The sequence below is a fragment of the Zooshikella ganghwensis DSM 15267 genome (genome assembly GCF_000428585.1).
GTDB lineage: Bacteria > Pseudomonadota > Gammaproteobacteria > Pseudomonadales > Zooshikellaceae > Zooshikella > Zooshikella ganghwensis.
This window is the reverse complement of the sequence record NZ_AUAF01000024.1, coordinates 1-48,899: the sequence shown is the minus strand read 5'-3', so window position 1 is coordinate 48,899 and position 48,899 is coordinate 1. Positions and strand designations below refer to the sequence as shown.

Genomic DNA, 48,899 nt, shown 5'->3' with positions numbered 1-48,899 from the left:
AACACTTGGGCTATACGTGTGAGATTGACTGAACGAACCTTTACCAGTGCTAGAATAAATTGGGCTAGCAAGGTGACTCGGGCTTGATGCCAACCAAAAACCCCTTTAAGCTCTTTGGTGAGTGAATTGATCTCTTTCATTGTTTTACAATTCTTCATGGTTTCGCAGCCTGAATTGTAATACCAATGAGGGATTAATTCACTTCTAACTAGTTGATTTTTCTCATTTATTCAGCTTTTTGTCCTGTACATAGATTCAGTGGTTAAACTTTACTAAAGCAGCTTATTGTTCATAACGACTGAGGAAGTGGGCAAACTTCTCTATGGCCGCTGTCAGGTCTTCAACATACGGTAAGGTGACGATTCTAAGGTGGTCAGGGTAGGGCCAGTTGAAAGCAGTACCTTGAACAAGTAAGACTTTTTCTTGAATCAGCAAGTCGAGCACCATCTGCTCGTCATCTTGAATACGATAGCGTTTAGGATCAAGCCTGGGAAACAAATACAAAGCCCCCTTTGGCTTAACGCAACTTACACCAGGAATGGCATTAATCAGCTCACAGGCGCGGTCACGTTGCTCAAGTAGGCGACCTCCGGGCAGAATAAGATCATTAATACTCTGGTAGCCACCAAGAGCAGTTTGAATAGCATATTGACTGGGCATTGCTGGACATAAACGCATGGAGGCCAGCATATCCAACCCTTCAAGATAGCTTTTGGCATGGTGTTTGGGACCGCTTATAACCATCCAGCCAGAGCGAAATCCCGCTGCACGATAAGCCTTGGACAAGCCATTAAAGGTGATGACTAATACATCATCACATAGGGCGCCGACGGAGTGGTGAACGGCATCATCGTAAAGAATTTTATCGTAAATCTCATCAGCAAAGATAATCAGTTGATGCTGGCGGGCAATTTCGATGACTTCCAGTAAAAAGGCTTTGCTGTAGACAGCACCTGTTGGGTTATTGGGATTGATCAGGACAATACCACGGGTTTGTGGGGTAATTTTGCTACGAATGTCGTCTAAGTCTGGCAGCCAGTCTTGTTGTTCATCGCAAATATAATGCACGGGTTTACCGCTGGACAGGGTGACAGCAGCTGTCCACAGAGGATAGTCAGGAGCCGGGATGAGGATTTCATCATGGGTGTTGAGCAGGGCCTGCATGGCCATCACAATAAGTTCACTTACCCCGTTACCAATGAGGATATCGTCAATATTGACGTTATGAATTTGTTTTTGTTGGTAGTACTGCATGACTGCTTTACGTGCGGCAAAGAGTCCCTTGGCGTCACCATAACCTTGGGCTTGTGGTAGGTTGCGAATTACATCCTGAATAATTTCTTCAGGGGCATCAAAACCAAACGGGCTGGGATTTCCAATATTTAATTTTATAACCCGATGACCTTCTTCCTCTAAACGCTTTGCTTCGGCAAGCACTGGCCCACGAATATCGTAGCAAACGTTGTTGAGTTTTAGGGACTTATTGATTTCCTGCATGGTTAGGACTCTTTGAATAATCAGCTTAGGTATACCCACTCAGCAGCAGGTGAACAGCCATTGCATTAGCCTCCTGTTTTCATTTGGGCTACTGTGGCACGAAGGATGAAAATTTCATCTTATTGCTGAGTATATGCCATAGTATTGTAATCTGGGTGTTATAAGCAATCGCTGAAATAATGATTTAAGTTTCATACGTAAAGTGTTACAGGTTACTTGTAATTTTTTTATGTGAGGGTTTGGGAGTTTGGGCATGAATAAAAATAAAAAGGTTAAAAAGTCTCTTCAAGAGTGGCAACAACAATTAACACCTGAGCAATATCGAATTTGCCGTGAAAAGGGGACTGAGCCAGCGTTCTCTGGAGAGTACCTGGGTATGAAAGAGGCAGGTATTTATAGTTGTACCTGTTGTGGGCAGCCGTTATTTCACTCTACGACCAAGTATGATTCAGGTTCTGGCTGGCCTAGTTATTACCAGCCAATTGATGAAGAGGTAGTCCATACAGAAACAGATCATAGTCATGGAATGGTACGAACAGAAGTCATGTGTAGTCAATGTGAGGCCCACTTAGGCCATGTCTTCGCTGATGGTCCCCAACCGACAGGATTACGTTACTGCATTAATTCTGCTTCATTAAAATTTACTACGGCATCATCAGAGTCTAGCAAGGAAGATAATTAATATACTTTTTTTAACATGGAGATTTGCAATGGCTGATTCACTTTACGAGATACCGTGCCAAACGATCAAAGGCGAGTGGATGACACTTGAGCCTTATCAAAATCAGGTAATGTTAATTGTAAATACAGCCAGTCAGTGTGGCTTTACACGACAGTATGCAGAACTGGAGACCCTTTACCAACAATTTCAGGGGCAAGGCTTTGTGGTGTTAGGCTTTCCGTGTAATCAATTTCTACAGCAGGAACCAGGGAGTGATAGCGAAATTGCTACGTTTTGTGATACTCAGTTTCAGATTAGTTTTCCGATGTTTGCAAAAGTAAATGTGAATGGTGAAAGCACACATCCGCTGTATGCATTATTAAAACGCCGAGCGCCTGGTTTATTTGGACTGGATAAGATTAAGTGGAATTTTACCAAGTTCTTGGTTTCACCTCAGGCAAAAAAAATACAACGGTTTTCACCAATAACCTCACCACTTTCTATAAGCCAGCAAGTTGAGGGCTATTTAATGTGTGCCTAGATGCTGGGGATACAGTAGATCTATTTCGATTAGGCTGGGCCCTAAGCACGAGCAGGCTCGGCCGTAAGAGAGTTACGATGTTGGCCTGCCCACTTTTCAACCATATAAGCCAGCTGGTCTTTTTTAAAAGGTTTTGCCAAATAGTCATTCATACCAGAATCCAAGCACTTTTGGCGGTCATGGCTTAGTGCATTGGCCGTAAGCGCTATGACAGGTACTGATTTCATGTGTTCGATGGTACGCAGTTTTTGAGTGGCTTCGTAGCCATCCATTACAGGCATGTTGCAGTCCATAAAGACTAAGTCATAGTGATGTTGTTGACAAAGTGCTAGGCACTCTTTGCCCTGAGTCGCAACGTCGACATGATGACCAATTTTTTCCAGCATACCTTTAACGACAAGTTGATTGATATGGTTATCTTCCACCACCAAAATATGCATGGCCTCAAATGTTGATGTAGGTACTTGGGATATTTCCTCAACAGTTGTTTGGGAAGACAGGTGAAAAACCTGAAGTAATGTGCTGTAAAGTTCATTCCTACGTAAAGGTAACTGCAATTGTTTGCTGATACCCAGAATCTGTTGTGTTTCTTTATCCAGCATATCCTGATGAGCGGTGGCGAAGATAATACTCATATCATCATTGGCATTTATAAATGCATTGGCATCAGCGGCTCTGTCAATAATAACGCATGAGTATAGGTGCGGCTTGATTTGCTCAAGTTGTGGTACCAACGGTTGCTGGTAACTCAGTGTTTTGTAAGGAGCACCCCAGTAGTCTAAATGATTGCATAGTGTCTGTTGAAGCGCATCATGGCAAAGCAAGAGAATTTGATAATACTGCAACTGTGGGTTAACTTGCGGTCGAAAAATATGCTCGGGTTTGGCCAGTGGTAGGATAACGGTGAAGGTGCTGCCTAAAGAAGGTTCGCTGCTTACTTTAAGGTGGCCTCCCATCGCTTCACTTAGGTTTCGACAGAGCGCTAAACCTAAGCCAGTACCGCCAAATTTTCGGGTAATATCGACATTGGCCTGGGAGAAGGGCTGAAAGATTTTTTCTTGAGCCTCTTTACTGATGCCAATGCCAGAGTCTTTGATATTAATTGCGACGATAAACTCTTGGTCATTTTCATCGGCGACTTGAACACTAAGCTGGACAAAACCCTTACTGGTAAATTTTATCGCGTTACTTAGCAAGTTACTAATTATCTGATGGATGCGAGTAGGATCTCCCAATATGTTTTCTGGTATTTCTGGGGCAATATCACACTCTAATGCCAGTTTCTTTTCGTTAGCACTTTGACTGTGCAAATTAACAGCGTCTTCTACCGTGCCACGTAAGTCAAACTCGATTTGTTCTAGCAGTAATTTTCCTGACTCAAACTTCGACAGGTCAAGTATATCGTTCAATAACTCCACTAATACTTTACCTGAGTTGTAAGCAATGGTGAGTTGTTGTTGCTGTTCATGGTTTAGTTCGCTGTCTAGCGTTAAACCAATCATTCCTAATACCCCATTTAAAGGGGTCCTGATTTCATGACTCATGCTTGCCAGGAAAGCCGAGCGTGCTTCTGCCATCTGCTCGGCCTGATGACGTGCTCGTTCAAGCATGGCATTACTGGTTTGAAGCTGTTCATTCGTTCGGCGTAATTCCCCTGTGCGTTGGTCGACAATGGTTTCCAACTGCCCAAGGTAGTGGCGGAGCTGTGCTTCAGCTTCCTGGCGACGGGTCAGGTTTGAGTGAAGACTCTGAAGATATTGATTCGTTGTTTTGACCAGGCAGCCTATTTCATCATCTTCATGATGTTTAGGGTAGGGGAGTTGCACTGCATTTTTTTCATCTTCTGGATTAAGCCGGGTTAGCGCTTTAATCAGGCTTACTAAGGGTTTGGTTAATGTACTGTAGAATAAAAATAATAAAATAACAGATAAAACTAAACTACGTACGAAACCTGTTGCCAGTGTTGTGAGTGAGCGTTGCAGAAAGCTTGAGCCAATGGCATAGGTATCAATTTCTAGATTGAGATAGCCCAATAGCTCATTGGGGTTATAGTCAATGGTTAGCGGTTCTTGGTAGTAACGGGTTTTACCAAACAGAAAGTCACTAATGCCCCGATAAGGCGCATCAAACATGGCCTCTTTGGCTGAAGCCAGAACATTTGCATTACTATCTATCAGCTCTACACCGATAACACTGGGTGACTTGAGCAGACCATTGACCAATTCTTGTGCCAGCTCGTGGTCAATAATATAGGCCATACGTGCGGCAGGGTTACGAGTGATGTCTAAAATAGAGCGAATTTGTGCATCAATAAATGCTTTTTCGTAACTATAATCAAGCGTAACCTGCGCAATGCTCAGCATAAGACCAAGTAAAAAGGCGACAAGTACAGTGTTTCTGGCCTGTTTATACGATAGTCGTTTTGTAAACTTGATATTCATTAGTCAGGTGTTGTATGACCTGTTAATAAGTTATTAATAGTGATTATAAGGCTTAAAAGGTAGGATACCACTCCCTGGTGCATTCTGGCAGCGTAAGTATCAGTCGTAGACGTTTTTCTTTTTCCAGGTTTCATCTTCATCAACAAGCTCATCAAGCTTGCTGACTAAACTGCTACTTTGATTTTCGGGTGTCTCCTGGCTGGTTTGTGATTTTTGTTGCTCCTCTGCATGAGCAATACGAATTTTGAGCTTTTGAATGTAGTCATCATAGGTATGACTGGCATTATGCTTACGTAATTCATCAATAGCACGCTCATAATAGTGGATAGCCAGGGTGTATTTTTCCGCCTGCTGTGCATTATAAGCACTATAAGAAAACAGCTCATAGGTGATAATGATAAGGCGTTCCTTAATGTAATTTATGAGTTTTGATGCATCAACTTTACTGATGCGATTGCTCTTAAAGCTAGCCAAGACAAGTCGTTGGCACTCATGGAAGGTATTGTGAAGTTGTTGTGCTTGTGCCTCAGCAGTAATGTTGACTGACTTATGCTGTTCTTGAATAATTTTATCTATAAACTCGACCATTTCGCCTTTGGTATTGGCTATACGTTCCTCAATAGATGAGTTATGGTCTTTTGATGATAAGCTTTTTATTGACTCTAACGCATCAAGCTTTTCACGGATTAAAAATTTCCCTAAGCCATGGCCAAGATAGGGCATTGGTAACGAACTCATTACCTCTTCAACCCGCCTAACCCGGTTACTAAATATTGAGGCCTTTCGGCTTTTTTCGATTTTGGCATTTTCAGCGCTATGGTAGGCATACGCTGCGCCTATTAAGATGATGACAAATACCAATATCGCTGCTGTAGTAGTAATAGGTGACACCACACTCTCCATTTACTGGTTGTTATTCACCTTAATTCTTAATTGAGTATAGGCCGCTTGCTCAAAGCTGTTTAGGTAAATTCTAGAATGGATAATAGTATGTTTGTGTTACGGGAGATATGGGCGTTAGCGAGCAGCAGTTTAGTTGCTGATTTGTTTCATTTTTAATGTTGTCATAAAAAAGCTTGACCCATAAGTAATTAGCTCGTAGGATACGCACCCGTTCGCCACAGAAATTGAGAGCGAAGGCCTGCGTCCCCTTCGTCTAGTGGCCTAGGACACCGCCCTTTCACGGCGGTAACAGGGGTTCGAGTCCCCTAGGGGACGCCAAAATATTACAAAAAAGCCAGCATTTAGCTGGCTTTTTTGTATCTAAACATTATATCCCTATGATGTGTTTTCAATTGTTGCTTCAATGAGATACCAAGCAGCTTGGTATCTCATGTGGGTAGTTGGACTACATCAGTAGTACTCAATATCACCTTTGTGGTCTTCAGAAACTACAGTGCCTGTAACACCCCGTAGTATACCTTCGGCATTATCAAGAGACCCAATTGCGCCGATTTTGCCACCTTGCTTAACGAAGTCACAGATAGCTTCAACTTTTGGTCCCATAGAGCCTTTAGCAAAGTCAAATGAATCCATTTGAGCTGTCGTTGCCTTTTTAATATTTTTCTGTTCTGGGGTTCCCCAGTTAATAGCAACAGCATCCACATCAGACAGAATAATCAAGGCATCAGCTTTCAGGTCATGTGCAAGCACGGCAGAAGCGCGATCTTTGTCGACGACGGCTTCAACACCTTCAAGCTTGTCACCTGTTTTTGCAACAGGAACACCACCACCACCAGTACAAATTACCAAACTGCCTTGGTCAACCAGCGCTTTGATGGTATCTAGTTCAACAATAGCTTTAGGCAAAGGAGAAGGCACAACACGGCGGAAATAGAGACCATCTGCTTTTATGGTGTAGCCCATGGTACGTGTGAGTTCAGTTGCTTCTTCTTGACTGTAAACAGGACCTACAAACTTGGTAGGATCAGCGAAAGCAGGATCGTCTTTGTCAACAATGGTTTGGGTCAATAATGCTGCAACGGATTGCTTAGGCATTTCATTGTTAAGACATTGAGCAAACATATAGCCAATCATACCTTCTGTTTCTGCACCCAACACGTCAAGAGGGTAGGGAGAAACATCTTTATAGGCATCATTTTGTAATGCCAATAAACCCACTTGAGGGCCATTACCATGGGTTAACACGACGGTATGCTCTTCAGCGACTTTAGCGATAGCCGCTGCTGCTTTTTTAATATTTTGATATTGAATGTGTGCTTCTAAGGGTTCACCCCGTTGGAGAATAGCATTGCCTCCAAGCGCGATTACAACTAACATGCTTGCTTCCTCTCTCTATAAGTGGGGACTGGCTGCCCTGGATGGGGAAAGGGGCAGCCAGGTTCTAGCAGACTAGGTGATTATTAGCTGCCTAAGGTGGCAACCATTACGGCTTTAATAGTGTGTAACCGGTTTTCAGCCTGATCAAAGACAATTGAGTGCTTAGATTCAAATACTTCTTCCGTAACTTCCATACCATCAAGACCATACTTCTGGTAAATTTCTTCACCGACCTTGGTTTCTCTGTTATGGAATGCAGGTAAGCAATGCATGAATTTCACATTGGGGTTACCAGTTTTTTCAATTAACTCACGGTTAACTTGATAAGGCTTCAACAGCTTAATACGCTCTTCCCAGACACTGTCGGCCTCACCCATAGACACCCATACGTCAGTGTATAAAAAGTCAGCATTTTTCACGGCGGCTTCTACATCATCTGTAATCATGATTTTAGCGCCAGTGGTTTTGGCAATTTCTTGGGCAACATTGACGAGCTTCTCATCAGGTCGGCAGCCTTCTGGAGCAGCCATACGGAAATCCATACCCATTTTAGCGGCGCCAATCATGAGTGAGTGACCCATATTATTACCACCATCACCTAAGTAGCAGTAAGCAATCTCATTAAGGGGCTTACCACTGTGCTCTAACATGGTCAGGAAGTCGGCAAGAATTTGCGTTGGGTGAAATTCGTCAGTAAGGCCGTTCCAAACAGGAACACCTGCACTAGCGGCTAACTCTTCGACGATTTCTTGACCAAAACCGCGATATTCAATGCCATCATACATGCGGCCTAAGACACGAGCCGTATCTTTCATGGATTCTTTAGCACCTATTTGTGAGCCAGATGGGCCAATATAGGTGACATTTGCGCCTTGGTCGTATGCTGCTACTTCAAAAGCACATCGTGTGCGAGTAGAAGATTTTTCAAAAATTAAGGCAATGTTTTTACCTTGCAGCCGAGGTTGCTCATGACCTGTGTATTTTGCAATTTTTAGGTCATCAGAAAGACGTAGTAGAAACTTGATTTCACGAGGTGTTAAATCTTCTAGTTTAAGAAAATGGCGGTTTCTTAAATTAAATGCCATGACTATTTACCTTACTCTTATCTAAAACAGTTGTTGTATGGTCTTGGGTTAAGAACCATAAGTCAAAGATTAATCAATAAGTCGAACTAGATATCATCACGTTCTAGTGGGCAGCTCATGCAGCGTGCTCCACCACGACCGCGACCCAAATCTTCACCAGGAATTGGAAGCACAGTAATACCTGCTTCTTCCATCTTTTTAATGGTATAAACATTTCGCTCATAACCAATTACAACACCAGGACGCACAGTAAGCACGTTATTGGCGTCATTCCACTGCTCACGTTCTGCCTCAAATACGTCACCTCCAGTATGAATAAGACGTAATTCTGGTACTTCTAATGTGCGGGCAATGGCTTTGATAAAGCTATCTTTGATGCGGGTATAGTTAATTTCACCTGCTGCTTTACCAGGAGTAAGCTCCCAGGCAGGTATATCATTACGCATAATATCGGGGTAAACAGTAAAACAATCATAATCCATATGAGTCATTACTGTGTCGAGGTGCATACAGCTCCGCGCTTTAGGCAGTTGCAAAGCAATCACTTTATTAGCTTGGCCTGTCTTAAATAGGTTGCGAGCTAATAACTCAACTCCCTGCGGTGTTGTCCGTTCTGACATACCAATTAAAACAGCACCTTTGCCAATAACTAGTACGTCGCCACCTTCAAGTGTTGCTAGTTCAAAGTTACGGTCTTCATCACCAAAGTAGACTTCAAAATCAGCATCTTTAAACATGGGGTGGAATTTGTAGATGGCACGTAAATGAACAGTTTCGCGCTTCCGAGCGGGTTTTGCCATTGGATTAACAGATACTCCGCCATAGACCCAGCAAGAAGTATCACGGGTGAATAAATGGTTAGGAATTGGGTCTAAAATAAAGTCTGTTTCGTGCATCATTTGCAAAACAGGGCTTGGGCACTGTGAGTTAAGCTCTGCAACAGTTAATCCACCAATCAGGTGTGACGCTAACTTGGCATTATCCATTTCATTGAGGAAGCTTCTAACCTCGGTTGAAAATGTAGGACCGAAGCGGTATTCGGAGACCTGACGATCCAAAACCCATTTTTTGGCTTCAGGAGAGGATAATGTTTCAGCGAGAACATCGAGCAGCAAAAAGACTTCAACGCCGTTATCTCGTAGTGTTTGAGCAAATACATCATGCTCTTTACCGGCCTCTTCAACACGTAAGACATCATCAAAAAGGAGGTCTTCACAGTTTGATGGAGTCAGGCGCCGTAAAGACAATTCTGGGCGGTGAAGTAGTACTTTGCGTAGTTGTCCAATTTCTGAGCCAACATAAAAGCGAGACATTTGCTCTCTCCTTGCCTGTCAACAAGCGACTAAAAGTAAAGGATAATTATAACATCCTAGTGTATGACACTAAGTTTGTATGAATAACACAATATTTAATAGTTTTATCATAAAAAATCTTGAGTGCTATTAAGCTGGATAAGTTATCAATAAGTACTTCAAGAATTTTGACAGAAAACACTATTTAAGAAGTGTTATTCATTTTAAAAATACTTGCGGCATTTTGATAAGAAGCTGTCGCAAGTTGGAAAGTATTTAAAATATATAAGCTGATATTAGCTTGGAAGCTCTCAATGCGCGACATAGGCTAGCGCTACGATTTTTTTTTGACTGTACGTAAAAATACCCATTTTAATGTGAATTTTAACTAAACTAGTAAAATAACAAAATACAGCTTTTATTTTTGAGCATTGTTGTGCATTTAAACGACAATTTGCTTATTCGCTGTTTTCGTGTGTTTTGAATATAGGCTTACTATTAACCTACTTGTGGCAAAAGTAAAGTTTAGCTATATAATTCTGCATGTGATTTATTTTTTTAGCACTTGGTTTGTCGCTAAACAGAAATTAATAGTCACTTTTTGGTAGGTTGTTCAGCTGCCAGGGTGATAGAATGAGGTTTTGTAGTAAAGTTACAAGAAAAAATGATTAATATTTGCTCGATAATTATTTTTTTTGTTAATGCTACTAAAATTAACTTATTAAGCAAATTTATTGATTAATATTTTAACAATCGAGCTTTTTGAATACTTGCATAAATGCGCTGTAAGTGACGCCTTTTTAAAAGAAAAATTAAATACCATTGATTCAATAATTTTTCTTTTCAGGCGTTTGATCTTTATCAAGAACAAGTGTTTTAGATAGACTACAATCCGGAGTTAATCGTTGGCTGAATCAACCCTTAACTCATTCTAACTTGATCACAGTTGCTGGCAGCGCACTTAAACACCAAGAAATAATACTTGGTGTGGTAGAAATCCATGAAGCACGTATTGCGTGCTTTTACATTTCAATATCAACTGCGTCGTAAATCACATATGGCGCTCAGTCAATATTTCATTAATCTTGGCTTAAATCTAATAAGTAAGTGTTGATGGATGGGTTAAACGTTATGAAAAAAGTTTTTAAGTGTTATGGTTGAGAATAAGTTATTAGACATCATGCCAATTAATAATAAACTTTTAATAGCGTTTAATATAAGTTCAGTTCAACAACATGAGCCAATAACAAAAAATCCAGTTTACCCCATAAAAAGGAAGTACTGCGATGGCAAAGTTTAAGTTCCCTTCAGCGTATAGCATACTCTTTCTCCTCATCATTGTGGTGGCAGGCTTAACGTGGTTAGTGCCTGCTGGTCAGTATGATAGGGTTCATAATGAGAAACTTGATAAAGAAGTCCCAGTAGCAGGGACCTATAAAGAGGTGGATGCAAACCCACAAGGTGTGTGGGAAATTTTTTTAGCGCCTGTTGACGGCTTCTATGATCATGACAGTTATGAGGCAAATGCAATTGATGTTGCATTGTTTGTTTTGATTATTGGTGGATTTTTAGGGGTTGTTAATAAAACAGGTGCGATTGATGCCGGAATTGCCCGCACTGTAACCGGTTTAAAGGGAAAAGAGATTTTAATGATCCCGATATTAATGTTGCTTTTTGCGGCAGGGGGAACGGTATACGGTATGGCCGAAGAGACCATACCCTTTTATACATTGTTAATACCTGTGGTGATAGCGGCGGGATATGATGCGGTAACCGGTGTTGCCATTATTTTATTAGGAGCGGGTATTGGTACGCTAGGCTCTACCATTAATCCCTTTGCAACTGTAATTGCATCTGATGCAGCAGGGGTAAAATTCTCTGTAGGTATGATGTGGCGTTTAGCTATTTTGGGGTTAGGTTGGTTAATCTGTGTTGCCTTTGTTATGCGCTATGCTGCTAAAGTCAAAAAAGACCCATCTGCTTCGTTAGTGGCAGACATGGCAGAAGATAATAAAAAGCACTTTTTACATGGTAAAGATCAAAATCAGGATATTAGTCTCAGTGGTTCTAGGCAATTGATTTTGATTGTTTTTGCTCTAACATTTGCGGTGATGATTTACGGAGTGTCTTCTTTAGACTGGTGGATGGCAAAAATTTCTGCCCTATTTATCGGGTCAAGCATTGTGGTTGGTTTAATTGCCAGAATGGGTGAAGAAGAGTTTACTTCTAATTTTGTTGATGGTGCTCGTGACCTTTTAGGGGTAGCACTGATTATTGGTATTGCTCGCGGTATTGTGGTGGTCATGAATAACGGTATGATCACTGATACTATTCTTCATGCTTCAGAGCAAGCGCTTGCAGGATTAAATAGTATTGCTTTTATTAATTTAATGTACTGGTTGGAAGTAGTGCTTTCCTTCTTAGTGCCTTCTTCTTCTGGTCTGGCAGTATTAACCATGCCAATTATGGCGCCTTTAGCTGACTTTGCTGGTGTAGGACGAGACTTAGTGGTAACAGCATATCAGTCTGCTTCTGGTATTGTTAACTTAATTACACCTACTTCTGCGGTGGTCATGGGTGGTTTGGCTATAGGTCGTGTTTCTTACAACCGCTGGTTGAAGTTTATTTGGCCACTGCTGATCATTTTAACCATCCTGATTATGGCTGTGCTGAGTGTTGCAGCAGTACTTTCATAAGCAGTTTTGAATTAGGATAATAAAGCAAGACAAAAAAACCCGGCAAAATAGCCGGGTTTTTTTATGGCCAAAATAAGTCATTAATGACGTTGAAAGGGGTAGATACTACCTAACTGTAGTATTTGTGTGAGTTCATCGAGTGCGAGTTGTGTTTCGTGAAGTAAAGACGGATCACTTAAGTCTTGGATAGTTAATTGATCTCGATAGTGCTTATTGACCCAACCTGTTAGTGTTGAATAAAGGAAATCATTAAGAATACAGTGAGGGTTGACTGCATTAAGCTCATCCTGGGTTAATGTTACACGTAGGCGTAAACAAGCTGGTCCTCCTCCATTTTGCATACTTTGTTTTAAATCAAAGCTGAGCAATTGAGTTATTGGGTTATTTGCACTGACTAATTCTGATAAATACTGCTTAACTGTATTATTGTGTAAGCATTCTTCAGGAACAACAATGACCATTTCTCCATTGGCAAGTGACAGTAATTGGCTGTTGAACAAATAGGTGTTAACAGCATCTTTCACACTGATATCACTTGAGTTGACTTCAATTGGATAAAAAGGTTGGTCATTAAAAAAGTCATTAAGCTTGTTTAATAAGTTTTGTTTTTCTAAAAAAGCTTGTTCGTGAAAAAACAATACATTTCGATTGCCTACAGCAATAACATCATTATGAAATACTCCCTGATCAATAACAGCGGGGTTTTGTTGAATAAATAATGTTTGCTCTGCGGCTAACCCATGAAGGCGGGCAATAGCAGAAGATGCTTCGTAAGTATGACGTGCTGGAAAACGACTGGGAGCAGGCTTTTCTGGAGATAATCCATAACGACCAAAGACAAATAACTCCATGCCTGAATCGCCATAGTTCTGACAAAGGCGTGTATGATTTGCAGCGCCTTCATCACCCAACACATCTACGGCGGGGAGTGGGGGATGGTGTTGAAAATATTGGTCATTATTGAACACAGCCTGCAAAGTGCGTGCTGTTGTTTCTGGCTCAATACTTCTGTGGAATTTATTGACTAAATTAGCAGGAGTAATGTGAATTTTACCGTCCAGTGTGTCGCTACTTGGTGAGATGGTTGCAGCATTAGCTGTCCACATGCTGGAGGCTGAGCAGCATGAGGCAAGTAAAACTGGGTCGGTTTTTGCTGCAAGAGCTAAAATACGTGCATCAGATCCTGTAAAGCCAAGGCGTTTGAGTATATTAATGTCTGGTCGTGCTTGAGGCGCTAGCACACCTTGCACAAACCCCATATCATGAAGTGCTTTCATTTTGGCTAAGCCCTGAAGAGCAGCTTCTTTTGGGTTTGATGTCACTTGCTGATTTTTACTGGAAGCCACATTGCCATAGGAAAGCCCTGCGTAATTGTGGGTTGGACCCACTAAGCCATCAAAATTTGCTTCAACAGCATGCATTTTATTTGTCTCTTATTATAAAGAGATGATCTTATCTCTTCCGTGGAGGCATAGGACAAAACACAAATATATAGTTTTGTTACACCCTTCATGGAGGAGTATCATCTCGCTTTACTCACGCATTTGTTGTTTAACTAACGTTGTTTCGCAATATTTTGAGAAAAGGCTTTTGACTGCAAAGAGCCTTTTCTCTATAGGGTAGTACGGGGTTAATCTAGAGATAGACCGGGAGATAAGTTGTTTGGCAGTGTGAGATTTGAAACCTCCATGCTTGCTACAGGGTAAGCACAATAATCCGCAGCATAATAAGCGCTGGGTCGATGGTTACCACTTGCACCCACACCACCAAAAGGCGCTGCACTACTTGCCCCCGTGGTTTGTTTATTCCAGTTTACAATGCCAGCGCGAATGTGATGCAAAAAGTAATGATAGCGATCATGGCTATCGGAAAGAAGCCCTGCGGATAAACCATACTGGGTGTTATTGGCTCGATCAATTGCTTCTTCAAAAGTGTCATAACGATACACTTTCAACAAGGGGCCAAAATGCTCATCATCCGGAACATCGTTAGGTGTAGAAAGATCAATTAAACCAGGGCTAATGAGGCCTGTATTTTCTTTTAGCTTTTTCATTAAAACTAAAGGTTTACCACCTAAAGCAATGAGCTGCTGTTGTGCAGAAAGTAATTGATCTGCGGCTTGAGAAGAAATCACTGGGCCAATAAAGGGTTGTGGATTGGCATCAGGAGAGTCCACAACAATTTTTTCAACTGCACTGGTTAATTGTTGTATAAATTTATTTCCCCATTCGTTGTTAGGAACAAATAACCGACGTGCACAGGTACAACGTTGACCTGCAGAAATATAAGCGGATTGAATAGTTTCGTGAACAGCCGCTGTGATATTTTCAACCTGATCAACAATGAGCGGATTATTCCCACCCATTTCCAGTGCAAGAATTTTTCCTGGATGACCTGCAAACTGTTTATGCAACAAGTGTCCTGTATTTGAACTGCCCGTAAAAAATAATCCATCGATTTGAGGATGATTGGCGAGTGCTATTCCTGTATTTCGTTCACCCTGAACAAGATTAATAACACCATCAGGTAAGCCGGCTTGTTGCCAGATTTTTAATGTTGTTTCTGCGACAAGTGGTGTCAGTTCGCTGGGTTTAAAAACAACGGTATTCCCGGCAAGTAAAGCTGGGATAATGTGGCCATTCGGAATGTGTCCGGGAAAGTTATAGGGACCGAAAACGGCGACAACACCATGGGGTTTATGTCTTAAAACAGCAGTGCCTGCGGGGGTTTCATTGGTATGAGTCCCCGTCCGTTCATGGTAAGCCTTGATAGAAATTGCAACTTTACCGATCATAGCAGCTACTTCAGTAGCAGTTTCCCAAAGTGGTTTTCCAGTTTCCTTTGAAATTGTCTGGGATAGATGATCTCGTTGTTCGTCTAATAATTTAGCAAACTTTTGCATGAGTGCTTCACGATCAGCCAAAGAGGTTGCTGACCAGCTTGCAAATGCTTGGCGAGCAGCCTTAACTGCTTGCTCTACTTGGTCTGTGGATGCGCTTTGTCCTTCCCAAATAACCTCGCCATTGGCTGGGTTTAAGGAAAGCATGTCTTCACCATGACCCGCTTGCCATTGACCGTTGATCATTACACTCAAGTTGCTCATTGCTGCTCACTCCCACTTGACAGTTCAAAAATTCTGGCATGGTCGCCATCGTTAAGTTTTAACTCTGCCGCATCTTCAGGAGAAATAGCCACAGTGCCGTTACTTTCTACCAGTGGTAGCATGCCGCAGCGAAAATCATTCAGTAGTGTATTACTGATCACAAATGTAGTGTCACTAGAAGGTAAAGCAGAAGTAACTTTTACTTTAACTTCACGGCTTGCCCTAATAGCGCGAATATCATCAAAATGACAGGTTACGGTAGGGCCTGCATCAAAAATATCGACATAGCCTTCATAACGAAAACCCTCATTTTCTAACATGCGGAGGGCAGGACGCGTATTTTCGTGGACTTCACCAATGACTGCTTGAGCTGACTCCGGCAGTAAATTGGTATAAATCAGATGTTTTGGCATTAACTCAGCAATAAAAACTTTTTCACCAATCCCTGTTAAGTAATCAGCATGGGAAAAATCCATCGAAAAGAAGGGGCGCCCCAACGCCTCCCAAAAGGGCGATCTGCCTTCGTCATCAGATACGCCACGCATTTCTGCACATACTTGTTTACCGAAACGGTTAGGAAATTGTGCCATAAAAGCATAGCGTGACTTGGACAATAAACTGCCATTTCCACTATGACGATACTCAGGATCAAGAAATAGTGAACACAGTTCGGTATATCCAGTATGGTCATTGGATAGTCTGAGTGTATGTACGATGTTATGGACTTTTAACTCTCGTGATGAGTGGACCAGGGTACCCAAGTGGTAATTGTACCAGGGCTCAGAAAGGCCAACCGCTGCTGCAACACCGCAAATACCCACCACCTGATGAGTAGCAGTATCCTCAAGCACAAATAAATAGGTTTCTTCACCGGGGGACTCGGGCTCGTCCATGGCAATAGCGGTTTCGGAAACAGTAATCTTTTGTTTAAGCTGCTCTTCATTGGGTTGTAGTGAAGTAAAACCTGTACCGGTTTTTTCAGCTAATTCGTATAGGCGCTCGTAGTCATTTTGGTTGATGGGACGAATAATCATCATGGGGTCATTCTCACCAATTTTGGTGCCTCCTAATCAGTAAATAGTTATTCAGGTTTATTGGCTCGTTTGGTTTTACCTGGATTAGTCTTATTCTTTTATAACTCAATAAGACTTGAAGTGTTTAAGTAGCCAATAACCTTTTTTATATGAAAAATAGTCTTTTCTTATTTTTTCCTGAACACAAGTTCTGGGAGATTTATTATTTTGTCTTTGTTCCCCCTGATGCTTTCTTTTACACCTCAGCTGGGGGCTATTTATACAATGTAATATTGCGCGTAACAAACGTAAAATAGATAAAAACTTATTTATAGTTTGTTGTTTACTGCCTGTTACGCGTTTTTTTGTCTCGTTAAACCTGCTGTTATTTACCTTTTTAATCAGTTACCCATGGCTATTTTGACATTAGTACTTTCAAAAATTTTGTCAGCAGATGCTGCAACAAAACCCTGATATAGCTCGCCATCTGCCATTGGATAGCGTAAAGCAAACTCATAAAAACAGCTAGGAATAACAGCTGTTGTATCATCAAAGGCTACTTCAACTTTATTAGCTAAGGTTGAAGATTGCTCCAGAAAAACGTCAGGAGAGCCTTTGATCAGTCCACCACTACTATTTAAGGTAAACCCTTCTTGTTGAAGAAAGTGGTTAACTTCTTGCAAAGTTTGGTGGGAGCGTAAAGCATTAACCAGTACCGTGAAGTGATTTGGACGATAGCCGAACGCTGCAGTCCACGCTGCATATTCACTCTCTTCAAGCAATTGTTGGTAAGTCGATAACGTTAAGGGCCAATGGCGGCCAGAATAACAAAAATTATCCTGAAGTAAACTATTACTATCTAAATACTGTAATAAATTCTCGATAGTCTGTTTAGACTGTGAAGAAAGTTGATCTAAACATAACTCGCTTATAAAGACTTTTGGTAAAGAAATGTCTTTATGTTGAAAATGCTTTGCATATAGTTTTTTTTCAGGAAAATGATACTCACCAGATTCCTGATACCCCGCAGCAAGAAAAGGCCTGGCCACTTTATCTATAGTGACTTTGGGGTGTTGAAATGTGCGTAAAGCAATATGGTCATTAATTACTTGATCATTATTGTGAGAAGCAAATAAATTATATATGCGTTGTGCATCTGGATTCAGTTCCAGATAATCTTGCCACATTGCATTTAACAGCTGATCTAATTGAGGCTTTTGCATAGCAGTACACCTTCATCTCCGCTAGAGTTGTTATTATGGGTTACAGGGAATTTAACTTTTACTCCTGTAACAGGCGATGACTTCTTATAATTAACTACTTTATTTATCAGTATTTATGGTTGCTTAAACGTGCTCTGGGTTAATATGTAACCTCCCTATATTTTTTATCTCATAACATGGCATAGTGAATTTTGTCATTTTCTGCTATACCTAAACACTCCGCTTCTTCAAGTGATAGTTGCAGGTTTTCAGGGTCAGCTCGACGCAATATACAGCGAAAATCATTTAACTCACCAGTGCTAAGTAAACATAATGGTAGAGCAGGGTTTTCAATTGGTGTTGAGGTTATTTTCTTAATTAAAATAGACGTCAAACGCGTTATTGTTTCGATTTGATTTGTTTCAACTTCAAGCGTGGGACCTGCATCAAAAATGTCTAAATAGTGGCGATAACAAAAATGCTCTGCTTGTAATAGTGCCATGTGAGGTTGCATGTCTGCACGAGGTTGCCCTAAAACAGCTTGGGCTGCAGGAGATAATAGGGGTACATAAACGGGATATTGGGGCATCATGCTGGCGATGAATGCTTTTGAATTAATGCCAACCAGAAACACCGCTTTACTAATATCCATTGAGAAAAAGTGACGGCCAAGACATTCCCAAAAAGGCGACAACTGATGGTTATCCAGAACACCTTGTAACTCTGCAACCGTTCTATCAGCGAACCGGCTGCGATGTATGCCCATAAATAGCAAACGTGCTTTCAATAAAAGCTGGCGTGTTGTGGCGTTTAAATATTCTGGATCAATAAAAAAAGTGCAGAGCCTTGAGCTACCGGCATAGTCCTGACATAAATGAAGGGCGGGGATGCGATTATGGATTTGTAGCTCAGCAGAGGCATGGACTACTTCACTTAAGCGATAACTATAAAAAGGGCAGTTAATACCAACAGCTGACTCAATGCCTGCCACACCAATGATTTGTTTGGACTCAGTATTTTCCAATACAAAGTGATAGCTGTTTCCAGCTAAATCAGGGGCAGGGTTTTGAAGGGCGCGCTGTGTTGCACTGATTATGCTGCTTAAATGGTCACGATGCGCTGGCAGTGTTGTCAGTCGACCACGACTGAGAACCGCAAGGCGTTCAAGCGCTGGTAAGTCATTATGATGGATCGGTCTAACCTGAAGCATGTTCCCCCCGTTCCCAGTTTTCAGAATGGTCATTTGCCAAGTGAAAAAGCAAAAGTGCACTCAGTTTTGCACGCTCAACTAAACTGCTGACCAGCATATATTCTTGATCACTATGAATTTTGCCGCCTTGCACACCAAGTGTATCGATATTGGGTAAGCCATAAGCGGCTAAGTTATTGCCATCGCAGCATCCGCCTGTAGGGTGCCAGGCTAAGTCAAGACCTATTTGCTGGCCACACTGTTTCGCCAGCGAGAAGAGTCGTTGATTTGCTGGTGTTAAACACTTGGGTGGCCGACCGAAGCCGCCATGGAGTTGGAGAGTGATACCCTCTCTCTGATTAATAGAGGCGGTGAGTTCGGAGAGCTTTTGCTGGCACCAAGCTTCATCTTCTGCCGTGGTAGTACGAATATTAAACTGACTGACGCAGTTATCTGGTACAACATTTACTGGTCCGCCACCATGAACATAGCCTGGGTTGACAGTGATAGTGTCTCGTTGCTGGTTGAAATCATCAAGGGCTGAGATAAAGTCTGCCATCGCACGAATAGCATTGCGTCCCAAATGGTGTTCTCGCCCAGCATGAGCCGCTTTGCCAGTGACGACGACAGAGAAGTTACCACTGCCTTTACGTTGTCCAGCAAAGTCGCCATTGGGGAAACAAGGCTCATAAATCATACCGACATGGTTGCGTTGAGCACATTCTGCAAACAATGATGAAGAACCCGGTGAGCCAATCTCTTCATCAGGGTTGAAAAGTATTTCCCAGCCAATTTTTTCAGCCAGAGGGCTTCGTTCTAAGCAGGCCAGCGCATTTAGCATGACAACCAAGCCACCCTTTAAGTCCGTGACACCAGGGCCATTGATGGTGTTGTTGTCCAGCCACTTCACCTGTTGAAAAGGGTGGTTGACTGCAAACACTGTATCCATATGCCCACATAAGAAAACCTTCATGGGTGCTTGAGGGCGTTTGGTGATCCTTATGGCATTGGCCAAGGGGTACTGTTTAATTTGCCCAGTATCGTCAATGACTTGGTGAGCGGGCATAGGAATCTGCTCAACGTTTCCCTCTAGAGGGGCTGCTAGTTTACACAATTCATCACCAACAGCTTTTACTCCAGCATGATTCAGACTACCTGAATTAATATTTGCCAGAGCTATGGTTGCAGCCAGCATTTCTTCTTGACGGTTATCAAGCCAGCTCAACCACTTTTGGAACGGGGCTTCACTCATACTCCTAATTTCCTTTATTTTTTTACTTTTGATTATTCCGTATTTCCCTGTCATGGCCTAGACAAGGACTGTTATTGATGCGACCCAGACTATTTTTATTTGGACAAATTATGTTTTTATGAGGTCGCAGAGCAGACGTTTTTAAACGAAAGCGCGTTATTTAATGAAGGAAAACCCCAATCAGAGCTTGGGGTGTAAATACGCCAATTGACTGGTAGGCACGAATACATGTATCTACCTACCAGTCTTATTATCCTACTAATGAGGCGCTTAGGTATTTGGTCCTTCACTCACAACTTTTTCGATACCTTTTTCCAGCAGGGCAAGGCCTTGCTCGATATCAGTGTCTGGAATAATCAATGAGGGAGCCATGCGGATTACATTGGGACCTGCAACAAGCACCATGACACCTTCAGCTAACCCCGCTTGTAAGAAGCGACCCGCTTGACCTTGCCACTCATCATTTAAGGCCCCGCCGATCAATAAACCTTTACCGCGAACTTCCTTGAAAACGCCATATTTAGCATTGATGGCATTCAGACCATCAATAAACCGTTTGTTTTTATCGCTAACGCCTTTTAGTAAGGTAGGGTCATTAATAATATCAATGATTTCATTGGCAACAGCGCAAGCAAGCGGATTACCACCTGATGTACTGCCATGGGTACCAAATACCAGACTTTTTGCGACTTTTTCGGTGGTTAGCATAGCTCCCATAGGGAAACCGCAACCAAGTGCTTTGGCTGAGGTCAGGATATCAGGGACCACATCATATTCCATGTAAGCGTACAGGTGTCCAGTACGGCCAACCCCGGTTTGCACTTCATCAAAGACTAACAGCGCTTGATGCTTATCACATAGTGCACGAACACCTCTTAGAAACTCAGGGGTTGCAGGGATAATGCCGCCTTCACCTTGAATAGGCTCTAGCACTACCGCACAGGTTTTGTCGGAGATAACGGCTTCAACAGATGCTAGGTCATTAAACTCGGCATGGCGAATACCACCAGGTGCTGGCTCAAAACCTTTACGGTATTTGGGCTGACCACCTACTGAGACGGTAAATAGTGTTCGACCATGGAAGGACTGAGTAAATGAGATGATTTCATTTTTTTCTGGGCCAACATGATCGTAGCTGTATTTTCGCACTAACTTGAACGCGGCCTCATTCGCTTCAGCCCCGGAGTTGGCAAAAAACACCTTATCAGCAAATGTTGATTCAGTCAGTTTTTGGGCTAGCTTAAGCGCAGGCTCATTTGTGAAGACATTGGATAAATGCCAAAGTGTTTGTGCTTGTTGAGACAGGACATTTACCAGACGTGGATGACAGTGTCCAAGTGCGGTAACAGCAATGCCTCCTGCAAAGTCAATGTATTCTTTGTCAGCCTGGTCCCAAATTCGTGATCCTTCACCCCGCACAGGAATAACTTTCTGTGGGTTATAGTTGGGGACCATGACAGCGTCAAAGACTTCTCGTGTTACCTGCTTTTCAGTCATGCTTTTACCTCGTTTGCGTTACTCGCTTGTGTTTTTACTCGTTGTTGTTGTGAAAAACGTTTTGCTTTGTTCTTAGGCCAGGTTATGTAGCTCTCGAACAGCCACTGACAACATCGCCAAGTCAGGCTCTGCACTGGATTGAATATCTGCCCAAATAGACTGACTATGTCGTAATGTGTTGGTTTTTTGTGCAAGCCAATTATCCAGGCAGGGCAAAATTTGCTCCTGCTCATGTGCAATTTGCTGCTGAACATGACAGGTAACCTGGCTCAATGCTGCATCCAGCTCATCGGCCAATGTATTACGGGCTTTTCGTTGCCAGACATTACGTTGGGGAAGAGCGCTAATGCTAGTGCGCAGCCACTGGAGCGTCAGCTTTTCTTCAAGGGCAAAGAACAGCTGAGCTGCATGGTTAACATCCTGTTGCTCTTGCAATGCCAGATGGACAATATCCAGGCTATTGTACTCAAAAGACAGGCTGGCACAGGCTGCGGCAATAGATTCAGGTACATGCTGCGCTGAGTAATGACTAACACGCTGCTGGAACGTGGTTGCCAGCTCACCTTGTAACAGTGAATGCAGTTGCTGACGAATATAAGTAAGGCCTGGTAAGTATTTCTGCACTGTGGCCTCAACATCCAAAGGATGCCCACCATGCCGTAACAGCCATAGTGTGACCTTTTCTGTCATTTCTTGCAGTGCACTGTAAAGGTTGCACTGCGTTGGGTAACTTACCTCTGTGGTGAGTTGATCAACGGCCTGCCAAATCTGATCAATATTAAAGAGCTGAGTCGCCGCAAAAAAGGCGCGAACGATGGACAGTGCTGAGCAATTCGCTTGCTCTTGGACACGCATGATAAAGCTCGGTCCCATCCGGTTACCGACAATATTGGTGACGTGGGAAGCAATTATTTCACTGTGTAAGGGATGTTGCTCAACAGCAGATAAGCAGCGCTCTATTAAGGGGGAGGGAAAATAATCTTGTATTTGTTGTGCAAAGTATGGATCACTGCCTATTTGCTCTTCTTTTAGAGCATCTGATAAGTGAATCTTACTGTAAGCAAGAAGGACAGAAAGCTCAGGCCGAGTTAAGCCTTCTTGAGCTTGAGCGCGCTCCTGGAGTTGATCTTCATTGGGTAGGTATTCCAGTTTACGCTTCAGGCGTTTTTCTTTTTCCAGCAACCGTAACAACCGCGTCTGATCATTTAAAAGCTGAACACCTTTAGCATTAATCAAGCTAAGAATTTGGCTTTGTTGAACATTATGCTTCAGTACGAGAGAGGCAACATGATCGGTCATATCTGCCAGAAGTTTGTTGCGTTGTTTTTGGGTTAAGTCACCTTGATTTACTACTTGATCTACAACAATCTTGATATTGACCTCATGGTCAGAGCAGTCCACACCTGCTGAATTATCACTGGCATCTGTTGTCACCAGCCCGCCTCGACGCGCAAATTCAATCCGGCTAAGTTGGGTGAAACCCAAGTTTCCGCCTTCACCAATCACTTTGCATCTGAGCTGATTAGCATTGATGCGGACACTGTCATTGGCTTTGTCACCAACATCCCCATGGGTTTCTGTACTGGCTTTGACATAGGTACCTATGCCGCCATTCCATAAAAGATCTACAGGAGCTTGCAGAATATGCTTGACCAACTCGTTTGGGGTCAGCCTTTGTTTTTCAATACCTAGTGCTTGCCTGGCTTCTGTTGTAAGCTCAATCACTTTTGCTGATCGGGAGTAAATACCACCACCTTTGGAGATTAGCTGGGTGTCATAGTCGAGCCAGTTAGAGCGGGGAAGGTTAAAGAGTCGCTGGCGTTCAACAAAACTACTTGCAGCATCAGGTGCGGGGTCGATAAAAATATGCTGATGGTTAAAGGCGGCTACTAGACGAATGTGTTTAGAGAGCAGCATACCATTACCAAACACATCACCTGACATGTCACCGATACCAATACAGGTAAAGTCTTGCTGTTGGGTATCAATACTAAGTTCTTTAAATAAGCGTTTAACAGATTCCCATGCGCCACGAGCGGTAATGCCCATTTTCTTGTGGTCATAGCCGTTACTGCCACCAGAAGCAAATGCATCTCCTAACCAGAAGCCATAGCTCATGGCAACTTCATTGGCTAAGTCTGAGAAGGTGGCTGTGCCTTTGTCTGCGGCGACAACCAAGTATGGGTCATCATGATCATAGCGAAGCACTTGACTAGGGGGGGTGAGCTGTTGATCAACGAGGTTATCAGTGATATCCAGCAAACCACTGATAAATGTTCGGTAACAGTACTCCACTTCAGCCTGTATCTGCTCTCGTTCTGCACTGACAGGTAAGCGTTTGGCTACAAATCCACCTTTTGCACCAGAAGGGACAATAACGGAGTTTTTAACCATTTGCGCTTTGACTAGACCAAGGATTTCAGTACGGAAATCTTCACGACGATCTGACCATCTCAAACCACCCCGAGCAACCTTACTACCGCGCATATGAACACCTTCTACCCAGGGTGCATATACAAATATCTCATAGGCAGGGCGGGGCTGAGGTGCAGTAGGAATTCTCTCAGGGGCCAGTTTGAAAGACACATAAGGTTTAAGATTGTTAGCTTGATCTTGCACATAAAAGTTGGTGCGCAGCATCGCCAAAATAACCTCAAGATAGTGCCTTAAAATCCGGTCTTCATCGAGGTTGGCAACGGCATCCAGAGCTGCTTGGATATTCTGTTGTAGCTCTTGACAGCGTTCTTCGTTAACGGGTTGGCTTGGATCAAAACGCTGACTGAACAATTCCACCAGTTGCCGGGTAATAATGGGATTATTGGCCAGCGTTGTTTCCATATAAGCCTGACTGAATGGTACTTTAAGTTGCAGCAAGTACTTGCAGATAGCGCGAAGCATCACTACTTGCCGGCAAGTCAGGGCAGCAGCAACGACCAGCTTGTTAAAGCCATCATTTTCAATGCGCTCTTGATAGGCTTCTATAAAGGTTGTCTGAAACTCTTGCTTGGCGCTGTTATTATCCAGGTCAATTGCGCTAATCGTGGCAATGTTAAAGTCGAGGATCCAGCAAGTTGCACAGTCTGTACATTTGATGGCATAGGGGTGAGCACTCAGTACTTTAACACCCATATGCTCCAAAATAGGAAGCACATCTGACAGTGCCATAAAGTCACCACGACCAATAACTTTAAAATGCAGGTTCCCTGCACTGGTATAAGGTCGGTAAAGGTAAGTACTAATGGTCTGACCAGCAAGAACACTCTCCAGGTGTTGTATATCAGCAGCGGCTCGGGCAACGGTGAAATCGGCTTGGTAGCCTGCGGGAAAAGCATTGCCATAACGACGGAATAAGCGATTAGCCTCGGCTTCGCCAACACGGCTTTGCAAAGATAGATGCAGATTATCAGCCCAGGACAACATAGCTTTAGTCATCTGCATTTCGATTTCGTCGATATTGTATTCCTGCTCGTGGGCATTTTCACAGTGGATGGTGAAATGTACTCGGGCAGAAACCTGCTCAGAAAACTGAACATTAAATTCAACACTGTGACCGTTAAAGCTTTGTAGTAGAATTTCTTGCATTCGCATCCGTACTTCGGTGTTATAGCGATCACGGGGTACAAAAACCAATGCAGAAATAAAGCGTCCATAAATATCAGGGCGAATAAACAGACGTAACTGCCGTCTTTCTTGAGTTTCTAAAATACCCTGTACGGTGTCATTTAGCTGTTCATAGTCAGCTTGTAACATTTCATCACGAGGGTAGTGGTTGAGAATATTTCGGAGAATTTTGCCTTTGTGACTGTTGCCAGGTATATGCATCGTATCAAGGAGGCGCTGAGCCTTACGACGCAGTAATGGAATATCCTGATAAGGTGCTGCGTAAGCCGAAGAAGAATACAGTCCAAAAAAGCGCCACTCACCCACTACCTGACCCTGTTTGTTGAACCGTTTAATCCCAATGTAATCAAGGTGGGCTGGCCGGTGAATTGACGACATGGTGGTGGATTTAGTGAGAATTAGCGGAAATGGCGCTAGCATCCGCTGTAATAAATAGGGTGAAAGAGTCAGCTCTCGAGTGGTTTGGTTATCAATGTTGCGGAATGTGCCAAGACTTTTGTCGGCCTGTAAAACCATTTTCCCTGTTGGGCTTTGAGGATTTGCAGAAAGGGTATAGGCCCGGAAGCCCGCAAAAGTAAAGTGGCTGTCCATTACCCACTGGAGAAAGGCAACGATTTCTTGTTGCTCATGACTGTCCAACCCAGGAACTGAGGCTTTCGCCAAATCATCACAGGCTGTTTTCATATTTTTTAGCATTGGCTGCCAGTCGGTAACGGCCAGGTTGACTTCTTGAAGCACCCACTTAATACGTTGCACCATGTCATCGAGCACCGTTTGATCAAGCACCCGTGCAACTTCGAAACGCATTACCGCCTCAAAAGATGTGTCAGCCTGGACATCTTCCGCATCAGGAATATCAGTTACATTGCCATGGCCGTCACGAATCACTGGAATAACAGGATGGGTAATGCGATGAATAAAAAACTCACCTGCATTTAGTGCCATTGAAATGGATGAAACCAAGAAGGGCTGATCAGTCGTAATGATCTCAATAATGGTATGCCGCGATTCCCAGCCATGTTCTTCAAAGGTGGGGTTATAAGCACGGATAGCAGGCTGATTAGACCGTTGTTGAGCAAAGTCCCATAGGCTCATAATTGCGCCACAAAGCTTGTCAATAGGGGCTTGAACCAGCTCTCTACTAATGCTTTCGCGATAAAAGTGGTAGGCCAGCGCGTTGACAGGCTTAACTAAATCTGGCGACAGTTGTGCACTAAGGCGCTGCTGGATTTGACGTATAATGTCGTATTTATTTTGGTTCTGACTGCTCATAGATTTGGTTCTGGTAGTACATAGGCGAAATATTACAGTTGCGGTGTAGTATAATTATTTGGCACCCATTATTTTTGCTTTTATTGGGGCGTAGCAGTTTTTATCACGCTGTTGCTTTTATCACATTTTTTGTGCGTTACATGCGCTATGTGACAGAAAGAACGTTTCTACACACACAAGCTGGGTATTTTTTTCTTGGCTAGGCTGGATTATGAGCTATTGTCCAGGTGAAGGCATAGCTAATTTTTTTAATGAATGCGACAAGTTGTTATGTGCATATGACATTTTTACGTTTTTGGGCTATGGTGTGTGAAATTTTGCCTACTTACCGTTCCGAGCTAATGTTCAACATCCAAAGTGTTGCTGTTGTGGCAACAAAACAATGGGTTATTGAAATTGAATAAGACGCTTGGTTAGGTCTATTGCTAATTGATAACAGAATAAAGAGACAAGATACCCTATGGTTGTGTTTGAAGTACAACACCATAACGCACAAGAAAAGGTATCAGCAAAACCACTACATTTTGGTTTTTTGCTATTGCCTAACTTTTCATTGATTGCTTTTTCGTCAGCGATAGAGCCACTTAGGATGGCAAACTGGGTAACGGAACAAGAACTCTATGAATGTACAGTCATTAGTGCTGACGGTGAGGCGGTGGCCAGTAGTAGTGGTGTTTCTACTCAGGCAGACTGCAGTTTGGAAGCTATTCCTGAACTAGATGCGATCTTTGTCTGTGGTGCAAGCCCAGTTGCACGGACCGGTAATGAGACTGTGATTGCGTGGTTACGTAAACATCAGCATGGCAATATGGCCATGGGTGGTATTGGTACAGGTAGCTATGTGCTGGCATGTGCAGGTTTATTAGATGGCTATAAAGCAACTATTCACTGGTGGGATTTAGTCAGCTTGCGGGAAGAGTTTCCCCAAACACGAGTAACCAGCAATTTATTTGAAATTGATGGTCAACGTTATACCTGTAGTGGTGGAACCGCAGCAATGGATATGATGCTGTTTCTCATCGGGAAGCATCATAGCCTGGAACTTGCTTCAACAATTTCTGAGCAGTTTGTCTGTGAGAGGATTCGGCCTGGTGAAGATCCCCAGCGTATTCCGCTTAAAGTGCGCATTGGCACCAGTCACACGAAGCTAATAGAAGCTGTAACGCTTATGGAAGCAAATATTGAAGAACCTTTAAGTACTGATGATCTTGCCTATCATGTCGGTTTGTCCCGGCGTCACTTAGAGCGACTATTTCGTAAACACTTGCAGAGTGTTCCTTCTAAATATTATTTGCAACTGAGGTTAGAGCGGGCAAGACAGCTGCTGCAGCAAACGGATAAGCCCATTGCTCAGGTTGGGTCCATGTGTGGCTTTGCGACAGCATCTCATTTTAGTACTACTTACCGTAATCACTTTGGTATAACGCCCAGACAGGAAAGAGTGAAGCAGCAGGAGCGAAATCTTCAGCCGCCAACGGGAACGTTGTTTGGTAGCCATGAACAGCACCAACGTTAGAACTTAGAAATGGCTCAAATTTTTGAGATCTATTAGGTCATCTTTGCTGAAGGTGGTCGCGAATATGTAAGAGATAGGCTTATTTGCGACATTGGGTTGGATAATTATCTGGTATGTTTGCGCAAAACGAATGATTGTTACGGTTTATACGTATCATGCTTATGGTTCTTACTTTAGGTGCTTTTTAAGCTCATAAAACAAAAGTCAAGCTTAGAAATGTGATTAGAAAGGGTTGAGTTCATCTAAAGTGTGATGCGCTACAAAAATAAGAAATTTTATGTACAATCGGCTCTTATAACTTAACGTGTAATGACTTTTTGATATAAACGTTTTAATAAACGTCATTTATCAGCGCTTTAGAGAAAGATGTTTTCTTTTAAAAATGCTTAAAAAGGTATGCGTTAAGTGTTCGGGTAGAAGCGCCTAGCATGCTATTTCGAAATAGGCTGATTGTACCTTGTGTATCATTTATAAAGGAGTAACCCCTTTTCAGGGGCGAGAAAAATAATGACTGAAGTACCTGCCTTAGAGCTTGAAGATATTCATAAATATTTTGGCGCCCATGAAGTACTCAAGGGGGTATCACTCACTGCCCATAAAGGTGAAGTGATTTCCATGATAGGTTCCTCAGGATCAGGAAAAAGCACCTTTCTTCGCTGCATTAATATGCTGGAAATTCCAACTTCTGGAATGGTTAAAGTTCATGGCGAGCTGATTGAAATGAAGAAAGACCGTTCTGGAAGTACGATTCCTGCCAATGCTAAGCAGGTCGAACGTATTCGAGCGCGCTTATCCATGGTTTTTCAGAGTTTTAATTTATGGTCGCATATGACTATTTTGCAAAACATTATTGAAGCACCCGTCCATGTACTAAAAATACCTAAAAAACAGGCAGTTGAAGCTGCAGAACACTTATTGCAGAAGGTTGGTATTTATGAGCGTCGAGACTATTACCCAGGGCAGCTCTCAGGTGGTCAACAACAGCGTGCAGCGATTGCCAGGGCACTAGCCGTCGACCCTGAAGTGATGCTATTTGATGAGCCGACTTCTGCATTAGATCCAGAGCTTGTCGGCGAAGTATTAAAAGTCATGCATGATTTGGCAGAAGAGGGGCGCACTATGATTATAGTGACTCACGAAATGTCTTTTGCACGGGATGTATCTAATCATGTAATGTTTTTACATCAGGGGTTAATTGCTGAGCAAGGCGCTCCACAGGAATTATTTAATAATCCACAAACTGAACGTCTTCAACAATTCCTGTCAACCAGCTATTAGCAACGTAGCTTACGTATGTTGGCTACGCTGTTAACCATGGGAAAACAATAAAGACAACAAGCAGGAGTCTCTTTATGAAGAAAATAGTGATGATGGCCATTGCGTTAATGGTTTCTGCCACCGCTGTTGCAAAGGAATGGAAAACGGTGCGTATAGGTGTTGAAGGGGCATATCCGCCATTCAGTTATACGACAGAATCCGGTGAAGTTAAAGGGTTTGACATTGATATTGCTAATGCATTATGTCAGGCCATGCAAGTGAAATGTAAAATGGTACCTCAGGATTGGGATGGCATGATTCCCTCTCTACTCTCGCGGAAATTTGATGCCATTATTGCATCCATGTCGATAACAGAAGAACGTAAACAAAAAGTTGATTTCTCTGATAAGTATTACCATACCCCCGTGCGTTTTGTACGAAAAAAAGGGGAAGATATATCAATCTCACCTGAAGGCTTAAAAGGTAAAGTAGTTGGTGTACAGCGCTCGACCACATCAGACCGTTATTTAACTGATGTCTATGGCAGTGCAGTAACGATTAAGCGTTACAGTACTCAAGATGAAGCCTATTTAGATATGAAAGCAGGGCGTTTGGATTTGCTGTTAGGCGATATTATTCCGCTTTCTGATGGGTTTTTGAAAAAAGAAGGTGGGGATGCTTTCGAATTTATTGGACCTGCAATCAGTGATCAACAATGGTTTGGTGAAGGTATTGGCATTGCCGTTCGCAAGCAAAATAAAGACCTCAAAGCCATGTTTAATAAAGCAATTAAGCAAATTCGCGCAGATGGCACCTACGATAAAATTCAAAAGCGCTATTTTGATTTTGATATTTACGGTCAATAACCTTTGATATATTGGCGTGTTTACTTTGTATCTGTGGAAGTTAAATACGCCAAATTCCATAGTAAAGACAGTGAGAAGTAATAATCATGCTAGGTTTGCATGGCTATGAAGCCAGTTTAGTGAGTGGAGCTTGGGTTACTTTGCAAGTCGCATTGTGGTCTTTGTTGATTTCAGTAATTTTGGGGATTTTGACTGCACTGGCCAAGCTATCAAAAACATTACCTTTACGCGTTATTGGCACTCTTTATACCACAGTTATTCGTGGCATTCCGGACTTGGTGTTAATGCTACTTATTTTTTATGGCGGCCAAATGCTGGTTAATGTCGTTGCTGAGTCTGTGGGCTATGAGGAATATATTGATGTTAATCCATTTATAGCTGGCGTACTCACCATTGGTTTTATTTTTGGTGCTTATATGGCAGAGACATTTAGAGGTGCCATTATGGCTGTCGATCAAGGTCAGCTTGAAGCAGGTAAAGCCTATGGAATGAGTTCGTGGATGATATTTCGGCGAATTTTATTTCCGCAAATGATGCGTCATGCTTTGCCAGGATTTGGTAATAACTGGTTAGTTTTACTCAAAACTACAGCATTAGTGGCCATTATTGGACTTGAAGATATGGTCAGAAAAGCCCAGCTTGCCTCCGGTTCAACTCAAGAACCTTTTACCTTTTATTTTGCAGTTTGTTTGATTTTCTTATTATATACCACTGTTTCAATTCTATTATTGAACTGGGCAGAGCGTCACTTTAGTGCCAGTGTCAGACGGGAGGCCTAAGCGCGTGGATTTTAAAGAAGTTATTCTCCAATATGTTGATTATAAAGTTATTCTTGATAATCTCCCGATGTATTTTGATGGCTTAGTGTTGACAGTTCAGCTGGTATTTATTTCCCTGGTTATTGGTTTATTGATGGCAGTGCCTTTGGCCGTTTTACGGTTATCGAAGAACCGTTGGGTGGCTTGGCCCGTTTGGTTTTATACCTATTTTTTCCGTGGTACCCCATTATTGGTACAACTCTTTTTAATTTATTATGGGATGGGGCAGTTTATTGACTTAAATGCTTCGTCAGTAGGTGCTTTTTTTAAGGATGCATATTACTGTGCGCTAGTAGCTTTTACATTAAATACGGCGGCATATACCACGGAAATTATTCGTGGAGCCATGAAAGAAACACCTAGAGGTGAAATTGAAGCCGCAAAAGCCTATGGCATGAGTTATTTGCAAACGTTTTACCGTATTATTTTACCCAGTGCTTTTAGGCGGGCATTACCGGCATATAGCAATGAAGTTGTTTTCATGCTGCATGGTTCTGCCATTGCGGGGGTGGTGACTATCATGGATATTACAGGGGTAGCCCGAGTGGTTTATTCGCGTTTTTATACACCATTTGAAGCATTTATTTTTGCGGGCTTACTTTATATGATGTTGACCTTCATGATTGTGTGGGGATTTAGGCAGTTAGAGCATCGTTGGTTAGCACACCTTCGTCCGCGGTCATAAATGTTGAGTTTGTCTTCATAAAAAGAAGGCCTTTTACAGGCCTTCTTTTTTGCTCCGTAATAATTCAGCTTATCCTTCTTGGTAGGCGCGTTTCACTTCTTCTGCGATAATCTTTAACCCTTGGCTTACCTTGCTATCATCTTGAGCATAGGAAACCCGAATGCATTCGTGCTGATGACGCCAAGTGGTATCCATTCCAGGAAAGAAATAATGACCAGAAACTACGATAACACCACGCGCCTTTAAACGCTGATAAAGTTCTAAACTGCTAATCGGTAAGTCTTTAAACCAAAGCCACAAGAACATTGCGCCTTCAGGTTTATGAATATAATACTCATGATTACCCAGGGCTTGTTGTAATACACTAACGGCTTTAGTAGCTTTTTGCTGATAAAATGGGCGAACAATATCATTGCTTAACGTGAGAATGCTGCCGTCCTTCACCATATCCATTGCCATTAAACTACCTGTACTATTTGTAGCAAGGCTCATAATCGCGTTAATGCGTGATATGGCGCTAATGACTTCTTCATTCGCGATAACAATACCTGTCCTGGCTGCGGGTAAACCTAATTTTGATAAGCTTAAACAGAGAATAATATTGTCATTCCAGTAAGGGGTAGCGTCGGTAAAGATAAGATTAGGGAAAGGGGTACCATAGGCGCCATCAAGCAGTAGGGGTATTTGGTGGGCTTTGGCTAGTTGATCCAGCTTTTCAATCTCGTGATCAGTTAAAACATTACCTGTCGGATTTGTGGGGCGTGAGACACATAATGCCCCAGTTGTTTCATCTACGTTTAGCTGGTCAAAGTCAACGTGGTACTTAAATAGGTGATTATCCAAATACTCAATGCTTGGGCGATTTGCTGAAAAAAAGTTCTTAGTAAGTCCTGCATCGGCATAACCAATATACTCAGGTGCTAGAGGCAACTGAATTTTACGTTGCGTACCATCACGGCACTGTCCGGCAAACATATTAAATAACATGAAAAAAGCGGACTGGCTGCCATTGGTTAAGGCAATATTTTTAGCCGAAAGTGGCCAGCCAAACTGATTGCGAAGGAGTTTAACCAAGTGATTGATAAACTCTATTTCACCTTGGGGTGGATCATAAATGCCAATCAGTCTGACAAATTCATGATGGTTATCGAGAATGCGACTAAGTCGGGCTTTGAAGGCTTCTTCTACGGCAGGGATATGCGCTGGATTACCACCACCCATCATGATGAAGTCTTCACCACTGGCGAGGGCGTTACCCAGGTCATCCATTAAGGATTGTATACCGGTCTGGCTCGTAAATTTTTCTCCAAACTCCGATAGTTTCATGCATACCTCAAAATAAGCGAATCAAAGCCGCTTGCAAGTATGACGATGACTAGTGCCTGATGAGGGACTCGGTGTCATTTTATGCAAGGGCTGTCAATATCAGGTTTCAGGGAACGTGTGCGACGACTAATTTTCCGCAATTTTGACTTAAAAGTATACCTCATCCTTCAGGAAATCTGAGTGATTAGTTCAGTTTAGCTTTTGTATGAAAAATATAGGGAATGAATAGGATACATGTTCCGTCTTGTGTCAGCCCGTTTTACATAAAATTACATTAGTGTGAAATATCGAACACATTTGTATTTTGCTTGTTAATTACTAGTCATTACATAAATTAAATGTGAAGTGGTTGGTTATCAATAGGGCTGTTATTGATGACAATATGATGAAAAAGTGAGCATATAAAAAAGCAGTAATGATAAAACTGATAACAAGCTTATTTTGTTGTGTTTGTGAACCGGTTGAGCAATACAAATGTGGATAAACTCACCTGCTAACACGAGCAGAAGACACTAAATGTTTAGTGCAATGACTTAGTGAGCTAGCCAATAAATGTACAGTAGGCATGTTTAAAAGACTCGCTGTATGTTGAAACGTTAGTTTAGGAGGGGGAGATACAGTAGGCCACAAAAAGTCCCAGTCATGGGGGACAAGTTACAAAGGAGTATGGGCAGTGAAAAAAAGAGGTTCATTATTTGGTTCGGTGAGCAGTCTGCTGTTAGTAGCAACTTTCGCATTACCTGTGCAAGCAGATCCTGAAACAAATGCTCAATCGATAGAAGAAAGCAGTTGGCGTGTGGGGGCTAAGCGAGTCATTGCATGGCTTGTTGATGATCAACCTGAAATGAATCCAACGATTACTGCCTCTACGGAAAGTAATGTTGATCGTAAGCCTAATGAGTTAGTGGTTGAAACACCCTTGCCATCGATACAACCCAGTCATGGCCGTCAGTGGGATCATGAACTGGTTGATCAATTATCTCCGAATACACCTCCTCTTCAAACAATACTCCCGTTGCTTGCGCTACCTAACCAGCCACAGCAACAAACTCCTGATATTGATGAAAAACTGTTAGTAGATGATTGTGATCCAGCGCTTTCAACATCATTAGTTGATTGTGAACCGGATAAATCTGTATTACCTGAAACAACTTTACCTGACGTTGCTCACACAGGCCCCGTTATTACTAAACAAACCCCTACGGTACAACCTGCTGCGCAGCCTGTTGTGCCTGTTCCTGTAGCCCCATCTAGCGTGTTAGTATTTGCAGGATTGCTGTTATTAGCTAGGCGGGCAACTAAATAACAATATTATTAATTTTTTGTATGATGAAAAGCTGGTATTTACCGGCTTTTTTTATAACTGTATTTTAGAAGTTAATTTAATTTTTATATTCGTATTTGAAAATACCCTGCTAGTCTAACTACAACGTATAGTTGTAAATGACAAAGGGGTGAGTTATGCGTACTTTATTAGTCGCTCTATTATTTGCATTTGGTGCTCAAGCATGGGCAGATCCAACGCAAGGAGTAAACTACATTACTGAAGAGTTTCCTCCTTTTAATTTTAAAGGGGATGATGGCAACCCTACAGGTATAAACACAGATGTTTTAGTTGAAATGTTCAAAAAAATGGGCAGTAAAAATAGTTATAGGGATATCAAGTTACAGCCATGGGTTAGAGGTTATCGCACGACTCAAGAAGAAGGCAGTATGAATATTTTATATTCTACAACAAGAACCCCTAGTCGGGAAAAAATATTCAAATGGGTAGGACCTTTAACGGATGCAACCAATGACATTATGGTTTTAAAAGGTAATCCTAAGAGTGTAAAAATTGAGTCGGATGGTGATTTTGAGAAATATAAGTATGCAGTCATTCGTGATGATATTGGTGAGCAAGTATTAGCAAAAGCAGGTGTTAAAAAATCTAACCTTTCTCATTCAACCAATTTTTACGCGATGGTGAAAAAGTTACAGGATGGTAAGGTAGATGCCGTATCTTATAATGGAACCGTTGCAAAATGGTTATTAAAAAGAGAAGGGCTAAAACCTGCTGATTTTGACTTTGTTTATAGCATTAAACTGGGTCAACACTATTTTGCATTTAACAAAAGCATTGATGATAATGTCGTCGAGGCTCATCAAAAAGCACTTGATGATGTCAAAGCCGATAAGGCTATTATGGATAAAATTACTGAAAAATATCTCAAGTAAATAGACAGAAGTAGTAGTATAAAGGATTAGGTTGCTACTTCTATAATGAGTGTGTATTCATTTATACCCTTCACTAATCATTATTAGGGTTTGTTGTCTGCGCTCTTCACCCCAGTCACTTATTAATAATATAAGCTCCGGGGGCTTCATCGCTTGACGGCTGCCCCTAAAAACCCTTCGTTTTGGGTATACATCTTTCATCTTGGGTATGGTGACTGTTTTTTTATTGAGTTTTTTATTTGCGGATATTGAAAATATTTTTTGTGTGATAAGTGTTGGCTTGATTAAGACTGAACATATGGTTTTATGGGGTGTTGCTTGAAAAACCATTTTAAATGGAGAAAAGTTATAACTAGCCTGACAGTCATAGTGATTCGTTTTTTTAATGTCTCTTCCCTCAAATTTAACGTGATTATTGACACCTGAATAGTAAAAAAAATTATTTGAAGTCACGTTTTTGGCGATTTTTTTCCTGTTTCAAGTAGGTAAACAACCATTAACCAGTTAAACTTAAAACAGCGGCACTAAGAAAAGAGGGGTGAGCATGACTTATAATCCTATGAGTTCAAAATGAGTTGAAAGGCGCTCAGGTGTATGGAGCCATTTGATTCATTTATCCAGCGGACAGATGAAAAATTTCTGCCACTGTGGCAGCCCTTTATATCGGGGAGCCGCTTTTATTGGCAGTTAGTATCTGACTGGCCTGATGACCCAGATAATATAGATGCAGACTTTCCTAGTATAGAACTGCTGTGTGAGCGTTTACCCAATCAAAATCTAGGGTACTGGATGATCTCTGATGAGAATGTGTTTCACTATTTTAGCCTTAATCCTGCAGTAGCTTCTGAACTCTTAAATTATGAGGCTCGAGCAATGGCTCGTTGCTTGGCTGTCGATGATGCCAGCTTTGGGTTTTGCCACAGTTTTCCACTCTTTTCCTTAGATGTACTTTTTGAGCAGCCCTTAAATATTATGCCACGTGATCCGGTTATCCCTCCTCACTATGAGCAGCTTAAGGATGATCGCTTTCCTTGCCCAGCTATGTTGAACTGGGGTGGGAGGGCGTTACCCTGCATGATGCTGGCTGAATATAACGAACGCACGTTGGTTAAATTATTTGTTGACTATGATGGACCCTCGGATGTACTGCCTACGTCAGACTTTATGTTTCTGGGAAACTTTTTGCACCCAGGAGGCCAGTATCTTGAGCTTATGGCGGATATGTTGATATTGGTATCGACTGATCAGCTTTCGTTACCTAATCAATGGATTGAGAACATTGAGGCAATCAAAGCTAAGCAATTCAGTCATACCCATTCAACTCATCAATTGCAGAATTATAATTTATTAACGGATGTTCTTGCGTTAGATAAATCCAGCTCTGCTATTTTATCGGATAAATCTTCAAGTGAATGGATCGCTTGGACGTTCACTATTCTGCAAGCTTTTGCTGCCGCACTCACTGCGGGTATCCTATGGTTTGTGATGGGGCTCGTATTAATCGTAGGGTTAGTGCTTCTCTTTGCAGGCTAGTTTTTCCTCCGTTTTATACCCTTTGTTGCGGGTATACTCCCCTCCAGTGTGATTCATTTTCCTTATTTTTTAATGCAATCTTGTGGTTGTTCACTTATTGGTTGTTAACCCATACAAGCTTTTCTGTTTTTTTACACTACAGAGGCAGCCTTTTTCTTACAATATGTTCTTTGATATATTTTGACTCAGCTCTTAAGCGCAAACTGTATTGGAGAGGTTATGTTAAAGCTGATACAAGCACTATTAGTCTGTGTGATGACTATAGGATGGATAACTAATATTCAGGCATCATTGATTAACGATGATTTTGAGAATGGTGATATGGGAGGTCGTCTTTTTGAGTTAGGTATGGGGGTGCCTGCCATTGTTAAGGAATTTACGGATCGTTCAGGACAGGTGTATACCCCAGCATCGGGAGAGTATTTTGCGACTATACCGACAGGTGCCGGATTAATTTGGACTAATGTTCAGTGGCAAAAAGGCGATAGGGTTGAGTTCCAGTATTTGTTGGCTGATGCTGCAGAAGGAAGCTTTCAGCTTCACCCAGAGTGGCCTCATACCGGTGATATGATTGCCCGTTTAGTGGATGACGTTGGTTCATGGCAAACGTTTAGTTATGAGTTTACGGGTGCTGAGGATGGTGCCATTGCACTGCAAAACTTTGGTGATTTTGGTAGTTTTCTGCTAGTGGACAATGTGTCTATCATTAAAGTGGTTGCTCCCAGTTCGCTGCTTTTGGGGTTGATGGGGTTATTTGGATTGCTGGCCCGTAAACGCTTTGCTAGTGACATGGAAAATAAATGATAACTCACTTGCAAGTAATACAAGTGACTCACTCTTTTTTCAGTTTTTTTCTGCTGACATTGAACTTCAGCTATTCCTCTAGGTCCTACTTGTGTACCAAGTCATTTTGGTATGTGATCTCTCCTATCACGTGTAGACCCTACGTCTAAAGCAAAACAATTCTCCCCCTTGCGACTACGCCCTGGATTTTATCCAGGGGGGAGGATGTTTTTTGATTCGTAATTTTTCACCATCTAGTTTGTGACTAAAGCAGTTAAATGCATGTAAGTCCTTTCTGAGACCCATGCACATAGAGGTGTTAGATTATGCATCGAGATAATAAAAATAGTAATCGCAGTAGATGGCAAAAAATAAAAAATAACCTTCCTTATATTACTCTCATCTGTTGTTTACCTAGCCTGTTTTCTTCCCCTGTTGCAGCGGTAGATTTTCATGGCTATTTACGCTCAGGAATCGGAGGAACCCAGGGCGGAGGTGATCAAGCTTGTTTCAGAGCGCAAGGTGCTGGAGCTAAATATCGATTAGGCAACGAGTGTGAAACCTATGCAGAAATACAGTTAGGGCAAGAACTATACAAAGAAGGGGAAAAGCGTTTCTACGTGGATTCGATGATTGCATATGTTTCTAATCAAGAAAACGATTGGGAAGAACTGACGGGTGATAATGGTGCAAAGTCATCTTTAAGACAGATGTATGTTATTGGTGAGAATGTACTTGATAGTTTTCCTGGTGCAAATATTTGGGCGGGTAAACGTTATTATCAACGGCATGATGTGCATATTAATGATTATTACTATTGGGATGTGTCGGGTCCTGGTGCAGGTATTGAAAATATTGATGTCGGGTTTGGTGAGTTATCTTTAGCATGGCTGCGTAATACAGAAAATGACTATCAAGCGAAAGGTGGCTCATCTGGAACCAATGTGGCCAATGATACCTTTGACATTCGTTTGTCTGATTTGGCAATTAATGAAAATGGTAAGTTGGAACTGGGTCTGGATTATGGCCGAGCTAACTTAAACACGGAGCAAGATGATAAGGACTTTGACGATAACAAAGGCTACTTATTTACAGTACAGCATACGCAGAGTAATTGGTTTGGTGGCTACAATAAACTGGCGTTGCAGTATGCTACTGATGGTATGATCGGAACAGGTCATAACCAAAGTCGTGACACAAGTGATGGAAAAATGTTTCGTATCGTCAATCAGGGGGTGATTGAACTTACAGAAAATTTAGAAGGGATGTATGTAGGTATTTATGAGAAAAAAGATTTAGACAATAACCAGGGGCAAACATGGATGTCAGCAGGGATTAGACCTGTTTATAAGTGGAATGATGTAATGAGTACAGCCTTGGAAGTGGGGTATGACCGCGTTAAACCACAGGCGAGTGGTGCGGAAACGGTAGATTTGACGAAAGTGACATTAGCGCAACAATGGTCAGCAGGGCGAAGCTTCTGGGCGAGACCCGTTATCAGAGCGTTTGCAACTTACGCGCGATGGGATGGCGATGACTATAATGCAGCCAGTGAGTCGATTGAAACTGGAGAAGACAGCGGATTAACGTTTGGTGTGCAGGTAGAAGCATGGTGGTAGTTTTATTTAACTAACCCGCTTAACCTTACTTTCACTTTGAAGGGTAGATATCAGGCCACTTAAATTAAGTGGCCCTTATCCTTAACAAGGCTAGGACTTCTATTATGGACCCCAAAATATATTACCGGTTTTTTAGGTATTTTTCGGTTTTTTTTGTGCTGACAGTGGCTACTATCTGTCGTGCAGATATCGATAATTGGACTGCTACATGGCCTACGCCATCAGCTATCAGTCAACAACAGGCTAATGAAGGATTGGCTGCATCAGTTGTTTGTTGTCAGCAACTAGCGGGCTTACTTTACCAGACTCTTGAACCAGGAAAACAGTTACAGATTGAGATTAATCTTGATTCTCCCAGTTATTCGTTCGAATCTGGAAAGAGTTTTTTTGCCGCCTATAAACTACCTGAAAATGCAAACTCGCTGACTATTACGCTGTACAGTATTGCAGGTAAAACTGTATTTAAACCTACTGTGATGTTAATGGATAGCCAGTTTAGGGTAACTCGTTTGTTGCGAGGAAATGATTTTCAATACCGGCCAGCGAAAGGTTTCAAAGGGGATAGTCTTGATGGGCAGTTTCGGGTTGATCGAAGTTTGCCAGGTAACCCATTGAATGAAACTTACATGGTACTTTATACCACAGAGGCTGATAGGCAAGGAGAGACTACACTATTACACCCTGCGAAAGCCTATGCATTAGCACGACATAATCAGCCGCCTGCTATACCAGATCCTGTCGCAAAGCATTCAGCGGTAGGGGTATTACAGTTACGAATAGCGCAAGAAAATAAATCATTTGGAGAGCGGGCTGACTATGTTCCACCAGCGGTCGTCTATCCGTCTGCTGCTCCTGCACCTGTGAGTACCCCAGCTCTTCCCGAAACCCAGGATTATTACCAGCAGGCGATTAAGCAAGCACTCGCTAAAGGGGATATGGCAAAAGCTTTACGTTTAGCGGAAGAAGGAGAACGTGCTGGAGTTCAAGGTATACGCAGGTTTTTACTAGAGCGTATTCAACCGAAGCCATAAACTCAGCCAGAACACTACGCCCCCCTAAAAAATAGCAAGGGGGATGCGAAGTCTAAGTGCATCAGGCAGGATCATGTTGAGAGGGATACTGCAACAGTTTGAGCGTTGTTGGTTAAGGAACACGGATAATCACGAAGTATGCCCATGGTGAAGCACATAATGAATAATTCACAAAAGGGTAGCCCGTTAATAGGATGTCGACTATGAAAAAAACAATAACACTGCTGGCTTCAAGTTTTCTCGTATCGCAATGTGTCAGTACAACAGCATTTGCAGCCATTACAGAGGGTGAATTAACCATTTGGATTAATGGTGATAAAGGGTATAACGGTTTACAGGAGGTCGGTGATCGGTTTGCCAAAGAAACAGGTATTCCTGTAAAAGTAGCTCATCCAGATAAAGCTACTGACAAATTTCAACAGGCAGCTGCTACAGGGAATGGTCCCGATATTTTTATTTGGGCACATGACCGGTTAGGTGAGTGGGCAAAAAGTGGACTCATTGCGCCTCTTTCACCTAGTAAATCGATTAAATCAGGCATTGTTGATTTTAGCTGGGATGCGGTAACCGTTGATGGAAAAGTCTATGGTTATCCCATCGCCATGGAAGCGGTAGGATTAATTTATAATAAAGCAATTATTAAGCAGCCGCCCAAAACAGTAGATGAGATATTTTCCTTGAGTACTCAGCTGGCGAAGGAAAATAAAAAAGCCATTTTGTGGGATTATAATAATACCTATTTTACCTGGGGTTTGTTTGCAGGGTATGGCGCTTATACTTTTAAAAAACAACCTTCTGGTGGCTATGATGTGAAAGATACTGGTGTAAATAATGAAGGTGGATACCAAGCTGGTGCATTATTGAAAAAAATGATTGATGAGAAGGTAATGCCCAAAGGAGTTGATTATGGCGTCATGGATGCAGCCTTTAATAAAGGTGAGGTTGCAATGATGATTAATGGCCCATGGTCATGGAGTAACCTTAAAAAAAGTGGCATTGACTTTGGCGTTGCACCACTGCCAAAAATAAATGGCCAGGTAGGCAAACCTTTTGTGGGGGTATTGGCGGCAACCATTAATGCAGCAAGCCCAAATAAAGAACTGGCGGTAGAGTTTTTAGAAAATTATATGCTGCAAATTGAGGGGCTTAAAAAGGTCAATGATGATGTACCCTTGGGGGCTGTTGCAAACAAGGAATACATGAAGACGTTAAGCAAAAACCCCAATATTGCTGCGACCTTTAACAATGCGCAAGCTGGTGAGGTGATGCCAAATGTGCCTGAAATGGGGGCTTTTTGGGCTGCGATGAAAGCAGCATTGCAAAATATTACATCGGGTCGTCAGCCAGTAAAAGCGGCATTGGACGATGCTGCTAAGCGTATTGTACGTAACAAGTAACGTATACCTAAGGGTATACTAGATCCATTTGTTTATTCATTCTGGCAGTCACTGCTTTGTTTGGTATGCCTAGCCTTTTTAGGTTGTGTGTGGAGGGTATACCCTTTGAAAGGATCGCGAGGTAAGGGTATATCAACAAGCAGCGTTACTGCTGGATCGACATGGTGAAGTATCATGTTAACCGGGCTTCAGTTAAGTTTTGTCATGCGTTTACTTAAACGTGTCCTGCCATTAAGTGTTGTAGGGGTTGGTTTATACCTTGTGGTTGTCATGTATGTGCAGCAACAGTTAGCCTTTGCAGGATTATTTTTAGTGGTGCTGAGTGCTGCAGCTTTTGTCTTTTGTCGACAAGAGGCGTACGCCCATCGTTATGTATTTCCTGCCGTCGCGGGTATGGTTATTTTTGTTATTTTTCCTTTGTTGTATACGATTGGTATTAGCTTTACCAACTATAGTGCTAAGCACTTGTTGGATTTACCTAAAGCACAGCAATATTTTCTACAACAAACGTATAAAGTCAGTGATAAAAAATATAAATTTTACCTGTATTTTCAGCAACAAAACTCCTCAGAAAAAACAGCTGTTATGGCTCTGTTAGATGATGAGCATCATTCAGCATTTTTAAGTCAAAATTTTTCACTGACAGATACTGTAGATATAGAATTATCATTGACATTGGTGAGTGAATTACCTGACCTACAATCGGCGTCAATCAAAACCATTATTCAGCATAAAAAGCACTTAAAAAATATAAAATTGAACTTGCCTAATGGACAACAACTGCAGTGGGTTGGACTTCGGCACTTTGCTGCAGTGGCTCCCCTTTACCAGCTAAATGAACAACAACAGTTAATTAATCAAAAAACAGGTGATGTACTCACAATTGACTGGCAAGAGGGGTTTTATAAAAATACTCAGGGAGAGGTATTTTCTCCTGGTTTTAAAACCTATGTAGGGTGGCAGAACTATATTACTGTGTTATTCGATCCTAGTATTAGTGGACCGTTTATACAAATTTTTGTTTGGACAATTGTTTTTTCGCTGTGCACTGTCATTTTTACACTGTTAGTGGGACTCATTTTAGCCAACCTTTTACAGTGGGAACTGTTAAAAGGAAAAGGGTTCTACCGCATGATGCTGATTTTACCGTATGCGGTACCTGCGTTTATTTCTATTTTGGTTTTTAAAGGTTTATTTAATCAGAATGCAGGTGAAGTAAATTATTTAATGGGGGAGTTATTTGGCCTGCGTCCTGATTGGTTCAGTGATCCGCTATTAGCCCGTACTATGATATTGATCGTTAATACTTGGTTAGGGTATCCCTACATGTTGTTATTATGTATGGGGCTACTACAAGCGATTCCAAGAGATTTATATGAAGCCTCTGCCATTGATGGTGCATCGCCTTGGCGAAATTTAATCAGTATTACCTTACCGCAAATTATTAAGCCGTTAACCCCCTTATTAATCGCTTCATTTGCATTTAATTTCAATAACTTCGTATTAATCACCTTATTAACATCAGGAGGTCCTGACATTATTGGTGCAACAACACCTGCAGGTACTACTGATTTATTAGTGAGTTATACCTATCGATTGGCTTTTCAGGACTCAGGACAAAATTTTGGTATGGCTGCGGCGATCGCAACATTGATCTTTTTACTGGTGGGGGCATTGGCTGTTATGCAATTGCGCCTGAGCAAGGTTAAAGTATAAGGGAGATACAGCAATGGCAATGGTTCACTCTCCATCAGTTAAGTACCGTATCTGGTTAACCCATGCAGGTTTAATTGCCTTTCTTGCAATTATTATATTTCCACTGTTAATGGTGTTATCAATTTCATTTCGCACAGGTAACTTTGCGACGGGACATTTATTACCCGTTAACCCTTCATTAGAGCACTGGTCGCTGGCGCTGGGTATTCCTTATACTCAGGCCGATGGTAGCGTTATTCAACCACCGTTTCCGGTATTAACCTGGTTGTGGAACTCGGTCAAAATCGCACTGGTTTCGGCGTTGTTAATTTTGATGTTATCAACCACAAGTGCGTATGCTTTTGCCCGTATGCGTTTTCGCTTTAAAGGCATCATGCTTAAATCCATGCTGATCTTTCAAATGTTTCCACCCGTGTTATCGTTGGTGGCGATTTATGCTCTATTTGATCAGCTGGGGCAACATGTTAGCTGGTTGGGGATTAACTCTCACGGTGCAGTTATTACTGCTTCACTTGGAGGGATGGCACTGCATATCTGGACAATCAAAGGGTATTTTGAGTCCATTGATGCCTCGCTTGAAGAGGCTGCCGTTGTAGATGGCGCGACAATCTGGCAGGCATTTCGTTATATATTACTACCTTTAAGTATTCCAATACTGGCTGTAGTATTTATTTTGGCATTTATTACCACAATTGCCGAGTATCCTATTGCCTCAGTATTATTACTTGATGTTGACCAGCTTACCCTAGCAGTGGGTGCTCAGCAGTATCTCTATGAGCAAAACTACTTATGGGGTGACTTTGCCGCAGCGGCGGTGCTGTCAGGGCTACCTATCACCGTTATCTTTTTGTATTGCCAAAAGTGGATAATCAGTGGCCTCACTGCAGGAGGCGTTAAAGGATAAAAATAGACCATCCTAACATGATAAATCAAACAGTTGTCATACATGAATCTGAAGAAATATTCGTATGAACAATTTTGCCATGTTCTTGTGGTTAAAAATTAATCATTTGATTGCGTGTAAGTCTACTATCCCACGCTATTATGAAGGACAGAACCACCAACTTTATATGTGTGAACTGCATACTTGAGTAGTCTTTAAAAAAAGAAAATAAACCTCTGTTTGTTTAAAATGTTTAACTGATTACGCTATATAAAGTGACTTTTTTAGCAAAAAAAGAAGGTACACTTATGTCGTTTTCTTTCTGTCTGTATGATAATTGGCTGCTACTTAGCTAGCTAATTTTTTCCGGGTTGATTGACTTTATTTAAACTATAGTAACTTCTTATGAATGAAGTAAGTATGCTTGTTAAAATATTTAGGTACACTGTATCTAAATGTCACGCATGGTTTTTGTGTGGCATTACTATTCTCAGTTTTAGCCAAAGCTGGGCTGCTGTTTATCCTCTGCCGTCTAATGGCGATAATGTCGTTGGTTATATACGCCAGGTAAGTACGGCTTATGAGGATACATTTATGGAGATTTCTCGGCGCGAGGGGTTGGGCTTTTTAACCGTTCGTGCAGCTAATCCTGAAATTGATCCCTGGCTTCCAGGTGAAGGTGTGTTGGTGACACTGCCGACTCAAATGATTTTGCCACCCGTCAAGCGGGAGGGCATTGTTATCAATTTGGCAGAATTACGCCTTTACTATTTCCCTCCTAATGAAGATGTGGTGGTTGTTTTTCCTGTTGGTATTGGTCGTAGGGGCTGGCAAACCCCTGAAGGCAAGACACATATCATGCAAAAGATTGAGAATCCTACATGGACACCACCCGCATCGATTCGCCGCGAACATGCAGAAAAGGGCGATATTTTACCTGCAGTGGTACCCGCTGGGCCAGATAACCCCTTAGGACTATTTGCATTGCGGCTGGGTAATGGGGGTAGTTATTTAATTCATGGAACAAACCGAAAGTATGGCGTAGGCATGCGAGTGAGTCATGGTTGTATTCGTTTATTTCCTGATCATATCGAGCAATTATTTGCTCAAGTCTCGCGTGGTACCCCAGTGAGAATTATCCATGAGTCATATAAAATTGGCCGTCTGAATGGTGAAATATATATTGAGTCACATGAACCATTATCAGAGCGAGTCAATACTGTTCGTAAACCAGCGAAGCAGGTGCTGAGCAGTTTGTTAGACAAAATGCCTGAAGCGAGTACGGCAATTAATCGAAGTGCTGCGTTAGATGCTATTCAGCAAGAAACCGGGTTACCGCAACGAGTTTCATTGTCTTCTGTATACGTAAAGGATTTATTTTAAGGCTTACCTTCCTCGTATAATAAATAAGTATACTCTTGTTGTCGTGGGACTAGCTTGGATATGTCCGGCTAGTTCTGTTAAAGATGCATAATAGATAGCACTAAATGAGTATAAGTGTCGGTAAAAATATATTCCTCAGTGTATGGTGTTAATGAATATTAAAAATACAAGTTGAGTTATATAAATTCATTTATAAAAAAAGGCCGCAGCTGCGGCCTTTTCGCATCAGTATCACAAATTATTTCATGTACTGATGACCACTCATGCGATCTAGCTTCTCCATGATTTGATCGGCTTTTGCATCAGCGCTAGCAGCAGTTTGCTCAACGCGGCTGAGGCGATCCTTTACTTCGTTAATGTCTTGCTCCAGCGCATCTACACGACTGTTTGTTGCACAACCAGCCATAATAGTTAACGCAGTAGCGGCGACGCCTAACTTAACGAGTTTAGCAGTCATTATGAACTCCTTATCAGTTTGTGTTGCAATGCTTCATTTGAAGAGGGTTAAAATAACTGGTCAGGCCGTACTGATTAAACCTGCCAGGCCAGATGCCCCCAAAGGCTTACAGACCAAAGGTCTCAAGGGCAAGCCGATGTCCAAGCTAGAGTATGGACTACTTTTTTATTATCAGCCAGTATAGGGCTGATTGAACTGTCTCACAAACGCTGTAAGACCCAAATATAATATCAGGCACAAAAAAATCTGCTGTGATCCAACAAACAAAAGTTTTGGGCATTAGATAGAAGTACTATAAATTTTATTCCATGATTGTTGTATTACAAGTGTGTTATTTTGCTTTTATTGGTTTGTAACGACTTGTTGTCTATTTGTACGAATAAATATTGCGTCAATTATCTTATGCACTTAAGTAAACTGCAAGCAATGCTTTTTTCATCTAAAGTATGAGTTCAAGTCAGGTGTCTTAAGTATTAAGCACCAAGAACACTTCTCCAAACGTATGTGTTGTATTGTTGGTAGAGATATTTTTCCAGGTTTACATCTGGTTAATAAATAATCTAATCGCATTGGTTGTCTAGACCAGCCCACTTTGTTTTTTAAAAACAAGTTACACATACTATCATTAGTGACTTATCCTGAACTATATTTTCACATTGAGCTTTAAACCGAGTGCAATGTATTCAAAACAGAATTGCGAGCTTAAGTGAGCGATTTGAGTTTATGTGAAAAACAGTATCAGGGTACACAACAAATAATAACTATAACGAGTAAGGATTATATAGGGGAATCATGGCCAAGTTACGCTGGAATCCGGAAGAGTATAGGCTGGTCAATCAATTACAACATGAATCTGCCCTTTTAGGGTTGCATCAATACTGTAATCTTAGTTCTCATGATCAGGTTTTAGATATTGGTTGTGGGGACGGTAGCTTAATCAATAAAATTGTACAACAGTTTGAACTAAGTCATGTCCAAGCAGTAGATCGGTCTGTGGAGATGATTAGTCATGCTAAACAAAACTATGAAACACCCGGTGTTCGTTTTGGCATCGCTGATGTGACGAACTTAGATCAGTTTGATAGCCAATCAATGGATTGGGTGTTCGTATGTAGCATATTGCATTGGGTCAGTAATTTAGATAAAGCTTTTGCAGAAATAGAGCGTGTTTTAAAACCGGGTGGTCAATGTTTTATTGTCCATTGGCCTTATAATGAAGCGATTTATCTCCCCGTTAAACAGTTAATGAGTGATCCTCAATGGGAAAAACTATCCATTGCTTTGACAGCAATGCCTCCCAGTGCCGATCAGCGTTGTTTGCAAATGCTGTTTCAGCACCATGGTTTTACCATTTCAGTCTTGGAGGATCGAACATGGTTTCCCTTTGCCACGAGTATTGATTACTTTGCCCAATTTCTTTTGGCGTTATTACCTTTACAAGAATGGTTGCCTGAAGAGAAGCATAGGGAGTTTGTCGATCAGATAGTGAACAATGCTTTGGCGATCTATGCTCGTCAAGACGGGGGTATTGCTATTCCTATGCGGTGTATTTATGGGGTTGTCCAAAAGGCCGCTGTTGCATAAGCCCGATCAGTTGCGTATTAAAAAGGAGGCAGCAGTCAAGCCTCCAGAGCAGAATTTACAGAACGTTAGGTTGACCTTTCAAGGTGATTTAAAGTCAGCTTTTACAAGGGCTTAATATGCAACTGCCCAAAGGGCTAAATATCAGCAGAAATAATTAATACTGATGCCATAAAATTAATATGAAATAAAACTAATTTTATTTTGAGGGCTGATAGTTAAATCCAGGTATTTTTATAAAGCTTGCTTTAAAAAAATTTATGATACCCTATAAATAAATTATTTTTTGTCAATACGACTTTAGTCTAAATTAATTAAAGCTACTGCGAAAGATCCGTTCAGAACGAATCCCCTGGAATTAAGTAATTCGCACAAAATAAAGGGTGTCACTTTTAGTGATAGTCTCTTGAAGCATTGTGCATGAGGTTTCAAAACGGCTGATACCGTATTTTTCTACCAGATCAGCACCACTCAGCTCTGAAGGGGTATCTTGCTGAGATGGGGTATCCATGCGATAGAGTTTAAATCGCATTGCGTTTAGTGTTTCTTTCAAGTCCATGAATATCTCCAAGCCATTCATAACTAAGGCCCTGAACACTATGCATGTGTGGTACCAGATTGGCTATCTGACTGATTTTGGTATTATTGTAGCGATATTTTTTAGAATAAAAACTCAAATATATTTGTACTGTAAAAAAATAAGACAAATACACCTGAAATGTCTAGGGGGAAACACTACCCTGTCTTATTATCAAGTGCAAACAGAATAATGCCAAGCAGGGTAGGGTATACCCTTTTACGAATCATTTTTATGTGCGCTATCCATAGCGCTCACCCTCACGGGCCAGCGAAGTTGTACTAATGTGTTCCTGATACATTAGTAGAGTTTGTTGTATTCACTCTTGACCACCAAGGATGGCATTAAATTACCCACAATTTTGGGCGAGTTCAAAGCCTGCCTTCAGCTCATATAGTCTATTAAGACCACGCCAAATGACTGTATTACCTGGAGGTGGGTCATTTGACCTAGCTAAGTATCCACCTAACTTGGCCAGTCGAAGGATATAGTCTTGTAATGTCTCTGGCTTCTTCTTTTTAATGTAATTTTCCAAAATAAGCCTTTCTACATTATCAAAGGCCAGTTTAGGTGCCAGCCTTCTATCTTCCCTATTGAGCATCGTTAGCCAAT

37 protein-coding genes, 1 tRNA gene and 2 pseudogenes are annotated in these 48,899 nt (G+C 41.8%); 21 read left to right on the top strand and 19 right to left on the bottom strand.

Annotated elements, in window-relative coordinates; all coding sequences use genetic code 11:
* Both F607_RS35990 and F607_RS0107905 read right to left on the bottom strand, forming a co-directional pair.
* Positions 1-140: pseudogene (locus tag F607_RS35990) on the bottom strand (IS4 family transposase); the annotation flags it as partial.
* A gap of 142 nt (positions 141-282) precedes the next feature.
* Positions 283-1,497, bottom strand: coding sequence for a pyridoxal phosphate-dependent aminotransferase (locus F607_RS0107905; protein ID WP_027707669.1), 1,215 nt, complete (start codon positions 1,495-1,497; stop codon positions 283-285).
* 253 nt (positions 1,498-1,750) lie between these two features.
* Between F607_RS0107905 and msrB the strand changes: the two genes are divergently transcribed.
* Positions 1,751-2,179: a peptide-methionine (R)-S-oxide reductase MsrB gene (msrB, locus tag F607_RS0107900; RefSeq protein ID WP_027707668.1), complete on the top strand. Its 429-nt coding sequence runs from the start codon at positions 1,751-1,753 to the stop codon at positions 2,177-2,179.
* 28 nt (positions 2,180-2,207) lie between these two features.
* Entirely contained in the window at positions 2,208-2,699 is a 492-nt protein-coding gene (locus tag F607_RS0107895; protein ID WP_027707667.1) for a glutathione peroxidase, read from the top strand.
* Positions 2,700-2,740: 41 nt separating this feature from the next.
* On the opposite strand, the gene F607_RS0107890 is transcribed toward F607_RS0107895, so the two are convergent.
* Both F607_RS0107890 and F607_RS0107885 read right to left on the bottom strand, forming a co-directional pair.
* Complete coding sequence (locus F607_RS0107890; RefSeq protein WP_027707666.1) at positions 2,741-5,140, bottom strand: response regulator; 2,400 nt, start codon at positions 5,138-5,140, stop codon at positions 2,741-2,743.
* A 99-nt stretch (positions 5,141-5,239) separates the two neighbouring features.
* On the bottom strand, positions 5,240-6,031 hold the full coding sequence (locus tag F607_RS0107885) for a hypothetical protein (protein WP_157365400.1): 792 nt from the start codon (positions 6,029-6,031) through the stop codon (positions 5,240-5,242).
* Between the two features lie 254 nt (positions 6,032-6,285).
* Between F607_RS0107885 and F607_RS0107880 the strand changes: the two genes are divergently transcribed.
* A tRNA-Glu gene (locus tag F607_RS0107880) sits at positions 6,286-6,361 on the top strand.
* 132 nt (positions 6,362-6,493) lie between these two features.
* On the opposite strand, the gene arcC is transcribed toward F607_RS0107880, so the two are convergent.
* The 3 genes from arcC to arcA all read right to left on the bottom strand — a co-directional run bounded on the left by arcC (position 6,494) and on the right by arcA (position 9,818).
* The gene (gene arcC, locus F607_RS0107875) at positions 6,494-7,420 is read right to left on the bottom strand and encodes a carbamate kinase (protein WP_027707664.1); all 927 of its coding nucleotides are present in this window, start codon (positions 7,418-7,420) and stop codon (positions 6,494-6,496) included.
* Positions 7,421-7,503: 83 nt separating this feature from the next.
* Positions 7,504-8,505 (bottom strand): ornithine carbamoyltransferase, encoded by a 1,002-nt coding sequence (locus F607_RS0107870; protein ID WP_027707663.1) that lies wholly within the window; start codon positions 8,503-8,505, stop codon positions 7,504-7,506.
* 86 nt (positions 8,506-8,591) lie between these two features.
* On the bottom strand, positions 8,592-9,818 hold the full coding sequence (gene arcA / locus F607_RS0107865; protein ID WP_027707662.1) for an arginine deiminase: 1,227 nt from the start codon (positions 9,816-9,818) through the stop codon (positions 8,592-8,594).
* A 1,265-nt stretch (positions 9,819-11,083) separates the two neighbouring features.
* Here arcA and F607_RS0107860 point away from each other — a divergent pair.
* Positions 11,084-12,493, top strand: coding sequence for a YfcC family protein (locus F607_RS0107860; RefSeq protein WP_027707661.1), 1,410 nt, complete (start codon positions 11,084-11,086; stop codon positions 12,491-12,493).
* Positions 12,494-12,573: 80 nt separating this feature from the next.
* Here F607_RS0107860 and astB read toward each other — a convergent pair whose 3' ends face one another.
* The 8 genes from astB to F607_RS0107820 form a co-directional block, all read right to left on the bottom strand.
* Positions 12,574-13,914 (bottom strand): N-succinylarginine dihydrolase, encoded by a 1,341-nt coding sequence (gene astB / locus F607_RS0107855; RefSeq protein WP_027707660.1) that lies wholly within the window; start codon positions 13,912-13,914, stop codon positions 12,574-12,576.
* 209 nt (positions 13,915-14,123) lie between these two features.
* Positions 14,124-15,596 (bottom strand): succinylglutamate-semialdehyde dehydrogenase, encoded by a 1,473-nt coding sequence (gene astD, locus F607_RS0107850; RefSeq protein ID WP_027707659.1) that lies wholly within the window; start codon positions 15,594-15,596, stop codon positions 14,124-14,126.
* A complete protein-coding gene (astA, locus tag F607_RS0107845; RefSeq protein WP_027707658.1) occupies positions 15,593-16,633 on the bottom strand; it encodes an arginine N-succinyltransferase in 1,041 nt (346 codons plus the stop codon). The genes astD and astA overlap by 4 nt, the downstream gene beginning before the upstream one ends.
* A 377-nt stretch (positions 16,634-17,010) precedes the next feature.
* Positions 17,011-17,832: a DUF1338 domain-containing protein gene (locus tag F607_RS0107840; protein ID WP_051311104.1), complete on the bottom strand. Its 822-nt coding sequence runs from the start codon at positions 17,830-17,832 to the stop codon at positions 17,011-17,013.
* A gap of 169 nt (positions 17,833-18,001) precedes the next feature.
* On the bottom strand, positions 18,002-19,021 hold the full coding sequence (locus F607_RS0107835) for an arginine N-succinyltransferase (protein ID WP_027707656.1): 1,020 nt from the start codon (positions 19,019-19,021) through the stop codon (positions 18,002-18,004).
* A complete protein-coding gene (locus F607_RS0107830; protein ID WP_038290569.1) occupies positions 19,008-20,252 on the bottom strand; it encodes a hydrolase in 1,245 nt (414 codons plus the stop codon). The genes F607_RS0107835 and F607_RS0107830 overlap by 14 nt, the downstream gene beginning before the upstream one ends.
* A gap of 270 nt (positions 20,253-20,522) precedes the next feature.
* Positions 20,523-21,749: an aspartate aminotransferase family protein gene (locus F607_RS0107825; RefSeq protein WP_027707654.1), complete on the bottom strand. Its 1,227-nt coding sequence runs from the start codon at positions 21,747-21,749 to the stop codon at positions 20,523-20,525.
* A gap of 72 nt (positions 21,750-21,821) precedes the next feature.
* Positions 21,822-26,642 (bottom strand): NAD-glutamate dehydrogenase, encoded by a 4,821-nt coding sequence (locus F607_RS0107820; protein ID WP_027707653.1) that lies wholly within the window; start codon positions 26,640-26,642, stop codon positions 21,822-21,824.
* A 278-nt stretch (positions 26,643-26,920) separates the two neighbouring features.
* Here F607_RS0107820 and F607_RS35765 point away from each other — a divergent pair, with 278 nt between their 5' ends.
* The 6 genes from F607_RS35765 (at position 26,921) to F607_RS0107790 (ending at position 31,784) form a co-directional block, all read left to right on the top strand.
* Entirely contained in the window at positions 26,921-27,046 is a 126-nt protein-coding gene (locus tag F607_RS35765) for a hypothetical protein (protein WP_267910740.1), read from the top strand.
* 56 nt (positions 27,047-27,102) lie between these two features.
* Complete coding sequence (locus F607_RS0107810) at positions 27,103-28,158, top strand: GlxA family transcriptional regulator (protein WP_038290566.1); 1,056 nt, start codon at positions 27,103-27,105, stop codon at positions 28,156-28,158.
* A gap of 507 nt (positions 28,159-28,665) precedes the next feature.
* Positions 28,666-29,436 (top strand): ABC transporter ATP-binding protein, encoded by a 771-nt coding sequence (locus F607_RS0107805; protein ID WP_027707651.1) that lies wholly within the window; start codon positions 28,666-28,668, stop codon positions 29,434-29,436.
* A 74-nt stretch (positions 29,437-29,510) separates the two neighbouring features.
* Positions 29,511-30,281 (top strand): ABC transporter substrate-binding protein, encoded by a 771-nt coding sequence (locus tag F607_RS0107800; protein ID WP_027707650.1) that lies wholly within the window; start codon positions 29,511-29,513, stop codon positions 30,279-30,281.
* 86 nt (positions 30,282-30,367) lie between these two features.
* Positions 30,368-31,060: an ABC transporter permease gene (locus F607_RS0107795; protein ID WP_027707649.1), complete on the top strand. Its 693-nt coding sequence runs from the start codon at positions 30,368-30,370 to the stop codon at positions 31,058-31,060.
* Between the two features lie 67 nt (positions 31,061-31,127).
* Positions 31,128-31,784, top strand: a complete 657-nt coding sequence (locus tag F607_RS0107790; RefSeq protein WP_038290581.1) for an ABC transporter permease — start codon at positions 31,128-31,130, stop codon at positions 31,782-31,784.
* Positions 31,785-31,853: 69 nt separating this feature from the next.
* Here the strand turns inward: F607_RS0107790 and F607_RS0107785 are convergent, their stop codons facing one another.
* A complete protein-coding gene (locus tag F607_RS0107785) occupies positions 31,854-33,110 on the bottom strand; it encodes a valine--pyruvate transaminase (protein ID WP_027707647.1) in 1,257 nt (418 codons plus the stop codon).
* A 673-nt stretch (positions 33,111-33,783) separates the two neighbouring features.
* Here F607_RS0107785 and F607_RS0107780 point away from each other — a divergent pair.
* The 10 genes from F607_RS0107780 to F607_RS0107730 all read left to right on the top strand — a co-directional run bounded on the left by F607_RS0107780 (position 33,784) and on the right by F607_RS0107730 (position 45,672).
* Complete coding sequence (locus tag F607_RS0107780; RefSeq protein ID WP_027707646.1) at positions 33,784-34,416, top strand: hypothetical protein; 633 nt, start codon at positions 33,784-33,786, stop codon at positions 34,414-34,416.
* A gap of 155 nt (positions 34,417-34,571) precedes the next feature.
* Positions 34,572-35,327 carry a substrate-binding periplasmic protein gene (locus F607_RS28645; protein ID WP_051311102.1) on the top strand — a complete coding sequence of 252 codons (756 nt, stop codon included), beginning with the start codon at positions 34,572-34,574 and terminating at the stop codon, positions 35,325-35,327.
* Between the two features lie 594 nt (positions 35,328-35,921).
* Positions 35,922-36,860 carry a hypothetical protein gene (locus F607_RS0107765; protein WP_027707644.1) on the top strand — a complete coding sequence of 313 codons (939 nt, stop codon included), beginning with the start codon at positions 35,922-35,924 and terminating at the stop codon, positions 36,858-36,860.
* A gap of 219 nt (positions 36,861-37,079) precedes the next feature.
* Positions 37,080-37,664, top strand: coding sequence for a hypothetical protein (locus F607_RS0107760; RefSeq protein WP_027707643.1), 585 nt, complete (start codon positions 37,080-37,082; stop codon positions 37,662-37,664).
* Positions 37,665-37,969: 305 nt separating this feature from the next.
* The gene (locus tag F607_RS0107755) at positions 37,970-39,262 is read left to right on the top strand and encodes a maltoporin (protein ID WP_084611158.1); all 1,293 of its coding nucleotides are present in this window, start codon (positions 37,970-37,972) and stop codon (positions 39,260-39,262) included.
* A gap of 104 nt (positions 39,263-39,366) precedes the next feature.
* A complete protein-coding gene (locus tag F607_RS0107750) occupies positions 39,367-40,293 on the top strand; it encodes a MalM family protein (protein WP_027707641.1) in 927 nt (308 codons plus the stop codon).
* 203 nt (positions 40,294-40,496) lie between these two features.
* Positions 40,497-41,690, top strand: a complete 1,194-nt coding sequence (malE, locus tag F607_RS0107745; RefSeq protein WP_027707640.1) for a maltose/maltodextrin ABC transporter substrate-binding protein MalE — start codon at positions 40,497-40,499, stop codon at positions 41,688-41,690.
* 174 nt (positions 41,691-41,864) lie between these two features.
* Positions 41,865-43,406: a maltose ABC transporter permease MalF gene (malF, locus tag F607_RS0107740; protein WP_027707639.1), complete on the top strand. Its 1,542-nt coding sequence runs from the start codon at positions 41,865-41,867 to the stop codon at positions 43,404-43,406.
* Between the two features lie 13 nt (positions 43,407-43,419).
* The gene (gene malG, locus F607_RS0107735; protein WP_027707638.1) at positions 43,420-44,310 is read left to right on the top strand and encodes a maltose ABC transporter permease MalG; all 891 of its coding nucleotides are present in this window, start codon (positions 43,420-43,422) and stop codon (positions 44,308-44,310) included.
* A 384-nt stretch (positions 44,311-44,694) separates the two neighbouring features.
* Positions 44,695-45,672, top strand: coding sequence for a L,D-transpeptidase family protein (locus F607_RS0107730; RefSeq protein ID WP_051311100.1), 978 nt, complete (start codon positions 44,695-44,697; stop codon positions 45,670-45,672).
* Between the two features lie 238 nt (positions 45,673-45,910).
* On the opposite strand, the gene F607_RS0107725 is transcribed toward F607_RS0107730, so the two are convergent.
* Positions 45,911-46,129, bottom strand: coding sequence for an Lpp/OprI family alanine-zipper lipoprotein (locus tag F607_RS0107725; protein ID WP_027707636.1), 219 nt, complete (start codon positions 46,127-46,129; stop codon positions 45,911-45,913).
* Positions 46,130-46,921: 792 nt separating this feature from the next.
* Between F607_RS0107725 and F607_RS32640 the strand changes: the two genes are divergently transcribed.
* Positions 46,922-47,713, top strand: coding sequence for a class I SAM-dependent methyltransferase (locus F607_RS32640; protein WP_027707634.1), 792 nt, complete (start codon positions 46,922-46,924; stop codon positions 47,711-47,713).
* Between the two features lie 355 nt (positions 47,714-48,068).
* Here F607_RS32640 and F607_RS0107710 read toward each other — a convergent pair whose 3' ends face one another.
* On the bottom strand, positions 48,069-48,269 hold the full coding sequence (locus F607_RS0107710; RefSeq protein ID WP_027707633.1) for a hypothetical protein: 201 nt from the start codon (positions 48,267-48,269) through the stop codon (positions 48,069-48,071).
* 367 nt (positions 48,270-48,636) lie between these two features.
* Positions 48,637-48,899: pseudogene (locus F607_RS34575) on the bottom strand (hypothetical protein); the annotation flags it as partial.

Coding starts and splice junctions, on each gene's coding strand:
- F607_RS0107870 (WP_027707663.1), bottom strand. CDS start 8,505: ATGGCATTTAATTTAAGAAACCGCCATTTTCTTAAACTAGAAGATTTA.
- F607_RS0107800 (WP_027707650.1), top strand. CDS start 29,511: ATGAAGAAAATAGTGATGATGGCCATTGCGTTAATGGTTTCTGCCACC.
- F607_RS0107785 (WP_027707647.1), bottom strand. CDS start 33,110: ATGAAACTATCGGAGTTTGGAGAAAAATTTACGAGCCAGACCGGTATA.
- astD (WP_027707659.1), bottom strand. CDS start 15,596: ATGAGCAACTTGAGTGTAATGATCAACGGTCAATGGCAAGCGGGTCAT.
- F607_RS28645 (WP_051311102.1), top strand. CDS start 34,572: ATGCGTACTTTATTAGTCGCTCTATTATTTGCATTTGGTGCTCAAGCA.
- astA (WP_027707658.1), bottom strand. CDS start 16,633: ATGATGATTATTCGTCCCATCAACCAAAATGACTACGAGCGCCTATAC.
- F607_RS0107710 (WP_027707633.1), bottom strand. CDS start 48,269: ATGGACTTGAAAGAAACACTAAACGCAATGCGATTTAAACTCTATCGC.
- F607_RS0107905 (WP_027707669.1), bottom strand. CDS start 1,497: ATGCAGGAAATCAATAAGTCCCTAAAACTCAACAACGTTTGCTACGAT.
- malE (WP_027707640.1), top strand. CDS start 40,497: ATGAAAAAAACAATAACACTGCTGGCTTCAAGTTTTCTCGTATCGCAA.
- F607_RS0107835 (WP_027707656.1), bottom strand. CDS start 19,021: ATGCTTCAGGTTAGACCGATCCATCATAATGACTTACCAGCGCTTGAA.
- F607_RS0107765 (WP_027707644.1), top strand. CDS start 35,922: ATGGAGCCATTTGATTCATTTATCCAGCGGACAGATGAAAAATTTCTG.
- F607_RS0107810 (WP_038290566.1), top strand. CDS start 27,103: ATGGTTGTGTTTGAAGTACAACACCATAACGCACAAGAAAAGGTATCA.
- F607_RS0107820 (WP_027707653.1), bottom strand. CDS start 26,642: ATGAGCAGTCAGAACCAAAATAAATACGACATTATACGTCAAATCCAG.
- F607_RS35765 (WP_267910740.1), top strand. CDS start 26,921: ATGACATTTTTACGTTTTTGGGCTATGGTGTGTGAAATTTTGCCTACT.
- F607_RS0107730 (WP_051311100.1), top strand. CDS start 44,695: ATGAATGAAGTAAGTATGCTTGTTAAAATATTTAGGTACACTGTATCT.
- arcC (WP_027707664.1), bottom strand. CDS start 7,420: ATGTTAGTTGTAATCGCGCTTGGAGGCAATGCTATTCTCCAACGGGGT.
- F607_RS32640 (WP_027707634.1), top strand. CDS start 46,922: ATGGCCAAGTTACGCTGGAATCCGGAAGAGTATAGGCTGGTCAATCAA.
- F607_RS0107830 (WP_038290569.1), bottom strand. CDS start 20,252: ATGAGTGAAGCCCCGTTCCAAAAGTGGTTGAGCTGGCTTGATAACCGT.
- F607_RS0107825 (WP_027707654.1), bottom strand. CDS start 21,749: ATGACTGAAAAGCAGGTAACACGAGAAGTCTTTGACGCTGTCATGGTC.
- F607_RS0107725 (WP_027707636.1), bottom strand. CDS start 46,129: ATGACTGCTAAACTCGTTAAGTTAGGCGTCGCCGCTACTGCGTTAACT.
- F607_RS0107840 (WP_051311104.1), bottom strand. CDS start 17,832: ATGCAAAAGCCTCAATTAGATCAGCTGTTAAATGCAATGTGGCAAGAT.
- arcA (WP_027707662.1), bottom strand. CDS start 9,818: ATGTCTCGCTTTTATGTTGGCTCAGAAATTGGACAACTACGCAAAGTA.
- F607_RS0107750 (WP_027707641.1), top strand. CDS start 39,367: ATGGACCCCAAAATATATTACCGGTTTTTTAGGTATTTTTCGGTTTTT.
- F607_RS0107805 (WP_027707651.1), top strand. CDS start 28,666: ATGACTGAAGTACCTGCCTTAGAGCTTGAAGATATTCATAAATATTTT.
- msrB (WP_027707668.1), top strand. CDS start 1,751: ATGAATAAAAATAAAAAGGTTAAAAAGTCTCTTCAAGAGTGGCAACAA.
- F607_RS0107895 (WP_027707667.1), top strand. CDS start 2,208: ATGGCTGATTCACTTTACGAGATACCGTGCCAAACGATCAAAGGCGAG.
- F607_RS0107755 (WP_084611158.1), top strand. CDS start 37,970: ATGCATCGAGATAATAAAAATAGTAATCGCAGTAGATGGCAAAAAATA.
- malF (WP_027707639.1), top strand. CDS start 41,865: ATGTTAACCGGGCTTCAGTTAAGTTTTGTCATGCGTTTACTTAAACGT.
- astB (WP_027707660.1), bottom strand. CDS start 13,914: ATGCATGCTGTTGAAGCAAATTTTGATGGCTTAGTGGGTCCAACCCAC.
- malG (WP_027707638.1), top strand. CDS start 43,420: ATGGCAATGGTTCACTCTCCATCAGTTAAGTACCGTATCTGGTTAACC.
- F607_RS0107760 (WP_027707643.1), top strand. CDS start 37,080: ATGTTAAAGCTGATACAAGCACTATTAGTCTGTGTGATGACTATAGGA.
- F607_RS0107860 (WP_027707661.1), top strand. CDS start 11,084: ATGGCAAAGTTTAAGTTCCCTTCAGCGTATAGCATACTCTTTCTCCTC.
- F607_RS0107790 (WP_038290581.1), top strand. CDS start 31,128: ATGTATTTTGATGGCTTAGTGTTGACAGTTCAGCTGGTATTTATTTCC.
- F607_RS0107890 (WP_027707666.1), bottom strand. CDS start 5,140: ATGAATATCAAGTTTACAAAACGACTATCGTATAAACAGGCCAGAAAC.
- F607_RS0107795 (WP_027707649.1), top strand. CDS start 30,368: ATGCTAGGTTTGCATGGCTATGAAGCCAGTTTAGTGAGTGGAGCTTGG.